This is a genomic window from Streptomyces sp. NPDC047081 (genome assembly GCF_040643775.1).
Taxonomy (GTDB): domain Bacteria; phylum Actinomycetota; class Actinomycetes; order Streptomycetales; family Streptomycetaceae; genus Streptomyces.
In genome coordinates this window covers 169,873-225,172 of record NZ_JBEYUY010000017.1, presented here as the reverse complement: position 1 = coordinate 225,172, position 55,300 = coordinate 169,873, and the positions used below count along the sequence as shown (strand labels likewise).

The 55,300-nt window shown below is 72.2% G+C and carries 54 protein-coding genes and 1 pseudogene (1 of these 55 cut by a window edge); 31 read left to right on the top strand and 24 right to left on the bottom strand.

From position 1 onward, the window contains the following. Positions 1–56: 56 nt before the first annotated feature. The 4 genes and pseudogenes from ABZ848_RS30015 to ABZ848_RS30000 all read left to right on the top strand — a co-directional run. Positions 57–404, top strand: a pseudogene (locus ABZ848_RS30015) (amino acid permease); the annotation flags it as partial. Positions 405–407: 3 nt separating this feature from the next. Beyond that, positions 408–536 (top strand): hypothetical protein, encoded by a 129-nt coding sequence (locus tag ABZ848_RS30010; RefSeq protein ID WP_360836931.1) that lies wholly within the window; start codon positions 408–410, stop codon positions 534–536. Between the two features lie 3 nt (positions 537–539). Further along, complete coding sequence (locus ABZ848_RS30005; RefSeq protein WP_360836906.1) at positions 540–1,460, top strand: carbamate kinase; 921 nt, start codon at positions 540–542, stop codon at positions 1,458–1,460. Positions 1,461–1,599: 139 nt separating this feature from the next. Further along, the gene (locus ABZ848_RS30000) at positions 1,600–2,514 is read left to right on the top strand and encodes a universal stress protein (protein WP_360836905.1); all 915 of its coding nucleotides are present in this window, start codon (positions 1,600–1,602) and stop codon (positions 2,512–2,514) included. Between the two features lie 58 nt (positions 2,515–2,572). Here ABZ848_RS30000 and ABZ848_RS29995 read toward each other — a convergent pair whose 3' ends face one another. The 4 genes from ABZ848_RS29995 to ABZ848_RS29980 all read right to left on the bottom strand — a co-directional run bounded on the left by ABZ848_RS29995 (position 2,573) and on the right by ABZ848_RS29980 (position 4,927). Next, positions 2,573–2,959 carry a hypothetical protein gene (locus ABZ848_RS29995; RefSeq protein WP_360836903.1) on the bottom strand — a complete coding sequence of 129 codons (387 nt, stop codon included), beginning with the start codon at positions 2,957–2,959 and terminating at the stop codon, positions 2,573–2,575. Further along, the gene (locus ABZ848_RS29990) at positions 2,956–3,621 is read right to left on the bottom strand and encodes a DUF4389 domain-containing protein (protein WP_360836901.1); all 666 of its coding nucleotides are present in this window, start codon (positions 3,619–3,621) and stop codon (positions 2,956–2,958) included. Before ABZ848_RS29990 ends, ABZ848_RS29995 begins: the two co-directional genes overlap by 4 nt. A 137-nt stretch (positions 3,622–3,758) precedes the next feature. Further along, positions 3,759–4,229 carry a pyridoxamine 5'-phosphate oxidase family protein gene (locus ABZ848_RS29985; protein WP_360836899.1) on the bottom strand — a complete coding sequence of 157 codons (471 nt, stop codon included), beginning with the start codon at positions 4,227–4,229 and terminating at the stop codon, positions 3,759–3,761. Positions 4,230–4,342: 113 nt separating this feature from the next. Beyond that, a complete protein-coding gene (locus ABZ848_RS29980; RefSeq protein WP_360836898.1) occupies positions 4,343–4,927 on the bottom strand; it encodes a CBS domain-containing protein in 585 nt (194 codons plus the stop codon). Between the two features lie 268 nt (positions 4,928–5,195). Between ABZ848_RS29980 and ABZ848_RS29975 the strand changes: the two genes are divergently transcribed. The 11 genes from ABZ848_RS29975 to ABZ848_RS29925 all read left to right on the top strand — a co-directional run bounded on the left by ABZ848_RS29975 (position 5,196) and on the right by ABZ848_RS29925 (position 17,114). Further along, entirely contained in the window at positions 5,196–5,888 is a 693-nt protein-coding gene (locus ABZ848_RS29975; RefSeq protein ID WP_360836896.1) for a response regulator transcription factor, read from the top strand. A gap of 157 nt (positions 5,889–6,045) precedes the next feature. Continuing rightward, entirely contained in the window at positions 6,046–7,074 is a 1,029-nt protein-coding gene (gene gap, locus ABZ848_RS29970) for a type I glyceraldehyde-3-phosphate dehydrogenase (protein ID WP_360836894.1), read from the top strand. 121 nt (positions 7,075–7,195) lie between these two features. Next, positions 7,196–8,923 carry a GAF domain-containing protein gene (locus tag ABZ848_RS29965; RefSeq protein WP_360836892.1) on the top strand — a complete coding sequence of 576 codons (1,728 nt, stop codon included), beginning with the start codon at positions 7,196–7,198 and terminating at the stop codon, positions 8,921–8,923. 159 nt (positions 8,924–9,082) lie between these two features. Next, a complete protein-coding gene (locus ABZ848_RS29960; protein ID WP_360836890.1) occupies positions 9,083–10,366 on the top strand; it encodes a GAF domain-containing protein in 1,284 nt (427 codons plus the stop codon). Positions 10,367–10,408: 42 nt separating this feature from the next. Then, the gene (locus ABZ848_RS29955; protein WP_360836930.1) at positions 10,409–11,932 is read left to right on the top strand and encodes an aldehyde dehydrogenase family protein; all 1,524 of its coding nucleotides are present in this window, start codon (positions 10,409–10,411) and stop codon (positions 11,930–11,932) included. Positions 11,933–11,947: 15 nt separating this feature from the next. Next, positions 11,948–12,190 carry a DUF779 domain-containing protein gene (locus tag ABZ848_RS29950; RefSeq protein WP_360836888.1) on the top strand — a complete coding sequence of 81 codons (243 nt, stop codon included), beginning with the start codon at positions 11,948–11,950 and terminating at the stop codon, positions 12,188–12,190. Beyond that, on the top strand, positions 12,187–13,200 hold the full coding sequence (locus ABZ848_RS29945) for a zinc-dependent alcohol dehydrogenase (protein ID WP_360836886.1): 1,014 nt from the start codon (positions 12,187–12,189) through the stop codon (positions 13,198–13,200). The genes ABZ848_RS29950 and ABZ848_RS29945 overlap by 4 nt, the downstream gene beginning before the upstream one ends. Before the next feature lie 40 nt (positions 13,201–13,240). Further along, a complete protein-coding gene (locus tag ABZ848_RS29940; RefSeq protein ID WP_360836884.1) occupies positions 13,241–14,374 on the top strand; it encodes an NAD(P) transhydrogenase subunit alpha in 1,134 nt (377 codons plus the stop codon). Beyond that, on the top strand, positions 14,371–14,682 hold the full coding sequence (locus tag ABZ848_RS29935) for an NAD(P) transhydrogenase subunit alpha (protein WP_360836883.1): 312 nt from the start codon (positions 14,371–14,373) through the stop codon (positions 14,680–14,682). Before ABZ848_RS29940 ends, ABZ848_RS29935 begins: the two co-directional genes overlap by 4 nt. A 5-nt stretch (positions 14,683–14,687) precedes the next feature. Continuing rightward, positions 14,688–16,100, top strand: coding sequence for an NAD(P)(+) transhydrogenase (Re/Si-specific) subunit beta (locus ABZ848_RS29930; protein ID WP_360836882.1), 1,413 nt, complete (start codon positions 14,688–14,690; stop codon positions 16,098–16,100). Positions 16,101–16,250: 150 nt separating this feature from the next. Then, on the top strand, positions 16,251–17,114 hold the full coding sequence (locus ABZ848_RS29925; RefSeq protein ID WP_360836881.1) for a thermonuclease family protein: 864 nt from the start codon (positions 16,251–16,253) through the stop codon (positions 17,112–17,114). 9 nt (positions 17,115–17,123) lie between these two features. Here ABZ848_RS29925 and ABZ848_RS29920 read toward each other — a convergent pair whose 3' ends face one another. The 6 genes from ABZ848_RS29920 to ABZ848_RS29895 all read right to left on the bottom strand — a co-directional run bounded on the left by ABZ848_RS29920 (position 17,124) and on the right by ABZ848_RS29895 (position 24,442). Then, entirely contained in the window at positions 17,124–18,749 is a 1,626-nt protein-coding gene (locus ABZ848_RS29920; RefSeq protein WP_360836879.1) for an NAD(P)-binding protein, read from the bottom strand. After that, positions 18,746–19,753 carry a thiamine pyrophosphate-dependent enzyme gene (locus tag ABZ848_RS29915; protein WP_360836877.1) on the bottom strand — a complete coding sequence of 336 codons (1,008 nt, stop codon included), beginning with the start codon at positions 19,751–19,753 and terminating at the stop codon, positions 18,746–18,748. The genes ABZ848_RS29920 and ABZ848_RS29915 overlap by 4 nt, the downstream gene beginning before the upstream one ends. Then, a complete protein-coding gene (porA, locus tag ABZ848_RS29910; protein ID WP_360836875.1) occupies positions 19,750–20,991 on the bottom strand; it encodes a pyruvate ferredoxin oxidoreductase in 1,242 nt (413 codons plus the stop codon). Before porA ends, ABZ848_RS29915 begins: the two co-directional genes overlap by 4 nt. Continuing rightward, positions 20,975–21,553 carry a 2-oxoacid:acceptor oxidoreductase family protein gene (locus ABZ848_RS29905; RefSeq protein WP_360836873.1) on the bottom strand — a complete coding sequence of 193 codons (579 nt, stop codon included), beginning with the start codon at positions 21,551–21,553 and terminating at the stop codon, positions 20,975–20,977. The genes porA and ABZ848_RS29905 overlap by 17 nt, the downstream gene beginning before the upstream one ends. Positions 21,554–21,595: 42 nt before the next feature. After that, on the bottom strand, positions 21,596–22,486 hold the full coding sequence (locus ABZ848_RS29900; protein WP_360836872.1) for a universal stress protein: 891 nt from the start codon (positions 22,484–22,486) through the stop codon (positions 21,596–21,598). 147 nt (positions 22,487–22,633) lie between these two features. Then, positions 22,634–24,442, bottom strand: a complete 1,809-nt coding sequence (locus ABZ848_RS29895) for a PAS domain S-box protein (protein ID WP_360836870.1) — start codon at positions 24,440–24,442, stop codon at positions 22,634–22,636. A gap of 391 nt (positions 24,443–24,833) precedes the next feature. Here ABZ848_RS29895 and ABZ848_RS29890 point away from each other — a divergent pair, with 391 nt between their 5' ends. From ABZ848_RS29890 to ABZ848_RS29850, 9 genes are all read left to right on the top strand, one after another. Beyond that, the gene (locus ABZ848_RS29890; RefSeq protein ID WP_360836928.1) at positions 24,834–25,592 is read left to right on the top strand and encodes a CBS domain-containing protein; all 759 of its coding nucleotides are present in this window, start codon (positions 24,834–24,836) and stop codon (positions 25,590–25,592) included. A gap of 44 nt (positions 25,593–25,636) precedes the next feature. After that, positions 25,637–26,059 carry an Hsp20/alpha crystallin family protein gene (locus ABZ848_RS29885; RefSeq protein WP_360836869.1) on the top strand — a complete coding sequence of 141 codons (423 nt, stop codon included), beginning with the start codon at positions 25,637–25,639 and terminating at the stop codon, positions 26,057–26,059. A gap of 276 nt (positions 26,060–26,335) precedes the next feature. Continuing rightward, positions 26,336–27,772, top strand: coding sequence for an MBL fold metallo-hydrolase (locus ABZ848_RS29880; RefSeq protein WP_360836867.1), 1,437 nt, complete (start codon positions 26,336–26,338; stop codon positions 27,770–27,772). Between the two features lie 122 nt (positions 27,773–27,894). Continuing rightward, on the top strand, positions 27,895–28,965 hold the full coding sequence (locus ABZ848_RS29875) for a zinc-dependent alcohol dehydrogenase family protein (RefSeq protein ID WP_360836865.1): 1,071 nt from the start codon (positions 27,895–27,897) through the stop codon (positions 28,963–28,965). Between the two features lie 133 nt (positions 28,966–29,098). Further along, on the top strand, positions 29,099–29,974 hold the full coding sequence (locus ABZ848_RS29870; RefSeq protein WP_360836864.1) for a universal stress protein: 876 nt from the start codon (positions 29,099–29,101) through the stop codon (positions 29,972–29,974). A gap of 3 nt (positions 29,975–29,977) precedes the next feature. Continuing rightward, the gene (locus ABZ848_RS29865) at positions 29,978–30,751 is read left to right on the top strand and encodes an HAD-IA family hydrolase (RefSeq protein WP_360836862.1); all 774 of its coding nucleotides are present in this window, start codon (positions 29,978–29,980) and stop codon (positions 30,749–30,751) included. Continuing rightward, on the top strand, positions 30,748–33,117 hold the full coding sequence (locus ABZ848_RS29860) for a glycosyl hydrolase family 65 protein (protein WP_360836860.1): 2,370 nt from the start codon (positions 30,748–30,750) through the stop codon (positions 33,115–33,117). The genes ABZ848_RS29865 and ABZ848_RS29860 overlap by 4 nt, the downstream gene beginning before the upstream one ends. 129 nt (positions 33,118–33,246) lie before the next feature. Beyond that, positions 33,247–33,498 (top strand): SHOCT domain-containing protein, encoded by a 252-nt coding sequence (locus ABZ848_RS29855; RefSeq protein WP_360836858.1) that lies wholly within the window; start codon positions 33,247–33,249, stop codon positions 33,496–33,498. A 42-nt stretch (positions 33,499–33,540) separates the two neighbouring features. Continuing rightward, the gene (locus tag ABZ848_RS29850; protein WP_360836856.1) at positions 33,541–34,518 is read left to right on the top strand and encodes a nitroreductase family protein; all 978 of its coding nucleotides are present in this window, start codon (positions 33,541–33,543) and stop codon (positions 34,516–34,518) included. Between the two features lie 12 nt (positions 34,519–34,530). Here ABZ848_RS29850 and ABZ848_RS29845 read toward each other — a convergent pair whose 3' ends face one another. The 3 genes from ABZ848_RS29845 to ABZ848_RS29835 all read right to left on the bottom strand — a co-directional run bounded on the left by ABZ848_RS29845 (position 34,531) and on the right by ABZ848_RS29835 (position 36,515). Beyond that, on the bottom strand, positions 34,531–35,232 hold the full coding sequence (locus ABZ848_RS29845; protein ID WP_360836854.1) for a response regulator transcription factor: 702 nt from the start codon (positions 35,230–35,232) through the stop codon (positions 34,531–34,533). Positions 35,233–35,367: 135 nt separating this feature from the next. Next, positions 35,368–35,994, bottom strand: coding sequence for a CBS domain-containing protein (locus ABZ848_RS29840; RefSeq protein ID WP_360836926.1), 627 nt, complete (start codon positions 35,992–35,994; stop codon positions 35,368–35,370). A gap of 56 nt (positions 35,995–36,050) precedes the next feature. Further along, positions 36,051–36,515 (bottom strand): cyclic nucleotide-binding domain-containing protein, encoded by a 465-nt coding sequence (locus ABZ848_RS29835; RefSeq protein ID WP_360836853.1) that lies wholly within the window; start codon positions 36,513–36,515, stop codon positions 36,051–36,053. 199 nt (positions 36,516–36,714) lie between these two features. Here ABZ848_RS29835 and ABZ848_RS29830 point away from each other — a divergent pair, with 199 nt between their 5' ends. Continuing rightward, entirely contained in the window at positions 36,715–36,930 is a 216-nt protein-coding gene (locus ABZ848_RS29830; RefSeq protein WP_360836852.1) for a hypothetical protein, read from the top strand. A gap of 5 nt (positions 36,931–36,935) precedes the next feature. On the opposite strand, the gene sulP is transcribed toward ABZ848_RS29830, so the two are convergent. Next, positions 36,936–38,630 carry a sulfate permease gene (gene sulP / locus ABZ848_RS29825; RefSeq protein WP_360836850.1) on the bottom strand — a complete coding sequence of 565 codons (1,695 nt, stop codon included), beginning with the start codon at positions 38,628–38,630 and terminating at the stop codon, positions 36,936–36,938. Positions 38,631–38,793: 163 nt separating this feature from the next. On the opposite strand from sulP, the gene ABZ848_RS29820 reads away from it, so the two are divergent. Genes ABZ848_RS29820 through ABZ848_RS29810 form a run of 3 tightly spaced genes read left to right on the top strand, consistent with a single transcriptional unit; the run spans position 38,794 to position 41,634 of the window. After that, positions 38,794–39,699 carry a universal stress protein gene (locus tag ABZ848_RS29820; RefSeq protein ID WP_360836848.1) on the top strand — a complete coding sequence of 302 codons (906 nt, stop codon included), beginning with the start codon at positions 38,794–38,796 and terminating at the stop codon, positions 39,697–39,699. Between the two features lie 25 nt (positions 39,700–39,724). Continuing rightward, positions 39,725–40,747, top strand: coding sequence for an alcohol dehydrogenase AdhP (gene adhP / locus ABZ848_RS29815; RefSeq protein ID WP_360836846.1), 1,023 nt, complete (start codon positions 39,725–39,727; stop codon positions 40,745–40,747). A gap of 5 nt (positions 40,748–40,752) precedes the next feature. Beyond that, entirely contained in the window at positions 40,753–41,634 is an 882-nt protein-coding gene (locus tag ABZ848_RS29810; protein ID WP_360836844.1) for a universal stress protein, read from the top strand. Between the two features lie 5 nt (positions 41,635–41,639). Here ABZ848_RS29810 and ppk2 read toward each other — a convergent pair whose 3' ends face one another. Beyond that, entirely contained in the window at positions 41,640–42,443 is an 804-nt protein-coding gene (gene ppk2, locus ABZ848_RS29805; protein WP_360836843.1) for a polyphosphate kinase 2, read from the bottom strand. Between the two features lie 51 nt (positions 42,444–42,494). On the opposite strand from ppk2, the gene ABZ848_RS29800 reads away from it, so the two are divergent. The 3 genes from ABZ848_RS29800 to ABZ848_RS29790 all read left to right on the top strand — a co-directional run bounded on the left by ABZ848_RS29800 (position 42,495) and on the right by ABZ848_RS29790 (position 46,216). Then, the gene (locus tag ABZ848_RS29800) at positions 42,495–44,876 is read left to right on the top strand and encodes a phosphoketolase family protein (RefSeq protein ID WP_360836841.1); all 2,382 of its coding nucleotides are present in this window, start codon (positions 42,495–42,497) and stop codon (positions 44,874–44,876) included. 168 nt (positions 44,877–45,044) lie between these two features. Next, positions 45,045–45,509, top strand: a complete 465-nt coding sequence (locus ABZ848_RS29795; protein ID WP_360836840.1) for a cyclic nucleotide-binding domain-containing protein — start codon at positions 45,045–45,047, stop codon at positions 45,507–45,509. A gap of 107 nt (positions 45,510–45,616) precedes the next feature. Then, positions 45,617–46,216, top strand: a complete 600-nt coding sequence (locus ABZ848_RS29790) for a hypothetical protein (protein ID WP_360836838.1) — start codon at positions 45,617–45,619, stop codon at positions 46,214–46,216. A 19-nt stretch (positions 46,217–46,235) separates the two neighbouring features. Here ABZ848_RS29790 and ABZ848_RS29785 read toward each other — a convergent pair whose 3' ends face one another. From ABZ848_RS29785 to ABZ848_RS29745, 9 genes are all read right to left on the bottom strand, one after another. Then, positions 46,236–46,892, bottom strand: a complete 657-nt coding sequence (locus ABZ848_RS29785; RefSeq protein ID WP_360836836.1) for an NAD-binding protein — start codon at positions 46,890–46,892, stop codon at positions 46,236–46,238. Beyond that, positions 46,889–47,548, bottom strand: a complete 660-nt coding sequence (locus tag ABZ848_RS29780) for a TrkA family potassium uptake protein (RefSeq protein WP_360836835.1) — start codon at positions 47,546–47,548, stop codon at positions 46,889–46,891. Before ABZ848_RS29780 ends, ABZ848_RS29785 begins: the two co-directional genes overlap by 4 nt. Further along, entirely contained in the window at positions 47,545–50,334 is a 2,790-nt protein-coding gene (locus tag ABZ848_RS29775) for a cation-transporting P-type ATPase (RefSeq protein ID WP_360836833.1), read from the bottom strand. The genes ABZ848_RS29780 and ABZ848_RS29775 overlap by 4 nt, the downstream gene beginning before the upstream one ends. Positions 50,335–50,458: 124 nt before the next feature. Further along, on the bottom strand, positions 50,459–50,920 hold the full coding sequence (locus tag ABZ848_RS29770; protein WP_360836831.1) for an OsmC family protein: 462 nt from the start codon (positions 50,918–50,920) through the stop codon (positions 50,459–50,461). Positions 50,921–50,988: 68 nt separating this feature from the next. Further along, complete coding sequence (locus ABZ848_RS29765; protein WP_360836830.1) at positions 50,989–51,858, bottom strand: CBS domain-containing protein; 870 nt, start codon at positions 51,856–51,858, stop codon at positions 50,989–50,991. Positions 51,859–52,338: 480 nt separating this feature from the next. Continuing rightward, positions 52,339–52,848, bottom strand: a complete 510-nt coding sequence (locus ABZ848_RS29760; protein WP_360836828.1) for a universal stress protein — start codon at positions 52,846–52,848, stop codon at positions 52,339–52,341. 143 nt (positions 52,849–52,991) lie between these two features. Beyond that, positions 52,992–53,720 (bottom strand): CBS domain-containing protein, encoded by a 729-nt coding sequence (locus ABZ848_RS29755; RefSeq protein WP_360836826.1) that lies wholly within the window; start codon positions 53,718–53,720, stop codon positions 52,992–52,994. Between the two features lie 207 nt (positions 53,721–53,927). Next, positions 53,928–55,103 carry an ABC transporter permease gene (locus ABZ848_RS29750; protein WP_360836825.1) on the bottom strand — a complete coding sequence of 392 codons (1,176 nt, stop codon included), beginning with the start codon at positions 55,101–55,103 and terminating at the stop codon, positions 53,928–53,930. Beyond that, on the bottom strand, positions 55,100–55,300 hold the final stretch of the coding sequence (locus ABZ848_RS29745) for an ABC transporter permease (protein WP_360836824.1). The gene runs 969 nt beyond the window's last position; 201 of the gene's 1,170 nt are visible here — the last part of the coding sequence; its start codon lies off the right edge, out of view; the stop codon is at positions 55,100–55,102. The genes ABZ848_RS29750 and ABZ848_RS29745 overlap by 4 nt, the downstream gene beginning before the upstream one ends.

Here is a 55,300-nt window from a genome sequence, read left to right as displayed (position 1 = left end):
GAAGGATCGATCTCGAAGAGACCAGAACGCAAGCGACCCGCACGAGGAGCCTCGCCATGCCCACACCCAGACGGACCGAACCGGGATCCGCTCCCCGCGCCGCGCTCGGACTGCCCGCCGCGTCCGCACTCGTGATCGGCAGCATCATCGGCACCGGCGTCTTCGCGCTCCCCTCCGCCCTCGCCCCGTACGGCCCGATCTCCCTCGTGGCGTTCGTCGCCGTCACCCTCGGCGCCCTCGCCCTCGCGGTGACCTTCGGAGCGCTGTCCCTTCGCGTCCCGGCAAGCGGTGGGCCGTACGCCTACGCGCGTGAGGCCTTCGGGGAGTTCGCCGGATTCCTCAACGCCTGGTCGTACTGGATCACCGCGTGGGCCGGGAACGCGGCGATCGCGGTCGCCTGGGTCGACTTGTACGGGCTGAGCGCGCTCGAAGTCACCGACGAGGTGTTCTCCTCGCCCGCGTCCCTCGTCTTCGACCAGGCGGAGAACCGGCTGCACACCATCAAGGCCGTTCTCGTGGCCACCTTGGAGGACTGAACCGTGCGGATCGTGATCGCCCTCGGGGGCAACGCCCTGCTTCACCGCGGCGAACGCCCCGACGCCGCCGTCCAGTCGGCGAACATCGACCGGGTCGCCGGCGCGATCGCCGCGCTCGCGCACGAACACGAGGTCGTCCTCACCCACGGCAACGGCCCGCAGATCGGCCTGCTCGCCATGGAGAGCGCCTCCGACCCCACCCTGAGCGCCCCCTGCCCGCTGGACCTGCTCGGCGCGCAGACCCAGGGAATGATCGGCTCCCTCCTGGTGCGCACCCTGCACGACGCGCTGCCCGGGCACCGCGTCGCCGCGCTCGTCACCCACACCCTCGTACGTGCCGACGATCCCGCGTTCCGCCATCCGACGAAGTTCGTCGGCCAGGTGTACCCGCTGGACGTGGCCAGGTCGCTCGCGCTGGAGCGCGGCTGGCAGATCGCCCGGGACGGCACCGGCTGGCGGCGCGTGGTCGCCTCGCCTACGCCCGAGCGGATCGTGGAGACCGACACGATCCACGCACTGCTCACCGCCGGCACCCTGGTGATCTGCGCCGGCGGCGGAGGGATTCCCGTCGTCGCCGACAAGGACTGCGGTGCGCTGGCCGGCATAGAGGCCGTCGTGGACAAGGACCTGACGGCCGCCCTGCTTGCCGAGGACCTCAGGGCCGACTTCCTGCTCATCCTCACCGACGTGCCCAACGTCTACGCCGACTTCGGCACGCCCAGGCAGCGGGCCGTCCTCGACGCCACTCCCGGGGAGCTGCGCCGGGCCGGTCTTCCCGCGGGCTCGATGGGCCCCAAGGCCGAGGCGGCCGCCCGCTTCGTCGAACGCACCGGCGGTCTCGCCGCCATCGGCGCCCTCGACGCGGCCGACGCGATCGTGCACGGCCGCTCGGGCACGCTCGTCCGCCCGGCCCTGCCCGCCTGAGCACCGGCGCGGCAGCCGAGGCCGGATCAACTGCCGTACGACGAGGGCCGATCGGTCCCCGGCAGGGACCTGCGGCCCCTCCTGCACCACTCGCGCCGCCCCGGAGACTGGCCTGGCATCCCCGAAGGAGGACCCCACAATGCCCACCATCACTGTCGGCCTCGACGGATCCCCGCAGAGCCTCGCCGCCGCCGACTGGGCCGCGCGCGAGGCGGAGCAGCGCGGGGCGGACCTGCGCCTCGTGTACGGCATGGAACAACCGGCCTACACCTACGCGCCGTTCGCCGGCATCCCCGCCCCGGGCGCGCTCGACGCGCAGCGGCCCTGGGCCGAGAAGCTGCTGGAGGAGACCCGGTCGCGGCTCGCCCGCCGCCACCCGGCGCTGCCGATCAGCGTCGGGCTGAGCGGGGACCAGCCGGTCGCGGCCCTGCTGGCCGCGGCCGAGAACTCCGAGCTGCTGGTCCTCGGCTCCCGCGGGCTCGGCGCGTTCGCCGGCTTCGTCGTCGGATCGGTCGCCCTCGCGGTCGTGGCCCGCACCGAGCGGCCCGTCGTCCTGGTCCGGGCCGGGGAGCGCGCCGAGGACGAGCGTCTGCCGGACGCCGGCGGTGACGCGGCGACCACCACGCCGTACCGCGACGTCGTGCTGGGACTCGACCTGGAGAACCCGGCCGACGCCGTCGTCGGCTTCGCCTTCGAGGCCGCCCAGCGCCGTGCGGCGGGCCTGCGGGTGGTCCACGGCTGGAGCCTGGCCGCCGTCTACGGCTACGGCGCAGCGATGGACGCCGGGCTGAACGAGGAACTGGCCGAGCAGGCGCGGGAGCGGCTGACCGAGGTGCTGGCGCCCTGGCGGGAGAAGTTCCCCGGTGTCGAGGTGCGCGAGCAGGCCGTGATCGGGAGTGCCGGTCGCCATCTCGTGCACGCCTCGCGGGATGCCGCACTCGTCGTGGTCGGCCGCAGGATCCGCCGCGTGGCCGTCGGCGGCCACATCGGTCCGGTGACCCATGCGGCGCTCCAGCATGCCGTCGCGCCCGTCGCGGTGGTGCCGCACGACTGAGCCGCCGAGGGCCCGCCTCGACGGCTCCGCGTGGATCGGTACAGCGAGTCGCTACAGGTCAGTACAGCGAGGCGGGCCAGGACGCGGTCACCGCGGTGATGACGCCCACGTCCAGCAGCACACCCACGCTCAGCCACGGGTCGAACCAGACCGCCTTGAGCACGAGCGCGCTCGACGCCGCGAGCAGGGCGGCGGTGGGCCACCATCCGCTGCCCGCCATCACCCCGCCGCCGGCGACGGCGTACACGAGTGCCGTGTACCAGGCGAGCGCGAGCGCCGCCGTCCTGGCCGGAGCCGGGGCGACGCCCGCGGACGCCAGCAGCCACGAGTGGCCGGGAGCGAACGGGGCCGGGGCGCCGCCGGGCTGCTGCTGGGGTGCCGTCCACACACCGGGGTGCAGCAGCCCGTGCACGACCAGGAACACCCCGACGAGCAGGGCGATCACGACCGGTCCTCGGGCGGGAGGGGCTCGGTGCCGCCCATGTCGAGCCGGAAGGGCGGATAGACGTCCGTCATCAGGGCGGCGTAGGCGGCCACCCGCAGCACCCACCGGTTCAGCCCGAGGATCAGGTCGAACAGACTGCGCGGGTACTTCTCGGTGAAGGCCAGGGTCACCGCGGCGATCAGCGCGAGGACCGCCACCAGACCGCCGTCCCACCAGCCGAGGTGCCAGCCGCCGAGGAAGAACCCGATGACGATGTAGTGCGGGACGGCCAGCAGCCACCACTTCACCAGCACCAGTCCGCGCGACAGACGCTCGGGGTAGGCGACGTCCAGCCGCGCCGGGTAGTCGGGCTCCTCACCCAGGCTGAACGGCGGATAGCGGTCGGTGCCCAGGGCACCGTACGAGTAGTACGCCACCCGCCAACTCCAGCGCAGCACACCCAGGTTGAAGTCGAACAGGGACCGCGGATAGCGCTCGGTGAACAGGATGGCGAAGAACGCGACCACGCTCACCGCGGTGAAGGCGATCCACAGGAAGAACAGCACCACGTAGTGCGGGATCACCAGGATCCACTTCACCAGCCACAGCCACCGGGACAGCGGCGCGTCGAGCACCGCGTTCACCCGCACGGGACGGTCCGGGGTTTCCGCCAGGGTCGTCATGGCGATCAGCTCCTTCGGCCCGTGGCGCCGCGGCGGCGACCCGGGGGCCCAAGTCCAGCGTGGCCGCGGCACGCCGAGGCCTGCGAGGGCCGCTCGGGGCGCGCTTCGGGGCCATGGGTCCCCAGCGCCGGCGCGCCTCAGCCGCGCGGCGACCGGCTGGCGTCCGCGTCCGTGAGGCGGATGCCGGTGACCAGGTCGGGCCGGATACGGACCGCGTAGTCCATGGTCTGCTGCACCCAGGGATGCAGCAGGCGCTGATACCGGGCCAGCTCGCGCGGATCGGTCACCAGGTGGGCAAAGCCGGTGGCCACGACACTCCAGCCGAGGTGGGTGTCCGGGTCGATGGTGTCGGCCTCGTAGGCCACGACCACGCCCGGGGACACGGACTCGCGGGTACGGGAGGTCAGGGCCGCGCCCTCGTGGGTGCGGATGACGATGTCGCCGTCGTCGAGGACGTGGTTGACGGGCCGGATGGTGGGCAGCGCGTGCCGTGTGAAAACGATCCGTCCCACGGACACGCTGCCCAGCAGTCGGAGGGCTTCGTGACTGTCGAGCTCGATGCTCCGGCGCGGCCCGACCGGGACCGGCTGGGTGTTGTCGAGGCGCATGGCGGGTTTCCGTAGGGTTGACGGCTCACTGCTGCCCGCCATTGGAACCGCGGGGCGGCACGTGCGGTAAGGGCCGTTCGGCCCTCGTCCCGGCCCGATCGGCCCCGACTCTCTCACGCCAGACCGTTCACGACGCCGACCACGCCGTCCACCCGCCACGTCCGCCGGATCACGAGCGGGACGTCCGCGCCCGGCTCCAGGTGCCCGGAGAGGGTGACCGTGCCGTCCTCGACCGAGACGGTCACGCCGTGCTCCGGCGCGGGCGGCACGGAGGTGAACACCTCGTCGAGGATCTCCCGGCGGATCTCCTCGTCGGTGCGCAGGAAGACACGCAGCAGGTCGCGGCGGGTGGCGATGCCGATCAGCCGGTCCTCCTCGTCCACGACCGGCAGCCGCTCGACGCCGTGGCGTTCCATCACGCGCGCGGCGTCCGCGACCCGCTGTTCCGGGTGCACCGTGATCGCCGGCGTCGACATCAGGTCCCCCGCGGTGGGAGCGTGCCGGTTCGCGGGCCGCTTCGCCTGACGGCGGATCAGATCGGTGCCGGAGACCACTCCCAGGACCTTGTCGTCGTGGTCGACCACGGGCAGCCCGCTGATGCGGTGCTCGTCCAGGAGCCGCGCCACCTCCTTGAACGATGTCTCACGGCGGGCCTCGACGACCTCGCGGGTCATCACCTCGCCGACGATGCGGGCCATCGCGCCCACGCCCTTTCACGTCCGCCGTCCGGCAGGCCTGCGGGTCTGCCGGTCCGGACAGCCTGCCGTGGGCGCACGCCCTCGGGGCAGGGGCCGGGTGTCCCGGGTCCGAGGCCGAACCGGTCCCCGCGGTGGAAGGCGGGAAGGGGCGCCACGCGCAGATCGGGGCCGACCGGCCCTGGCTCTTCGGCCCGGGAGCGGGGGAGGATCTCGAAACCGAGGCCGGACCGTGGAAGCCGGCGCGGAGTGCAGGAGTGAGGAGCTTGCGATGGCGGACGGCGAGCGGCCGGGCCCCGACAGCCCGATCCGGGTGTTCCTGCTGGACGACCACGAAGTGGTACGGCGGGGGGTGCGCGACCTCCTCGACGACGAGCCGGACATCAGCGTGGTCGGCGAGGCGTCCACGGCCGAGCAGGCCCTGGTCCGCGTTCCGGCGCTGCGACCGCAGGTGGCCGTCCTCGACATACGCCTGCCCGACGGAGACGGCGTGAGCGTCTGCCGGGAACTGCGCTCACGACTGCCCGACCTGGCCTGTCTCATGCTGACCTCGTTCGACGACGAGGAGGCACTGCTGGACTCGATCATGGCCGGCGCGTCCGGGTACGTCCTCAAGCAGATCCAGGGCTCCGACCTGGTCTCGGCCGTGCGGACCGTCGCCGCGGGCCAGTCGCTGCTCGACCCGAGCGCCACCACCAGGCTGATGGCCCGGCTGCGCGGCGGGCAGCAGCAGGAGGAGGAACCGGACGCCCTGCCGGGCCTGACCGACCGGGAACGGGAGATCCTCGCCCTGATCGGCGAGGGCCTGACCAACCGGCAGATCGGCCGGCGGCTCTTCCTCGCCGAGAAGACGGTGAAGAACCACATCTCCCGCCTGCTGGCCAAGCTCGGGGTGGAGCGGCGCATCCAGGCCGCCGTGATCGCCACCCAGGCCCAGGACCGGCTCCGTCAGGAAGGCCGCTGAACCACCGGGGACCGGCTCCGCAGGGAAGGCCCCCGAAACCCAGGGCCGATCGTCCCGGGATCGCCCCCTTCCGGCCCAAGCCCCGCCGGGCCCGCTGTCAGCAGGCTGGCGGCAGACCCCGGACAACGCCGGGGCATCGATCGGGAGGGCGACGGACATGAGCGTACGCGTGGGCATCAACGGCTTCGGCCGTATCGGACGCAACTACCTGCGCTGTGTGCTGGAGCGGGCGGAGAACGGCACCGGCACACCGGTCGAGGTCGTCGCGGTCAACGACATCACCTCGCCGGCGACGCTGGCGCATCTGCTGGAGTACGACTCCACCTACGGCCGGCTGCACCGCACCGTCGAGCACGACGAGAACTCCCTCACGGTGGACGGCCACCGCGTCGCCGTGACCGCCGAGCGCGACCCGGCCGCCCTCGCCTGGGGCGAGTACGGCGTGGACGTCGTCATCGAGTCCACCGGCCGCTTCCGCACCCGCGAGCAGGCCGGAGCCCACCTGAAGGCGGGCGCCCGCAAGGTCCTGCTGTCCGTGCCGGGCAAGGACGTCGACGCCACCCTCGTCATGGGGGTCAACGAAGGCACCTACGACCCGGACAGCGACCACGTCGTCTCCAACGCCTCCTGCACCACCAACTGCGTGGCGCCCATGGTGAAGGTGCTCGACGAGCACTTCGGGATCGTCAAGGGCCTGATGACCACCATCCACGGCTACACGAACGACCAGGTCGTCCTGGACGGCCCGCACAAGGACCTGCGCCGGGGCCGCACCGCCGCCGTCAACATCATCCCCACCAGCACGGGAGCGGCACGTGCCGTCGGCCTCGTCCTGCCGGAGCTGGCCGGCACCCTCGACGGGATCGCCGTGCGCGTGCCCGTGGAGGACGGCTCGCTGACCGACCTGACCGTGCTCCTGGAGCGGTCCGTGACCGCCGAGGAGGTCAACGCCGCCTACCGCGAGGCCGCCGACGGACCGCTCAAGGGCGTGCTGCGGGTCTCCGACGCCCCGATCGTCTCCCGCGACGTCGTCGGCGACCCCGCCTCCTGCGTCCTGGACGCCCCGCTGACCCAGGCCAGCGGCGAGCTGGTCAAGGTCTTCGGCTGGTACGACAACGAATGGGGCTACACCAACCGGCTGCTCGACCTCACCGAGTACGTCGCCGCCCGCCTTCCGGGTGTCTGACCGGGCGCGAAGCCCTGCGCGACCTGCCGGGTCCCGTACCGCCCTGCACCCTGGGCCGTTACCGTGGCACATGACCGACGCGGTCGGCCGGCGGCGGCGCTAGGGAGCTGGAGGAGCACCGGTGGGAAGTCCTGAGGGGACCCAGGATGCGCGCATAAGGCTGCCGCAGCTGAGGCTGGACGATCTGCTGGAGGAGTTGCAGGCCCGCCTGGACGCCGCCCGCGGCACGCGCGACCGGGTGCACAGCCTCCTGGAGGCGGTGCTCTCGGTCGGCCGCGAGCTCGACCTGGAACAGGCCCTGCACAGCATCGTCGAGGCCGCGGCGACACTCGTCGACGCCGAGTACGCGGCTCTGGGTGTGATCGGCCCCGATGGCCGGCGGCTGTCGGCCTTCCACACCGTCGGCGTCAGCGACGAGCAGATCGCCAGGATCGGCCCCTACCCGGAGGGCCACGGCATCCTCGGGGAACTCATCCGCCACCCCGAACCGCTGCGCCTGGTGAAGATCTCCCAGCACCCGGCGTCGTACGGCTTTCCGGCCCACCACCCGCCGATGAACTCCTTCCTCGGAGTCCCGATCCGGGTGCGTGAGCAGGTGTTCGGCAACCTGTACCTGACGGAGAAGCGCGGCGGGGCGCAGTTCGACGAGGAGGACGAGTCGGTGCTGGCGACCCTGGCCGTCGCGGCCGGTGTCGCGATCGACAACGCCCGACTGTACGAGGAGTCCAGGCTGCGTGAACGCTGGCTGGAGGCCAACGCGGAGATCACCCACAACCTGATGTCCGGTGGCCCCAGCAGCGAGGTCCTCGGGCTGATCGCCGAACGGGCCGGAGAGATCACCGGATCGGCGCTGGCTGTGGTCGCGCTGCCCATGGAGGACACCGGGTCCCTCGCCGTGGAGATCGCCGTCGGAGTGGACGCCGAGGCCCACCGGGGCCTCGTGCTGCCCATGGAGACGAGCCTGATGGGGCTGGCGTTCTCCGCGGCCGCCCCGATCACCAGCGAGGACGCGTCCCAGGACGAGCGGATCTCCCTGGAGCCGCCGCGCTTCCAGGGCCTGGGTCCCGCCGTGGCCGTGCCCGTCGGCACCGGCGAGGCGGGCCCCCGGGGCGTGGTCCTGCTGGCGCGCAGGGCGGGCCAGCCGGCGTACACGGCGACGGAGACCGTGCCCCTGCAGGCCTTCGCCGCGCAGGCCGCCATCGCGATGGAACTGGCGGAGCGCAGGCGGGACGCCGAGGAGATCGCGGTGCTCAAGGACCGCGACCGGATCGCCCGGGACCTGCACGACCTGGCGATCCAGCGGCTGTTCGCGACCGGCATGACCCTGCAGAGCGCGGGCCGCTTCATCGAGCACGAGGAGGCCGCCGACCGGGTGGTGCGGGCGGTCGACGACCTGGACGAGACCATCAAGATCATCAGATCGACGATCTTCGGTCTGCGCGCGCGTGAGGGCGGCGCCGGGACCGGCCTGCGGGCCCGCGTGGTGCGCGCGGTCGGCGAGGCGGCCCCGGTGCTCGGCTTCGCGCCGAGCCTGCGGATGGAGGGCCTGCTGGACACCGACGTGCCGCGGGAGGTCGCCGACCACGTGGTGGCCGTGCTGTCCGAGGCGCTCACCAATGTCGCCCGGCACGCCCGGGCCCGCCGCAGCGACGTCGTCCTGGAGCTGGCCGGCGGGGAGGTCCGGCTGACGGTGTCGGACGACGGCGTGGGCATCCCGCCCGAGGGCCGGCGCAGTGGCCTGCGCAACATGGCCGAGCGGGCCGAACAGCTGGGCGGAGCCCTGGAGTTCGGCGGCGGCGAGGAAGGCGGCACCGTGCTCGTGTGGCATGCGCCGGTGTCCCCGAAGTAGCGTCCTCGCCGCGCCACCTCACTGTGCGCATGACGCCGAGTTCCTCCCGACCCGAGCCCGAGCGGCCCCTGCCGCAGGGACGTTCGGCCTCTCCAGCCCTCCCCGCGCGGGGGCGAGGCTGGTGGTGCCGGTCCGGGAGGACGGCATGCAGGAGGTGACATGGACGCTTCCACAGCGGCCTCGGGTTCCGCGCTGCGCACCGCGCACGAGCGGCTCGCGGACTCGCCCGGAGCACCGCGGGCCGTGCGCGGCCTGGTCGTCGAGTCGTGGCGGCGCTGCGCCGCGTCGGACGTACGGGCCGACGGCGGCCGGCTGCCGCCTGTGCGGGCCACACCGGAGGAACTGACCGCCTATCGCCGTACCCATCCACTGGCCGCCGTGCTGCCCCTGTTCCGGGAGCTGCTCGGGGCCGGCGCCGCCGACGACGGGCATCTCTTCGCGGTCGGCGACGCCGACGGGACGCTGCTGTGGGTGGAGGGGGACTCCACCACCCTGCGGCGGGCCGAGTCCATGAACTTCGCCGAGGGCGCCCTGTGGGCCGAGGCACAGGCCGGGACGAATGCCCCCGGCACCGCGCTGCAACTGGCGCGCCCCGTCCAGATCGTGGCCGGCGAGCACTACAGCCCGGCGGTGCACGACTGGTCCTGTGCCGCCGCGCCCGTCAGGGACCTCGCCAACGGCCGGGTTCTGGGCGTCGTGGACCTCACGGGCGGTGCCACCATCGCCACGCCTCCCGCGTTCGCCGCCGTGCGTGCGGCCGCGCTGGCGGCGGAGGCGGAGCTCGCACACCGGCCGTCCGGACTGCCGGGCACCGGCGCGCGGCTGACCGCGCTGGGCCGCGACAGCGCGGTGCTGGAGACACAGGGGCGCCTGTTCCCGCTCAGCCCGCGGCACAGCGAGATCGTCGTCGCACTGGCCCTCGCGGGCCATGGGGTGAGCGGGGAACGGCTCGCCGTCGACCTGTCCGAGCGGGAGGTGCCGGCCTCGACCCTGCGTGCCGAGATGACCCGGCTGCGCGCGGTGCTCGGCCCCGGCCTGCTCGGCTCACGCCCGTACGCGCTGCTGTGCGGCGTGCGCAGCGACTTCACCGAGGTGGCCGAGCTGCTCGCGGCGGGCCGGGTGGCCGAGGCGCTCGCCCGCTACCCCGGTCCGCTGCTGCCGCGCTCCGATGCGCCCGTGGTGGTGGAGCAACGGCGCGCCCTGGAACAGCAGTTGCGCGGCGCCGTACTCGCCGCCGGCGACACCACGCTGCTGCGCCGCTGGGTGGGCGCCGAATGGGGCGCCGCCGACGCCTCCGCGTGGCTGGCCCTCGCCCACCGGCTTCCGGGCGGCTCGGCGCAGCGGGCCGCCGCAGCGGCCCGCGCCCGCGCACTGGACTCCCGGCTGACGGCCGGACCGCAGCTCGTCCGGCATGCAGCGTGGTTGCAGCGTTCCCGCTCCTAGCGTCTGGACCATCACCCGATCGTCGTGTCAGGAAAGGGGACGATCATGAAGTACGACCCTCCCGGCAGGCCCGGCAGTCCTGTGGACGTCGCGCCCCGGTACGAGAACTTCATCGGTGGCAAGTGGCAGGCGCCCAGCACCGGCCAGTACTCCGTCAACCTGTGCCCCGCGACGGCGAAGCCGCTGTGCGAGGTCCCGAAGTCGGGCGCCGAGGACATCGAACTCGCCCTGGACGCCGCGCACTCCGCCAAGGACGCCTGGGGGGAGGCCTCCACGGCCCAGCGCGCCGCCGTCCTGAACAAGGTGGCCGACGCGATCGACGCCCACCGCGAGGAACTCGCGGTCGCCGAGAGCTGGGACAACGGCAAGCCGGTGCGCGAGACCCTGGCCGCCGACATCCCCCTGGCGGCCGACCACTTCCGCTACTTCGCGGCCGCGATCCGGGCCGAGGAGAGCGAGATCACCGAGATCGACAAGGACCTGATCGCCTACCACTTCCACGAGCCGCTGGGCGTGGTCGGCCAGATCATCCCCTTCAACTTCCCGCTGCTGATGGCCGCGTGGAAGCTGGCCCCGGCGCTCGCCGCGGGCAACACCTCGGTGCTCAAGCCCGCCTCCCCGACCCCCTGGTCGATCCTGAAGCTGATGGAGGTCGTCGGCGACATCCTGCCGCCCGGCGCGGTCAACGTCGTCAACGGACCCGGCGCCGAGATCGGCAAGGCCCTCGCCACCAACAAGCGCATCGCCAAGGTCGCCTTCACCGGGGAGACCACCACCGGCCGGCTGATCATGCAGTACGCGGCGCAGAACATCATCCCGGTCACCCTGGAGCTGGGCGGCAAGTCGCCGAACATCTTCTTCAACGACGTGGCCGCGGCCGACGACGACTTCCTCAACAAGGCCGTCGAGGGCCTGGTGCTCTACGCGTTCAACAAGGGCGAGGTGTGCACCTGCCCCTCCCGCGCGCTGATCCAGGAGGACATCTACGAGGAGTTCATGGGCCGCTGCCTGGAACGCATCCGCGCCATCAGGCAGGGCGACCCGCTGGACACCGCGACCATGATCGGCCCGCAGGTGTCCAGGCAGCAGGTCGAGAAGATCGCGTCGTACGTGGAGATCGGGGTGAAGGAGGGCGCCGAACTCCTGACGGGCGGTCACCGGCCCACCATCGGCGGCGAGTTCACGGACGGCTACTTCTACGAGCCGACCGTCCTCAAGGGCCACAACAAGATGCGGGTCTTCCAGGAGGAGATCTTCGGACCCGTCCTCGCCGTCACCACCTTCAAGGACGAGGCCGAGGCCCTGGAGATCGCCAACGACACGCTGTACGGCCTCGGGGCCGGCGTGTGGAGCCGCGACACCGGCCGCACCTACCGGATGGGCCGGGCCATCAAGGCCGGCCGCGTCTGGACGAACTGCTACCACCAGTACCCCGCGGGTGCCGCGTTCGGTGGCTACAAGGTCTCCGGCATCGGCCGCGAGACGCACAAGATGATGCTCGAGCACTACAGCCAGACCAAGAACCTCCTGGTCAGCTACAGCGACAAGCCGCTCGGGCTGTTCTAGGAGGGGTGCGGCGACATGCCCGAGAACGGCACCGTCGGACGCGTCACCGCCACGCGGGCGGCGCGCAGGGCGATCACGGCCCTGTGCGCCTCCCACGGCGGGCCGGTGATGTTCGTCCAGTCGGGCGGCTGCTGCGACGGCAGCGACCCGATGTGCTTCCCGGGCGGCGGATTCTCCCTCGCAGCCGGAGACGGGCTGCACTTCGTGACCCGGGTCAGGGCGACCCGGAAACAGACCAGTCGAGGAGAGGAACGATGAAGGCAGCAGTCGTCACCGACTTCGGCAAGCCCCTGGAGATCCAGGAGCTGCCGACACCCGAGCCCGGCCCCGGCCAGGTGCTCGTCAAGATGGAGGCCTCCGGTCTCTGCCACACCGACATCCACGCCGCCCACGGCGACTGGCCCGTCAAGCCGCGGCCGCCGTTCATCCCCGGGCACGAGGGCATCGGCCCCGTGACCGCCGTCGGCGCCGGCGTCTCCGCAGACCTGATCGGCAAGCGGGTCGCCGTCCCGTGGCTCGGCTCGTCCTGCGGCACCTGCCGCTACTGCGTCTCCGGCTGGGAGACCCTGTGCGAGGCGCAGGTCAACTCCGGCTACTCCGTGGACGGTTGCTACGCCGAGTACGCCGTCGCGAGCGCGGGCGCGGTCGTCCGGGTCCCGGACGGGGTCACGTCCTTCGACGCGGCGCCCCTGACCTGCGCGGGCGTCACCACGTACAAGGCGATCAAGGTCGCCCGCGTGGTCCCGGCCGAGCGCGTCGCGGTCTTCGGCGTCGGCGGCCTCGGCCACCTCGCACTGCAGTACGCACGCCTGGTGGGAGGCCTCGTCACCGCCGTCGACCTGGAACCCGACAAGCTGGGCCTGGCCCACCGGCTCGGCGCCGACCAGATCGTCAACGCCCGCACCCACGACCCGGTCGAGGAGATCAAGAAGGCCGGCGGCGCGGACGTCGCGGTGGTGCTGGCCGCCGCACCCAAGGCGTTCGAGCAGGCGTACCGGTCCCTCAACCGCGGCGGACGGCTCGTCATGGTCGCCCTGCCCGCGGACGACGCGGCCATCAACGTGCCGATCTTCGAGACCGTCCTGGGCGGCATCTCGGTCATCGGCTCCATCGTCGGCACCCGTCAGGACCTGACCGAGGTGTTCGCGCTGCACGCGGCCGGACGCACCCAGGTCATCGCCGAGACCCGGCGACTGGACGAGGTCAACGACTCCTTCGACGAGGTCCTCGGCGGACGGGCCGAAGCCCGGCTCGTCTTCGAGTTCTGAGACCCGCCACCACACGGGTCACAGAGAGAGGCAGCAGATCATGGCCACCGTCACCGTAGGTGCCGTACGGGAACGGGCGCCCGGCGAACGCCGCGTCGCCCTCGTCCCCGAGGCCGTCACCCTTCTGCGCCGGGCCGGACTCGACGTCCTGATCGAGGCCGGGGCCGGAGCCGGCGCCTGGTTCACGGACGCCGAGTACACCGACGTCGGCGCACGGGTCGTACCCCCGGAACAGCTGTACGCACACGCGGACGTCGTCCTGTGCGTCGGCCCGCCGGATCCGGAGACCGCGCAGGCGCTGCGCAGCGGGCAGACCCTGATCGGCCTGCTCGAACCACTGCGCCACCTCGCCCTCGTGCAGGAGCTGTACCGGCGCGGAGTTCGCCCGGTGAGCCTCGATCTGCTGCCGCGCACCCTCAGCCGCGCCCAGTCCATGGACGCGCTGACCTCCCAGGCCAGTGTCGCCGGCTACAAGGCGGCGGTGCTGGCGGCCGATTCGTACGACCGCTTCTTCCCGATGCTGACCACCGCGGCGGGCACCATGCGTCCGGCGCAGGTCCTGGTCCTCGGTGCCGGAGTGGCCGGGCTGCAGGCGATCGCCACCGCCCGCCGCCTCGGCGCCGTCGTCACGGCGTACGACGTACGCCCCGAGTCCCGAGAGGAGGTGGAGTCGCTCGGCGCCCGATTCCTGGACGTACAGCGCCCGCCAGGCACCGAATCGGGCGCCGGACAGGGCGGATACGCACGGGAGCTGTCGGCGGCGGAGCAGGCGGCCCAGCGGGAGGCGCTGGACGCCCACATCGCCCGTACCGACATCGTGATCACGACCGCGCAGGTGCCGGGCCGCAGGCCGCCGCTGCTGGTGACCGCGGCCGCCGTCGAGGCCATGAAGCCCGGCTCGGTCGTCGTCGACCTCGCCGCGAGCGAACTCGGCGGCAACGTCGAGGGTTCCGAGCCGGAGAAGACGGTCGTGCTGGACAACGGCGTCACCGTCATCGGAGCCGGACGTCTGCCGTCCGCGATGGCGACCGCCGCCTCCACGGCCTACGCCCGCAATCTCGTCGCGCTCCTGCGGCACCTCGTGCGCGACGGCGAACTCGTCCTCGACCCGGGCGACGAGATCACGGCCGCGCTCATGGGAGGAGCATCCGAGAAGGGAGGCGTGTCCTCATGAACAACCTCGATCTCCTCACCGCGATCACCGTCTTCGTGCTGAGCGTGCTGGTCGGCGTCGAGGTCATCAGCAAGGTCCCCGCGACCCTGCACACACCCCTGATGTCCGGCTCGAACTCGGTGCACGGCATCGTCGTCATCGGCGCCATGCTGATCGCGGCCGAGTCGCACACCTGGCTCGGCTACGTCCTCGCCTTCGTCGCCATGGTGTTCGGCGCGACGAACGTCGTCGGCGGCTATGTCGTCACCGACCGGATGCTGGAGATGTTCAGGGCCAAGCCGCGCAGCGGCGACAAGGCGGAGGTGTGAGCGCCATGGACACCGTCTCCAACGCCGTGCATTACGTCTTCCTGGCCGCGGCCGTCTGCTTCGTCCTCGGCCTGCACCTGATGAACCACCCCCGTACGGCCCGCCGTGGCAACGCGATCTCCGCCTCGGGCATGGCCGTCGCGATCGCGGCCACGGTGTGGCTGGTGGTCCACGAGGGGACTATCACCACCACCGGCTGGCTCGTGCTCGTCTCGGGCGGGCTCGTCGGCGGCGCGCTCGGCCTGTACGCCGCGCGCGAGGTCAAGATGACCGCCATGCCCCAACTGGTCAGCCTGTTCAACGCGGTGGGCGGCGGGGCGGCCGCACTCATCGCGGTCAACGACCTGCTCCAGGCCGACGACCCGGCCGCGCTGGGCGCACGGGTCTCCCTCCCGGGCGCCCTGGACATCGTCATCGGCGCGGTCACCTTCTCCGGATCGCTGATCGCCGCGGGCAAGCTGCAAGGCGTCGTCTCCGGCGCGCCGGTGGTCTTTCCGGGAGCGCGGCTGCTGAACGTGGCGCTGCCGTTGTCCTTCGTCGCCGGCACGGTCTGGCTGGTCCTGTCGCCGGATTCCTCGACCGCCCTGTACGGGCTCGTGGCCGTCGCCCTGCTCTTCGGGGTGACGATGGTGCTGCCCATCGGCGGCGCCGACATGCCGGTCGTCATCGCCCTGCTGAACGCCTTCACCGGCTCGGCCGTCGCGATGGCGGGCTTCGTCCTCGACGAGACCGCGCTGATCATCGCGGGCATGCTCGTCAGCTCCTCGGGCGGCATCCTGACCAAGCTGATGGCCGACGCCATGAACCGCTCGATCGCCAACGTGGTGGTCGGAGGCTTCGGCACCGGCGACAGCGCTCCCGCCGCGACCGGCGGAGCCCCGGCCCAGGTCCGCTCGGTCTCCGCGGACGACGTGGCCGTCCAGCTGGCGTACGCGAGCCGGGTCGTCTTCGTCCCCGGCTACGGTCTCGCCGCCGCCCAGGCCCAGCACGAACTCGGCGACCTGGCCCAGCTGCTGACCGACCACGGCGTCGAGGTCAGCTACGCCATCCACCCGGTCGCGGGCCGGATGCCCGGGCACATGAACGTGCTGCTGGCCGAGGCCAACGTCCCCTATCCGCAGCTGAAGGAGATGGACGAGGTCAACCCCGAGTTCCCGCAGGCCGACGTCGCCCTCGTCATCGGCGCGAACGACGTCACCAACCCGATTGCCCGCAAGCCCGGCAACGCGATCTCCGGCATGCCGATCCTCGACGTCGACAAGGCGAAGAGCGTCGTCGTCATCAAGCGGTCGATGGGCCACGGCTACGCCGGAATCGACAACGAGCTCTACACCAACCCCAAGACCGGGATGTTCTTCACCGACGCGAAGAAGGGACTGAGTGAACTGAAGACGGCGGTCGGCGAGTTCGTCGGCTGACACCGGACGCGGTGAACCCCCGTGTACGTCGCGGGGGTTCTGTCCTGTCCGTCACCTGTACGAGCTTCGGCCCGATTCTGTATCACGCCGGTGCTCCCCATCGCCCTTCCGGTCACAGTGAGTTCACCGTGACCGGAAGGGGGATCCGCCATGTCGATGCTGCTGATCGAGGGTGTGTACAGGATCGTCGGGGCGAGTCCGGACGGGGACTCAGTGCGTTTCTACCCCGCCGATCCCAGCCAGTGGGACCTGCTGCGAGGACGAAGGGTACGGCGCAACCAGGCGGGCGGCGCCCAGCTGCGGCTGGACGGCATCGACACCCTGGAGACCCACTACCGTCCGCCGCACGGACCCGAACTCCACCAGCCCGCGCCCTACGCAGCCAAGGCCGCCGAGGAGCTGCTCGACCGGCTGGGTTTCAGCGACGTCGAGCGCGACAGCCGCGGCATCGTCAAACGGGCCACCCCGGAATCCCGGCCCGGCTACATCTTCACCCGCAGCGCGGACGTGCACGGCCGGTGCGTGGCCTTCGCCGGTGTCGGTGCCGCTCCCGGCCCGAGCGGCACCTTCGTGAGGTTCGAGGTCTCCGATCTCCTCGACACGCTCAACCACCATCAGCTCGCCGAGGGACTGGCCTACCCCACCTTCTACCGTCAGCTCTTCGTCGACCTCCGAGAGGCCATGGCCACTGCGGCGCAGGAGGCACGGGCGGCGGACAAGGGGCTGTGGCAGAGCGACCAGACCCAGAGCGGCGCGAAGATCACCGGGCTGGACTCGCTGACCACGTCCGCGGTACTGCTGCCCAAGCTGTTCCGCCGCCTGGCCGACTACCTCGTACTGGGCGACGGGAACCCCTCGCTCGACGGCTTCCACGCCTACCTCGCCCAGCGCGACGACCGGCTGCTCATCGTCTCCAATGGTCAGTGGACCGGCTTCGACACCGTCGTCGACGTCGCCGCCGACGCCGTGAAACTCACTCACCCGCCGGAGGACCTGGTCTTCGACGAGAAGTGACAGGACAGGTCACTCCTCCGGCACCATCTCGATCGCCCCGCACGGACACTCGGCCGCGCACAGACCGCACCCCTTGCAGTAGTCGAGGTCGATCGAAAACCCCTTGCCAGGGCCCAGCTTGGTGATCGCGTTGTCCGGGCAGACGCCGTAGCAGTTGTCGCACTCGAAGCAGTTCCCGCACGACATGCAGCGCCGCGCCTCGAACAGGGCGGTGGACTCGTCGAGTCCCTGCACGACCTCGTCGAACGTCGAGACCCGGCGGGCGACTTCGAGCGTCGGCCGCACCGAGGCCGGGGCGTCGGAGTAGTACCAGGTGTTGAGCCGGTCGGAGGACGCGAGGGCGTGCTTGGGGCCGGGCTCGTGCACCGTGCCGCGCAGATACGCGTCGATGTGCCGCGCCGCCTTCTTGCCGTGCCCCACCGCCACGGTCACCGTCCGCTCCGCGGGCACCATGTCGCCGCCGGCGAAGATGCCCTGACGGCCCGTCATCAGACCGTCGGCGACCCGCACCATGCCGTGGTCGAGGGTCAGCTCCGGCACGTCCCGCAGCAGGGACAGGTCGGAGTCCTGGCCCAGCGCGAGCACCACGCTGTCCGCCTCCAGTTCCTCGAACTCGCCGGTGGGCTGCGGGAATCCGGTCTCGTCCAGTTCCATCCGCTCGATGGTCAGCCGGCCCTCTTCGGCGTGCTTGATGGTGGACAGCCACTTCATCCGCACGCCCTCCTCCAGCGCCTCCTCGACCTCGACGTCATGGGCGGGCATACGGTCCCGGGTGCGCCGGTAGACCACCACGGCCTCCGTCGCACCGAGCCGGCGTGCGGTGCGGGCCGCGTCCATGGCCGTGTTGCCGCCGCCGTAGACGGCGACCCTGCGACCGAGGAGCGGCGGGCCCTCGCCCTCCATGCTGCCCAGCACGGACACCGCGTCGAGGATGCGCGCGCTGTCCCCGGCCGGGATGTAGGCGCGCTTGCCGATGCCCGCGCCCACGGCCAGGAACACGGCGTCGAAGCCGCCGTCGGCCTGCGCGGTGAGCACGTCGTCGACCTTGGTGCCGAGTTCGAGGGTGACGCCCATGGCCGTGATCCGGTCGATCTCCGCGCCCAGCACCTCGCGCGGCAGCCGGTAGCGCGGGATGCCGTACCGCATCATGCCGCCGGGCTTGTGCTGCGCCTCGCGGACCGTCACCTCGTGTCCGAGCAGCCGCAGATGGTACGCGGCCGACAGTCCGGCCGGACCGGACCCGACGACCAGGACACGCTTCCCACTCGACTCCGCCGGGGCCTCGATGCTCCAGCCCCGCCTGATGGCCTCGTCGCCCAGGAACCGCTCGATCGAGTTGATGCCGACCGCGTTGTCGACCTGGACGCGGTTGCAGGCGGTCTCGCACGGGTGGTAGCAGACGCGGCCCATGACGGCGGGCAGCGGGTTGTCCCGCATCAGCTGCCGCCAGGCGGACTCGTAGTCGCCGCTCTCCGCGTGGTACAGCCACTGCTGGATGTTCTCCCCGGCCGGGCACGCCTGGTTGCACGGCGGCAACCGGTCGACGTAGAGCGGTCGTTCGGTGCGCCAGGCGCCGGTGTGGTTGGCGAGGCTGGAGCCGACGTTCAGGGTGATGGCGAACGGTTTGTCCTTCACGGCACGTCCTCCTGTGCCAGCAGCCCGAAACGGCTGATGTTGCGGTCGGCGGCCCGTTGCAGCCGGGCGATGACATCGGTACGCAGCTCCGGCTCGAAGAGGTGCGCGTACCGTTTCTGCGGGCGCAGGTACTCCTCGACGGGCAGGCGCCGCCGGATCCGCGTCACGTCGGTGACCTCGCCGTCCCTGGCCTCGAACACCGGGAACAGGCCGGTCTGTTCGGCCAGCCGGGCGATCCGCACCGTGTCGTGGGAGGCCGTGCCCCAGCCCAGCGGGCAGGGCACCAGCACATGCAGATAGCGGGCGCCGCGCATCCCCATCGCCCGGTGCACCTTGGCCTCCAGGTCGCGCAGTCCCGCGACGGTGGCCGTGGCGACGTACGGGATCTGGTGGGCCATCGCGATCAGCGGCAGGCTCTTGCCCTGCCCGAAGGGGGCGCCGGGCTCCTCGCCGACCGCCTGCGTGGTGGCGGTGCGCGCGGTCGGGGGAGTGGCCCCCGAGCGCTGCACGCCGGTGTTCATGTAGGCCTCGTTGTCGTAACAGACGTACAGGACGTCGTCGCCCCGCTCGAACATCCCCGACAGACAGCCGAGGCCGATGTCGACGGTGCCGCCGTCGCCACCCTGCCCGACCACCCGGATGTCCGTACGGCCCTTGGCCCGCAGGGCTGCCGCCACCCCGGCGGCGACCGCGGGGGCGTTGCCGAACAGCGAGTGCAGCCACGGCAGTTGCCACGACGTCTCCGGATACGGGGTGGAGAACACCTCCAGACAGCCCGTCGCGTTGACGGCGATCACCTTGCCGCCGGACGCCCGTTGGGCGGCGTCCAGGATGTAGCGGGCGCCGAGCGCCTCGCCGCAGCCCTGGCAGGCCCGGTGGCCGCAGGTGAGCGCGTTGGATCGGGCCGGGTCGGCCTGGTCGGACTGCGACTCGGGTCCCAGCAGCCGGTTTCCGGCGGCGAAGCTGCCCACCTGGTAGAACTTGACCTGTTGCGTGGCGCTCATCGGTTGCTCCCCACATCGCGCAGGATGTTCTCGGCGGACGGACCCGATCGCCTGGTCTTCGCCATCCGCGCCAACTCACGGTCCACCAGCTCGGTGTTGAGATCGAGGAAGGTCAGCTGCTCCAGCTTCCCGGCCATCGCGTCGTCGAACAGCCGGTGCAGGGACGCCTTGGTGATCGGGCGCCCGCCGAGCCCGGCGATCACCGTGTGACCGTCGAGCTGGATGCCGGACAGCGCGGTCCGGACGTTCGCCGACACGATCCCGCCGATGCCGACCGCCAACGCCCGCTCCAGCACGACCACGTGTCGCGCGCCGCCGAGCACGGCCCGTACCGCGTCCAGTGGGAAGGGCCGGAAGGACGTGATCGCCAGGGCACCGATCCGCACCCCGCGCGTCCGCATCTCGTCGACGACGTCGCACACCGTCCCGAACACCGAGCCGAGCGCGACCACGATCGTCTCGGCGTCCTCACAGGCGTACGGATGCGCCAGCCCGCCGGAGCGCCGCCCGAAGACCTGCCGGAACTCCTCGGCCACCCGCGGGATCGCGTCCAGCGCCTGCATCTGCTTGGCGTGCGCCAGATAGCGCACCTCGGTGAAGGCGTCCGGCCCGACCATCGCGCCGATCGACACGGGGTCCTCCGGGTCCAGCACCTGACGGGGCTCGTACGGCGGCAGGAACGCGTCCACCTGCGCCTGCTCCGGCACTTCGATCCGCTCCCAGGCGTGGGTGAGCACGAAGCCGTCCATGCACACCATCACCGGCAGCGACAGCTCCTCGGCCAGCCGGAAGGCCTGCGGATGCAGGTCGGCGGCCTCCTGGTTGTCACGCGCGTACAGCTGGATCCAGCCCGAGTCGCGCTGCGACATGGAGTCGCTGTGGTCGTTCCAGATGTTGATGGGCGCGCCGATGGCCCGGTTGGCGACCGTCATCACGATCGGCAGCCCGAGCCCGGAGGCGTTGTAGAGCGCCTCCACCATGTACAGCAGGCCCTGGCTCGCAGTCGCTGTGTACGTGCGAGCCCCTGCGGCCGAAGCCCCGATGCACATCGACATCGCGGCGAACTCCGACTCGACGTTGACGTATTCGCACGGCTTCAGCGCCCCTGACTTCACCAGGCGGCTGAGCTCCTCGACGATGTGCGTCTGCGGCGAGATCGGATACGCCGCGATCACCTCGGGCCGGCAGCAGGCGACGGTCTCGGCGACCGCACGCGAGCCCTCAGTCTGCTTGAGCATGCGCCCGCTCCTCCCGCTGGGCCTTGCTGACATGGGCGTGGGCCTCCCGGGCCGCGGCGGCGTTGGCCCGCCCCAGCTCGCCGGGGAACCGTTCGTGGACGGCGGCGGTGAGCGAGTCGATCGTCACGCAGCCGGTGAGTGCGGCAAGGCCGCCGAGCAGGACGATGTTCGGCACGGGCCTGCCGAAGTGGCGTACGGCGAACGCGGTGGCCGGGACGGTGAGGACATGACCCGTGAACTCCGCGAGGCCCAGGTCGGCGGCGGATCGCGGTGAGTTGATCAGCACGTCACCGCCGGGCCGCAGCCCTTCGAAGACGTTCACCTGATGCAGCAGCGTGGGGTCCTGGACCACCAGCGCGTCGGGCCGCATGACGGGCTCGCGCACCCGGATGGGCCGGTCGTCGATGCGACAGAAGGCCACCACCGGCGCCCCCGTCCGCTCCGATCCGAAGCTGGGGAACGCCTGCGCGTGGCGGTCCTCCATGAACGCCGCCACCGACAACAACTCGGCGGCCGTGACGGCACCCTGGCCGCCACGGCCGTGGATACGAACCTGGAACACGGCACCTTCCCTTCCGGACTGGGATCCGTGGCTACGGACGGGTCACTCGTGCGGGACGATCGCGACCGGGCAGCGGACGTGGTGCATCACCGCGTGCGCGACCGGTCCGGTGTGCGCGCCGAGCCTGCCCGGACGGAGCCTGCGGCCGACGACCAGCAGTCCCGCGTCCCGCGCGGCGTGCAGCAACAGCTGTGCCGGGCGCTCGTCCTCCACCAGCGTCCGGACCTGAACCGTCGGATACTTCTCCTGCCACGGCCCGAGCGCACCGGCCAGGATCTGCTCGGCCGTCCGCTGCGCGGTGATGCTCATGGTGGCCGCCGTCGCGGGCGGGGCGTACGGGAGATGCCAGGCGTGGGCCACCAGCAGCGGCGCCGAACGCAGCGCGGCGCTCTCGAAGGCGAACGCCAGCAGTTCCTCGCAGGAATGGGCGGTGTCCAGACCGACCACCACATCGCGGTACGGGGTGTGGACCGAAGGGCGGCCCTCCGTGTTCGGCAGATGGTCGTCCTCGGCGGTCCGGTCGGCCCGCACCAGCACCACGGGCCTGGCCACATGGGCCACGGTGGCGAGCGCCACGGACCCGGCCATGAAGCCGCCGAACCCGCTGAACGCCCGGCTGCCCAGCACGAGCAGCTCGGCCTCGTCACCTGCCGCGACCAGCGCGTCAGCAGCCGGCCTCGGGATTTGCTCGGCGCTCAGATAGACCTGCGGATGACGCTCGTTGAGCTCGTCCATGGCCCCGCGCAGGATCCGCCGGGCCCAGTAGCGCGGCGCCTCCAGCTCGGGCAGTTGCGACACGTCGGGGGACAGGCCCTCCCACGCGTGCACCAGGCGCAGCGGCAGGCCGCGCCGCAACGCCTCCCCGGCCGCCCAGTCGGCGGCGGCGAGGCTCTCACGTGAACCGTCCAGGCCTACGACAACGGGGCGAAGCACGGCCGACACCTCCCCGGATCGCTGTCCGCACTCTTCCCGGCGGACCTCCGCACCTCCAGCGTCCGGCGAGCGGGTGTGCGCGGGCAGGGGCTGCGTGGCCTCAGGAAGGGGCCGAACGGCCCCGAGCCGTCGATCGCGCCTTCGCGCTCACAGCTTGAGCGTGAACCAGGTGGTCTTGCCCTCGTCGGTGGGGCGCACGCCCCAGTCCGCGGCGAGCGCGCGGACCAGGATCAGGCCCCGGCCGGACTCCTCGTCGTCGGCCGCCAGGCGCGGCTGGGGGAGGTGCGGACTGTGGTCGCTGACCTCGACGGTGAGCTCCGACTCGGTGCGGCGCAGCTGCAGGACGATGGGGCCGACGGCGTGCTGGACGGCGTTGGTCAGGGTCTCCGACAGCAGCAGGACCGCGTCGTCCCGGGCGTCGGTGCAGTCCCAGGCGACGAGCGCCTTGTGCAGGAAGGCCCGTCCCTCGGGCACGGACGACGGCACGGCGTCCAGATCGGTGCTCAGGGACGCCAGCGGCGCGGCCGGCAACTGCGCCAGCAGCAGGGTGACGTCGTCGTTGTGGCTGTCCGCGTCGGGCAGCAGGCCGGCCAGGACGCTGTCGGCGACGGTCTCCAGGCAGGCGGTGTCGGTGAAGGACTCCTCCAGGACGACGGCGAGTTCGCTGACCCGGCCCTCGATGTCGCTGTCGGGCGTCTCGATGAGCCCGTCGGTGTAGAGGACGAGGGTGGCGCCCGGCGGGATGGCCATGCAGGACTGCTGGTAGAGGACGCCGCCGACGCCCAGCGGTGCGTTGACGGGGGAGTCCAGGCCGTGCACTCCCTGGCCGGGAGCGGCGACCAGGGTCGGCAGATGACCGGCCGAGCACACGGTCACCGTGCCCGTGTCCGGGGCGATCACCAGATAGCAGCAGGTCACGAGCTGGTCGGGGACATCGAGGTCGGCCACGCAGGCGTCCAGGGCCTGCATCAGCTGGCGCGGCTGCATGCCGGTCTTGGCGAGCGCGTGGGCCGCCGAGCGCAACTGGCCCATGACGGCAGCCGCCTCCAGACCACGGCCCATCACGTCGCCCATCAGCACACCGACCCGGTCCGCCCCCAGCGGAATGAGGTCGAACCAGTCGCCGCCGACGCCTGCGCCCTGGGTGGCGGGCCGGTAGCGGCTCGCGGTGGCCAGACCCGGTATGGCCGGCGGGGCGCCCATCAGGCTGCGCTGCAGGGTGAGGGCGATGTGACGTTGCTGCTCGTACAGCGCGGTCAGTTCGGCCTCCGCGCGCTTGCGGTCGCTGATGTCCCGCACGATGGCGCACGCGCCGACGACCGTGCCATCGGTGTCCCGGGTGGGCCACAGCGTGACGTCGACGTCCAGCATGGCGCCGGTCCTGGTGACCCGCAGCGTCTCGAAGTGCTCGACCTTCTCGCCGTGCCGCAGCCGTTCCATGAGCGCGCTGATCTCGTCGCCCAGGTCGGGCGGGGCGAGCACCGACACGTGTCGGCCGATGGCCTGCTCGGCCGTGTAGCCGTACAGGCTCTGCGCGGCTGCGTTCCAGTAGGTGATGTACCCGTCGAGGGTCTTGGCCAGGATCGCGTCCTGGGACGACTCGACAAGGGCCGCGAGTTCGTTGATACGGGCCTCGGCGGCCTTGCGGTCGCTGACGTCGCGCACGGCCGCGGAGACGAGCAGCCCGTCGGCCGTCTCCAGCGGGCTCAGACTGATCTCGACCGGGAACTCCGTGCCGTCCTTGCGCAGTCCGTGCAGGTCGAGACCGGCTCCCATCGGGCGGACCTGGCGGTTGGCCGCGTAACCGCCGCGGTGCTGAGTGTGCTGGGCGTGGAAGCGGTGCGGCATCAGCAACTCGACCGGGCGGTCGAGCAGTTCCTCGCGGCGATAACCGAAGAGGGCCTCGGTCTGGGCGTTGACCAGCTTGATCGTCCCGGTGTCGTCGACGATCACCATAGCGTCCGGAGCCGCCTCCAGCAGGCCCCTGAACCTTTCTTCCGCGGTCCCCGACCCGCTCCGCACAGGTCCGCCTCCACACCCACAGTGCCCGCCGCCGGCCAGCCCAGCCGACGGGGCCGTCTCCACTCTCACGAAGTCGCCCATGTCCACCCCCCACTTCGCCGCGCACCGTGGTCCGGGTCATCCCAGCGCACCCGAACCGGACGCACTGTCATTTGTCGCCTACTGTCCGTCACTTGCCCGAACCTGTCCGTCACCGGAACCGGAAAGGTCGACCGGGACCCCGGTAGCGGGCCGTTCGGCCCATGGCGGCGGCGTGCGGGCGACCGACGCTGAAGGTGGCGCGCGGCACGCGCGCGCCGTGCGCCACGAGCACCGGGAGGACGCCATGCACGGCACTCCGCACACCGTGAGCGATGTGATGACCCGCACGGTCGTCGCCCTCGGCCGCCGGGCGACGTTCAAGGAGATCGTGAAGACCATGCAGGACTGGAAGGTCAGCGCCATGCCCGTGGTGGAGGGCGGGACCAGGGTCGTCGGGATCGTCTCCGAGGCCGATCTGCTGCCCAAGGAGGAGTTCCGCGACGGCGACCCGGACCGGTACACCCAACTGCGCCGCCTGTCCGACCTGGTGAAGGCCGGTGCCGTGACCGCCGAGGAACTGATGACAGCGCCTGCCGTCACCGTCCCGGCCCACGCCTCCCTTGCTCAGGCCGCCCGGACCATGGCGCTGCACAAGGTGAAGCGGCTGCCCGTCGTCGGCGAGGACGACGTACTGGTGGGCATTGTCAGCAGGTCCGATCTGCTCACGGTCTTCCTCCGCGACGACGAGGACATCGCCGAGGAGGTACGGCGCGAGGTCGTCGCCGAGCTGTTCCCCGCCCCGGCCGGACCGGTCCGGGTCGAGGTCCGCGACGGCGTCGTGCGGCTCACCGGAAGGATCGCGGACACGGCCCTGGTGCCTGTTGCCGCACGTCTGGCGCGCGCGGTGGAGGGGGTCGTGGACGTGGAGTGCGCGCTCCTGGGGCCGCCCCGACGTCCGGCCCTCGAACCGGACCTCACGGAGCTGCCGGACCGCGAAACCACCGCGCCGCCAGGGCCGTCGGGGTCCGGTACGGGCCCGGTCGGCTCAGGCGCGCACCCATGACGGCGCGGGACGCTGGAAGCGGCGAAGAAGAGAAGGAGGGAGACATGACCGGCATGATCGAACGGCTGCCGGGCTGGCCGACCCTGCCCGACCTGTTCGGCTGGGTCGAGTCGGGCTTCCCCGGAGCGCACACGGTCCCGGGCCTGCACGGCATCCGCATCGAGGAGTTCCTGGCGGACGAGAAGTACGTGCTGCGGGCAGAGCTCCCGGGCATCGACCCCGCCAAGGAAGTCGAGATCACCGTCACAGCGGGCGTTCTGACCCTGCGGGCAGAGCGCAGTGAGGAGACGACGCAGAAGCACCGCACGGAGTTCCGTTACGGCACCTTCGCCCGCTCCGTCCGGCTGCCGGCCGGGGCCAAGGGTGAGGAGGCCACTGCCGACTACAAGGACGGCGTCCTGACCGTCACGATCCCGGTGCCCGAGATGAAGACGGGCACGAAGACCATCCCGGTGCGGCAGGGCTGAGCGTGGGTGGGCGCTCGGTCGCAACCGCGGTGCGCGGCCGGTCCGCCGGCCGCGCACCTTTCGTCCGACCGGTCCGGCAACGCGTCTGGGCAGCAAGGACGGGAAGGGCTCCACCCGCTTCTCGCGGATCCTGATTGCGCGGTGCGCGACCGCCGGCCGCTTCCCCGCGTCTTTCACGGGCCCTTCCCGTCACCTCCAGCACACCACCCGGACAACGCACGCACCAGGGCCACTCGGCCCCGATTCCCGGCCCGGGGCAGTGAGGAGAAGGACGACATGACCGAGCACGAACCGCGCCCGAACGACACCTCACAACTCCGCTCCCGGCCCGCACTGCTGACCTTCCTGGGCGGCGTGGGAACGGTCACCGGCAGCAAGTTCCTCGTCGAGAGCGACCACGCCCGCATCCTCGTGGACTGCGGTCTCTTCCAGGGCCTGGCCGACCTGCGCAGGCGGAACTGGCGCGGCCTGCCCTGCGACGCCGAGGACATCGAGGCGGTGGTCGTCACCCACGCGCACCTCGACCACTGCGGGTACTTGCCGCGGCTGGTGCGCCAAGGATTCCGGGGGCCGGTCGTGACGACCGAGCACACCGCCCGGCTGATGGAGATCGTCCTGCGGGACAGCGCCAGGCTGCAGATCGAGGCGGCCCGGCACGCCAACGAACACGGCTGGTCCAAGCACCGGCCCGCGCAACCGCTGTACGACGAGTCGGACGTGGACCGCGCTCTGGAGCTCGTCGCCCCCATCCCCGTGGGCAAGCCCGCCGACATCGCCGACGGGACCACCCTGACCCTGCACCCCGCCGGCCACATCCTCGGCTCGGCCTGGGCCCGGCTCACCCTGGAGGACGGGCACACCCTCGCCGTCAGCGGAGACCTGGGCCGCCCCGGCCACCCGCTGCTGCGCCCGGCGGAACCCTTCCTCGGGGCGGACGTGCTGCTGATGGAGTCGACGTACGGCAACCGGCGCCACGAGGAACAGGCGGGCCGCACCAACTTCGCGGACGTCCTGACCCGGACCCTGGCCCGCGGCGGCACCGTCGTGATCCCCGCGTTCGCCCTCGACCGCACCGAGGTCGTCCTGCACGAGCTGGCGGAGCTGCGCCGTGCGGGCCGGCTGCCGGCCGGTGTGCCGGTGTACGTCGACAGCCCGATGGCCCTGGCCGCCCTCGACGTCTACCGCGACGCGGTCCGCGCCGGGTCCCCGGAGCTGCGGCCCGAGGTCACGGTCGCGGGCAGCGCCGCACTGAGCCCCGAACCGTTCGTGACGGCGCGCTCCGTCCAGGAATCGGTCGACATCGGGAAGGCCGGGGGACCGGCCGTCATCGTCTCCGCGTCCGGCATGGCGACCGGCGGCCGGGTCCTGCACCATCTCAGGCGTCTGCTGCCGGACCCGCGCAACGCCGTCGTCGTGGTGGGTTTCGCGGCCAAGGGGACCCGCGCCCGCGACCTCGTCGAGGGGGCCAAGGCCCTGAAGATGTTCGGCGAGTACGTGCCGGTGCGGGCGCAGATCGCCGACGTACCGCACTTCTCGGCACACGCCGACGCGGCGCAGATCATCGACTGGCTGCGCGGCGCCGCCGCCCCGCACGCCACCTACCTGGTGCACGGCGAGCCCGACGCGGCCGAGGCACTGCGCGACCGCATCGACCGGACCCTCGGCTGGACCGCCGTGGTGCCGCGGTCCGGGGAGCGTGTGCTCGTGCGGTGACCGGTGCGCCCCCGCGCCCGCACCACCGCCTCCCCCAGGGGCCGACCGGCCCATGCGGAACCGCCGCGTCCCGGCCAAGCTGGATGTGCGGGAGCAATTCCGGCGAGAGGGTGAGGTCGGACATGAAAGGCTACGTTTTCCACGGTCCGGGCCAAGCCGCCTGGGAAGAGGTCGCGGACCCGGGCATCCAGGAGCCCACCGACGCGATCGTCAGGGTCGACGCCGTCACCATCTGCGGAACGGACCTGCACATCCTCAAGGGCGACGTGCCCGAGGTGCGCCCGGGTACGGTGCTCGGGCACGAGGCGGTCGGTGAGATCGTCGAGACCGGCGGCGATGTGCGCACGCTGCGACCCGGGGACCGGGTCCTGGTCTCCTGCATCAGCGCCTGCGGACGCTGCCGCTACTGCCGGGAGGCCATGTACGGCCAGTGCCTGGGCGGTGGCGGGTGGATCCTCGGTCACCTGATCGACGGCACCCAGGCCGAATACGTCCGGGTTCCGTACGCCGACCTCTCCGTACACGCGCTGCCCGGCGCGGTTCGGAACGAGGAGGCCGTACTGCTCGCCGACATCTTCCCGACGGCGTACGAGGTGGGCGTGCTCAACGGGCACGTGCGCCCCGGAGACACCGTCGCCGTCGTCGGGGCCGGTCCCATCGGCCTGGCCGCGATCGCCACGGCCCGGCTGTTCGCCCCCGAGCGCATCGTCGCCGTGGACCTGGCCGCGTCCCGCCTGGAGGCGGCGAGGAAGCTGGGCGCGGAGGCGGTGGCCGACGCGAGCGAGGGGCCGGAACAGCTGATCGCCGACCTCACCGACGGGCTCGGGGCCGACGTGGTCATCGAGGCGGTCGGCGTGCCGGAGAGCTTCGAACTGTGCACGCGCATGGTGCGGCCAGGCGGGCACGTGGCCAACGTCGGCGTGCACGGCAAGCCGGCGACTCTGCACCTCGAAGACCTGTGGATCAAGAACATCACGATCACCACGGGCCTGGTCGACACCCACTCCACCCCCACCCTGCTGCGGATGACGGCGGCGGGCCGCCTGCCGACCGCGCAGCTGGTCACCCACGGCTTCCCGATCGACAGCATGGAGGAGGCGTACGAGGTCTTCGCGCACGCGGGCGAGACCGGCGCCCTCAAAGTCGTGCTCGGCGGGCCACGGCGCGAGATCGTCCCGGTGCCCACGGCATGACGGCGAGGCCGGGGGCCGAGCGGCCCTCGACCGGGGCCGAACCACCCCTGCCCGAACCTGACCCGCGATGACACGGTGAAGGTGGGGTTCTGTGCCGAACTCCCGCGCGGACCGACGAAAGGCGGTGGGGAAGATGGAGCTGCCCTTGGTCGTGGGCGTCGACGGATCGGACGGGAGTCTCACGGCGGTCGACTGGGCCGTGGACGAAGCAGCCCGGCACGGTCTGCCGTTGCGGCTGGTGTACGCCTCGCTGTGGGAGCGCTACGAGGGAGGCGTGCCCTCCGACAGCCTCGAGCGTCCCTCCGAACGCGTCATGGCGGAACACGTCGTCGCCTCCGCCGTGGAGCGCGCCCGGCGGCACAACGCCGAGGTGAAGGTGACCGCCGAGGTGATTCCCGAGGACGCGGTCTCGGCGCTCCTGGACGAGGGCCGCAACGCCTCCTTCCTGGTGACCGGTTCTCGTGGCCGGGGCGAGCTGGCCGGTCTGCTGCTCGGTTCGGTCGGACTGGCCGTGGCGTCCCGGGCGCACGGTCCGGTGGTGGTCGTCCGCGGCGACAAGGCCGCGCTGGCGGGCGCCCATGAACGCATCCTGCTCGGCGCCGGGGAGCCGGCGACCGGCGGTGAGGCGGTGCGGTTCGCCTTCCGGGAGGCCGAGACACGCGGATGCACCCTGGACGTGGTGCGTGCCTGGCGCTGCCCGGCGCACGAGAGCGCGGACGACCCCCGGCTGGCCCAGGACCCGGCGCACCGCCACGAGCAGCGCGCGTCCGAACTGCTCGACCGCCTGCTGGAGGAGGCCGTCCTGGACCACCCAGGTGTCCGGGTGCGCAGCGTCACCGTCGAGGGCCCGGCCCGCAGGGTGCTGCTGAACCGCTCCGCCGCCGCGGACCTGCTGATCGTCGGAGCGCAGCGCCGCAAGGGCCACATCGGTCTCCAGCTCGGCCGCGTGGCGCACACACTGCTGCACCACGCCGACTGCCCGGTGGCGATCGTGCCGCAACAGGCGTGACCCGTGCGCGGCCACCACGTCCATGCGACGCCCCGCGACACGCTCGCACCGGTGCTGCGGGACGTCGGAGCCGTCGTCTTCGACACCGACGGCGTCATCACCGACTCGGCCCGTGTGCACGCGGCGGCGTGGAAGACGGCCTTCGATGCCTTCCTAGCCGCCAACCCGCCTCGGGACCCGGCCCAGCGACGCCCGTTCGACGCCCAGGACGACTACCTGCGGTACGTGGACGGCAAGTCACGGCTGGACGGTGCCACGGCCTTTCTCCGGGCCCGTGGCGTGGATGCGCCGGAGGAGACGGGGCGAGTCGTTGCCGCGGAGAAGGAACGCCTGTTCACCGAGGGGTTGCGTGCGCACGGCGTCGACGCGTACCCCGGAACGGTCCGGCTGGTGCATGCCCTGCGTCGCGCCGGAACACCCCGTGCCGCGGCCTCGGCCTCCCGCCACGCGGGTGAACTCCTCGAGCGGGCCGGGGTGCTGGGCCTGTTCGACGTGCTCGTGGACGGCGGGGAGGCGGCCCGCATGGGCCTGCCGGGCAAGCCACGGCCCGACCTCTTCCTGGAGGCGGTCCGCCGACTCGGCGTCCCCGCTGCACGCGCCGCCGTCGCGGAGGACGCACTGGCGGGTGTGGAGGCAGGCCGCCGAGGCGGATTCGCCCTGGTGATCGGTGTGGACCGGACGGCCGGAGCGGAAACCCGGGCGCGGCTGCTGCGGCACGGCGCCGACATCGTCGTATCGGACCTGGGAGAACTGGTCGGGCAAGGAGAGCCGAAGTGACGGGCTGGACCTGGGAGTACGAGGGCTACGAACCCGCCGACGTGCGCCTGCGGGAGGCGCTGTGCACCTTGGGCAACGGCTGCTTCGCCACGCGCGGGGCGCTGCCCGAGTGCACCGCCGACGAGGTGCACTACCCGGGCACCTATGTGGCGGGCTGCTACAACCGCCTGGCCTCCGACGTGGCCGGGCGACAGGTAGACAACGAGGACATGGTCAACCTGCCGAACTGGCTGCCGCTTCGCTTCCGCCTCCCCGGCGAACCGTGGCTCACCCCCGACACCGCGACCGTCATCGAGCACCGGGAGATCCTGCACCTGTCCTCGGGTCTCCTGGAGCGCCTGACGCGCTACGGCCTCGGCGAGGATCGGGCGCTGACGGTCCGTCAGCAGCGGCTGGTCCACATGGCCGACCCTCATCTGGCCGCGCTCCGCACCGAGTTCACGGCCAAGGGCTTCGAGGGCCGGCTCGACGTCGAGGCGGCCCTCGACGGCTCCGTCACCAACACCGGCGTACCCCGCTACCGGGACCTGGACGGTCACCACCTCACCCACGTACACACCGGTACAGCGGCCCCGGACACCGTCTGGCTGCGCTGCCGCACCCGCACCTCGGACATCCGGATCGGCATGGCGGCCCGCCTGGCCGCCCCCGTTCCCGCGACGATCAGCCACGAAGAACCGCGCGCCGTACAGCGGTTGAGCCTGGAGCTGGAGGACGGGCGCACCCTCACCGTCGACAAGACCGTCGCCCTGCACACCTCGCGCGACCCGGCGATCAGCGACCCGCTGTTCGCCGCGGTCGACCGGGTGACCCGGGCGCCGGGCTTCGACGACCTCCTGGAGTCGCACCTCACGGCCTGGGACCAGCTGTGGCGCCGTGCCGACCTCGACGTCGACGGCGAGGCCGGCACCGTCCTGCGGCTGCACCTCTTCCACGTCCTGCAGACGCTCTCCCCGCACACCGCCGACCTCGACGTCGGCGTGCCCGCCCGTGGGCTGCACGGCGAGGCCTACCGCGGACATGTCTTCTGGGACGAGCTGTTCGTGCTGCCCTATCTCAACCTGCACTTCCCCGAGGTCTCCCGCGCCCTGCTCCGCTACCGCCACCGCCGCCTCGAACAGGCCTGCACCGCCGCCCGCGAGGCCGGCCGCCGAGGCGCCATGTACCCCTGGCAGAGCGGCAGCGACGGCCGTGAGGAGACCCAGCAGCTGCATCTCAACCCGCGCTCCGGACGCTGGCTGCCCGACCACTCCCGGCTCCAGCACCACGTCGGCTCGGCCATCGCGTACAACGTGTGGCAGTACTGCGAGGCGAGCGGCGACACCGAGTTCCGGCACACCAAGGGCGCCGAGATGCTGCTGCAGATCGCCCGCTTCTGGGCCGACTCCGCCGTCTACGACGAGACCCTGGGCCGCCATCGGATCAAGGGCGTCGTCGGCCCCGACGAGTATCACGACGCCTACCCCGGCGCGGAGCGGCCCGGCCTCGACGACAACGCGTACACGAACGTCACGGCCGCCTGGGTGCTCGCCCGCGCCCTGGAACTGCTGGAGTCGCTGCCCGAGCCGCGCCGGCGCGAACTCGTCGAGCGCATCGGCCTGGACGGCGGCGAACTCGAACAGTGGCAGGACGTCTCCCGCACCCTCCACGTGCCCTTCCACGAGGGTGTCATCAGCCAGTTCGAGGGCTACGGCGACCTCGCCGAGCTCGACTGGGACGGCTATCGCGAGCGGTACGGCGGCATCCGGCGGCTGGACCGGATCCTGGAGGCCGAGGGGGACACCGTCAACCGCTACCGGGCGTCCAAGCAGGCGGACGTCCTGATGCTCGGCTACCTCTTCGGACCCGCCGAACTGCAGGGCTTGTTCCGCCGGTTGGGGCTGCGGCTGGACGAGGACACCTGGCGGCGCACCGTCGACCACTACCTGCGGCGCACCAGCCACGGCTCCACGCTCAGCGGGCTGGTCCACGGCTGGGTGCTGGCCCGGGCCCGGCGGGCCGAGGCGTGGAGGTTCTGCCTGGAGGCCCTTCGGGGCGACGTCGCCGACGTCCAGGGCGGCACCACCGGCGAGGGCATCCACCTCGGCGCCATGGCCGGCACCCTCGACCTCGTCCAGCGCGGACTGACCGGCCTGGAGACGCGGGGCGGGGCGCTGTGGCTCGATCCCGTGCCGCTGCCGGAACTGTCCTCGTACGGCTTCGCGCTGCGCTACCAGGAGCACTGGGGCGTACGGCTGCGGCTGGAGCGCGGGCTGCTGGAGATCGCGGTGCCGGCGTCCGACGGCTCGCCGATCGACATCCGCCTGCCCGACCGTGCGGTCTGCCTGAAACCGGGGGACACAGGCCGGCTGGTCCTGGGGGAGTGACGGCCGAGGGGCCGCATGGACCCGGACCGAGACCGGACGGCCCCTGCCCGCCGGATTCCGCGAGTGTGACGCTGGCCGTGTACGCCCGAGTGAGAGGAAGCGGACCTGATGTACTGGAATGGTCATGACATGAACGGCTGGGGCTGGTTCACGATGTCCATCGGCACGGTCCTGCTGTGGGCTCTGCTCATCGGCGCGGGAGTGCTGCTCTTCCGGGCCCTGAACCGCACCCCACCGCCCCCGCACAGCCTCACTCCGCCCCCCGCCACCTCCGAGCGGCTGCTGGCCGAACGCTTCGCACGCGGGGAGATCGACGAGGAGCAGTACCGCCGGAGCCTGGCCGTGCTGCGCGAGAACGGCCCCACACTCACCAAACACTGACCGGCAGCTTTCGCGCCGCCCGTCCGAGGGGAGGTGCGCCCCATGTCGGCGCAACCGCTCGACACGACGAACGTGAGGGACCTGGTGAGTGCCGCCACGGCCGCCCCCTCACTGCACAACGCGCAACCGTGGCGCTTCTGCCTTCAACGCGCGAGCGGCACCCTCGAACTCCGTGCCGACCTCGGACGGGCCATGCCGCACACGGACCCCGACAACCGCGCCCTCCACCTCGGCTGCGGCGCGGCACTGTTCAACCTCCGGGTGGCCGCGGCCCACAGCGCCCTGCACACGGACACGGTGCTGCTTCCCGACCCGGCCGACCGCGACCTGCTCGCCGTCGTGCACCTCACCGGCGCCGACCGTCCGGACGAGGACCTCGCGGCGCTGTTCCCGGCCATCTCCCGCCGGCACACCAGCCGCCACCCCTTCCAGGACCGGCCCGTCCCACACGCCGTTCAGGACGCGCTGAGCGACGCCGCCCGGCTGGAGGGGGCGCGGCTCGTCTTCCCGAGCAAGTGGCACGTGGAGGCCCTGGTGGAGCACGTCCGTGACGTCGAGGGACGAGACAGCGCGGAACCCGAACGGCTGGCGGACGTGCAGCGGTGGACGCGGATCGGGGCGGAGGCCGCCGACGGGATCCCCGAGCGGGCCTTCGGGCCTACCAGGCAGGGCGGGCGGGCTCCGGTCCGCGACTTCGCCGGACGGCGTGCCGTGCCCGGCCGTGCGGCGGCCGTCTTCGAGACCACCCCGCAGCTGGCCCTGCTCGGCACCGGCCAGGACCGCCCGGACGACTGGCTGCGCGCCGGACAGGCACTGGAGCGGGTCCTGCTGCTGGCCACCCGCGAGGGACTGGCCACGTCCCTCACCTCCCACTCCCTGGAACACCAGGACCTGCGCGAACTGGCCCGCGATCCTCGGTCGGCGCTGGGCTTCGTGCACATGGTGCTGCGCCTCGGATACGGCCCCGCGGGGACCGCAACCCCGCGCCGTCCCGTGGACGAGGTGTTCGAGATCCGCTGAACGGCCCGGACGTCAGCGAGCCGGGCGGGCCTCCGGTTCGGGCTGCTCCAGGTGCGTGGCCAGCACCGCGGCCTGCACGCGGCGCTGCACGCCCAGCTTGGCCAGCAGCCGGGAGATGTGGTTCTTGACGGTCTTCTCCGACAGATACAGCCGCTTGCCGATCTCGCGGTTGGTCAGGCCGTCCCCGATCAGCGCGAGGATCTCCCGCTCGCGCGGGGACAGGCCCGCGAGCTCCGGCGCCACCTCCGGGGCCTCGGCGGGTTCGGCGCGCAGCGAACGCATCAGCCGGGCCGTCGTCGCCGGGTCCAGCATCGACTGGCCCGAGGCGACCGTGCGCACCGCCGAGACCAGGTCCGAGCCCCGGATCTGCTTGAGCACATACCCGGAGGCCCCGGCCATGATCGCGTCGAGCAGCGCGTCCTCGTCGTCGAACGACGTCAGCATCAGCACGGCCAGCTCGGGCATACGGTCGCGCAGCTCGCGGCAGACGGAGATGCCGTTCCCGTCGGGCAGGCGTACGTCAAGGACGGCCACGTGCGGCCGGACCGCGGGCGCGCGGACGAGGGCGTGCTCGACGTTCTCGGCGTCGCCGACGACGGAGATGTCCGGCTCGGCGTCCAGCAGATCCGCAAGCCCCCGTCGGACCACCTCGTGGTCGTCGAGCAGGAAGACGCGGATCGGATCCTGCGCCGTGAAGGTGCGTTTCTCGGTCATGTCGGCCTCTTGTTCCCCGGGAGAGTGACGCACGGACTGCGGGCCGTCCGTCATGAGGATCATCACCCGGTGGGACCGGACGCACTAGGGCCGACCGGCCCCACTCGTCGTGACGGTACCCGCGAGGGCCGCCTTTCAGTCGCCGGTACGCTCCGGCCCGTCGAGTGCGAACTGCACGTCCACGACGCCCTCGACCGCCCGCACCAGCCGTGCGGCCACGGGCACGAGCGAGGTGTCGTGGACCCTGCCGCCGAGGGTCACCACCCCGTCCCGGACCTCGACCAGGACCGTCGACGCCGGGGCGGGGAACAGGTACGAGACGGTCTCCCGCCGTACCTCCTCGGCGATGTCCTCGTCGTCCCGCAGGAACACCTTGAGCAGGTCCGCGCGGCTGACGATGCCCTCCAGCCGCCCGTCCGCGTCGACGACGGGCAGCCGCTTGACCCGCGCCCGCGCCATCTCCCGCGCCGCCTGCGCCAGCGTGGCGTCCGCAGGGACGGTGAGGGCGGGGGAGGTCATCAGCTCGCCCGCGGTGACCGAGCCGGCCTTGGCGAGGTCGGACAGCCTGCGCAACTGCGTGTACCGGTCGGGGTCGCTGTCCCGGAACTCCTCCTTGGGCAGCAGGTCCGCCTCCGACACCACCCCCACGACCCGGTCCCCGCCGTCCACCACGGGCACCGCGCTGACCTTGCGGTCCTGCATGGTGCGCACGATGTCCTTGAAGGCGGCACCACGGCCGACGGCGGCGACGGAACGGGTCATCACGTCGCTCACGATGTGCACGGACGCGTGCGTGACGCGTCCCGGATCGCTCTGGTTCACCGCGCACTCCCGCTGCCGTAGGGGGCGTACAGGTCCAGCAGCCGGACCCGGGCCGCCTGCAGCCGGTGGGCGACGACCCTGCCGACCCACTGCGCCACGGTCCGGCCGAACGCCGGGTCCTCCTCGCAGACCGTCCGCACGGTGGTGGCATCGAACTCGTACGCACGCACCGGCGAGGAGGTCTCGGCGCCGAGCTGCCAGGTGTAGGGGGCGTACAGCCAGGACCAGCCGACGAGCTCGTTGTGCCCGAGGGACTCGATGACGGCGGCCCGGCGGCCGGGGACCCGCATGTCGAGGTCGACCGTGCCGGTGCGGATGATCCAGAACCGGTCGGCGCGACCGCCCTCCTCGAAGAGCCGGGAGCCCTCGGGGAACGACACCTCCCTGGCGAGTCGCATGAGCCGCTGCCGGTGCTCGGCGGGCAGTGCCCGCGGCAGGCTCGTGGTGGCGGGAGCGTTCATGGGGTGCCTCCAGTAAGGCGTACGGAGCTACCACTGCCAGCGTGGGGCCGCGTGGCGCCCGGTACCAGGGGCCACCCGGCCCCAGGAACGGGCCGCCCGGCGGGCCGGGCCACCCCAGTGGCACCCTGTGCCACCCGGCGTCCGGCGGTTCGATGGTGGTGAGAGAGCCACTCCGCGCAGCGGAAAGGGGAGGCACACCATGGGTACCAGCCTGACGCCGGAGTTCTGGCGGCAGTTCGCCGTCCTCCTGGTGATCGCCATGACGGTCACCTTCGTGCTCAGCGCGACGCTCGACGCGCTGTACCTGCGGTCGCGGCAGCGCCGCGCCGCCCGGCGGGCATCGGGCCCCGGGACGACCGGGACGACGATCCCCGGTCCGCGGCAGCCGTCCGGCCGCCCGCTCGTGAAGAGCTGACGCGGCTAGCCCTTGCGGCTCCACTTGCGGTACGCGGCCACCGCGGTCGGCAGGGTGGGAAAGATCAGGTCCCTGCCCACCGCTTCGGCCAGTCCGTACGCCTCCAGATCGTCCAGCAGGTCCTGTTTCACCCGGGCGAGGGCGAACACGACGCCACGGCCGGTGAGCTCCCGCCGCAGGTCGTCGACCGCGTCCAGGGCGGTGATGTCCACCTCCACGTTCGCCTCGGTGTTGAGGACGAACCAGCGGACCGGTCCGGTCTGTTCGTCCACCGCGGCCAGGGCGCGGCGGTGGAAGTCCTGGGCGTTGGCGAAGAACAGCGGCGAGTCGTAGCGGTACACCAGCAGGCCGGGGATCGTGCGGGCCTGCGGGTAGTCGTCCACGTCGTGCATGCCGGCCACCCCGGGCACCAGCCCCTCGACGGCGTCGTGGGGCCGGGCGACCCGGCTGAGCAACTCGGCCACGGACATGCCGACGGCGACCAGCACCCCGTACAGGATGTCCAGCGCGAGCACTCCGGCCAGACAGCCGAGCGCGAGCAGCAGTTCGCGTCTGCGGAAGGACGCCAGGCGGCGGAAGCCCGCGAGGTCGATCATGCGGACCGCCGCGTACACGACGAGCGCGCCCAGTACGGCCGACGGGGTGCGGGTCAGCAGCGGGCTGAGGAAGAGCAGTACGGCGAGCACCGCCGCACCCGTGACCAGGGAGTACACCTGGCTGCGCGCGCCGGCCGAGGAGGCCAGTGCGGTGCGGCTGGCGCTGCTGCTCACCGGGAAGCCGTGCAGACAGCCCGCCCCCAGGTTGGCCGCACCCAGTGCCAGGAACTCCTGGTTGGCGTCGAGCGGCGGGCCGTCCTCGCCGCCGGTGAAGGCGCGCGCGGTGAGGATGAAGTCCGTGTAGGCGACGAGCAGGATGCCGAGCGCGGGCAGCACCAGATGAGGCAACTCGGTGAGGTCCGGCAGCGCGACGGAGGGCAGTCCGGCCGGGACCTCGCCGATCACCTTGACGCCGAACCTCTCGTCGAGGTCGAAGACGGCCACCGCCGCTGTGCTCAGGACGACCGCCAGCAGGGGGCCGGGCACCGCACGGCTCAGCCGCGCCACCGTGAACAGCAGGGCGAGCACGATGGCGGAGAACAGCACCGTGGCCAGGTGCGCCTGCCCCAGATGCCGTACGAAGGACCACAGTTGGGGGAAGAACTCCGAACCGGTCGTCTCCACGCCCGTCAGTTTCGGCAGCTGGTCCACGATCATGATCAGCGCGACGCCCGCCAGATAGCCGATCAGGACCGGGCGGGAGAGCAGGTCGGCGAGGAAGCCCAGGCGCAGCGCCCAGGCCGCCAGGCACAGGAGGCCGACCGTGAGCGCGAGGGTGGCGGCCAGGGTGGCGTAACGGGCGGGATCGGCTCCGGCGAGCGGGCCCACCACGGTCGCCGTCATCAGCGCCGTGGTCGACTCGGGGCCGACGGAGAGCAGCCGCGAGGAGCCGAGCAGCGAGTACACCGCGAGGGCGGGCAGGATCGCCCACAGACCGGCGACCGGTGGCAGTCCGGCCACACCCGCGTACGCCATCACCTGCGGCACCAGATAGGCGGCCACCGTCAGACCGGCCAGCGCGTCGCCGCGCAGCCAGGACCGGCGGTAACCGGTCAGAACGGTGATCCCGGGCACCGTACGGCTCCACCACGACGCGTGGGACATGCATCTCCTCTCACCGGCTGCCTCAAGAATCCATCCCGGCTGCCTGCACTGCGAGAGAACGGCTGTGTTGGGCCGGTCGGTCCAGGCGGGGGACATGCGGCCCCTGCAGCACGGCCGTTCGAGGACCGACGCTGGAAGCAGATCACGATCAGGAGGCGGAATCATGATGCGCACCGTTGTCGCAGGTCTGGACGGCTCGGCCGAGAGCCGCGCCGCGGTGGAGTGGGCGGCCCGCGAGGCGCAGTTGCGTGACCTGCCGCTGAACATCGTCCACGTGTGGGAGCCCGTCCCGCAGCCCGTGGCGCAGGCCCCGCTGCTCGGCGCGGAGACACAGCAGCACTGGACCGAGCGCATTCCGCGCGAGACCGCCGAGGGCGTCCGGCTGCGTCACCCCGGCCTCGAAGTGACCATGGAACAGTCGAGCGGGCGGCCCGCCGACGTGCTGGCCGAGGTGGGACGGGACGCCGAACTGCTGGTCCTCGGCTCCCGTGGGCTGAGCGGCATCGGCGGATTCCTCGTCGGATCCGTCGGCCTGGCCACCATCGCGCACGCCGAACGCCCCGTGGTGCTGGTGCGGGCCGGGGAACAGGCCGCCGACGAGCACGAGCCGGACCCGGTGGGCATCCCGTCCGCCGCCACCCCGTACCGTCCCGTCCTGCTCGGCCTCGACCCCGCCGCCCCCGACGCGTCCGTGATCGAGTTCGCCTTCGACGCGGCCGCCCGGCGGAACACCGTCCTGCGGGTCCTGTACGGCTGGAACCTGCCGCCGTACTACACCTACGGCCTGTCCGCCGACGCGGACTACCACAACGAGATCGCCCGGCAGCAGTCGGCCGCTCTGGCCGAGGCCCTGCTTCCCTGGCGCCGGAAGTACGCGGACGTGGAAGTGGTGGAGGAGTCCCGGGCCGGCAGCGCGGCGAACCACCTGGTCGACGTCTCCTCGGGGGCCTCGCTGGTCGTCGTCGGCCGTCGAGTCCGCCGCAGCCCGGTCGGCTTCCACATCGGCCCCGTCACCCACGCCGTTCTGCACCACGCCGCCGCACCTGTCGCGGTCGTCGCCCACAACTGACACCGAACCCCGAGGAGTTGAACTCATGAAGGCAGCGGTCGTACGAGCGTTCGGCGAGCCCCTGGTCATCGAGGAGCGCCCCGACCCCGAGCCCGGACCCGGCCAGGTCCGCATCCGTGTGGAGGCCTCCGGGCTGTGCCACACCGACATCCACGCCGCCCACGGCGACTGGCCCGTCAAGCCCAACCCCCCCTTCGTCCCCGGCCACGAGGGCGTCGGCCTCGTCGAGAAGCTCGGCGCCGGCGTCACCCACCTGAGCGTGGGCGACCGGGTCGCAGTGCCGTGGCTGGGCAGGGCCTGCGGACGGTGCGAGCACTGCCTGTCCGGCTGGGAGACACTGTGCCAGCAGCAGATCAACACCGGTTACGGCTGTGACGGCGGGTACGCCGAGAAGATGCTGGCCTGGGCCGACTTCGCCCAGCCCGTGCCCGAGGGCGTCAGCGCCGTCGAGGCCGCCCCGCTGACCTGCGCCGGCGTCACCACGTACAAGGCGCTCAAGGTCGCGGACGTCAGGCCGGCCCAGCTCGTGGCCATCTCCGGCGTCGGCGGACTCGGTCACCTGGCCGTGCAGTACGCGAAGATCGCCGGAGCCACCGTCGCCGCGATCGACGTCACCGACGAGAAGCTCGAACTGGCCCGGGAACTCGGCGCCGACATCACCATCGACGCCCGCAAGGAGAACGTCGGCGAGGTCCTCAAGGGACACGGCGGCGCCCACGCGGCGATCGCCCTGGCCGTGAACGAGGCCGCGTTCGCCGCCGTCAACTCCGGCCTGCGGCGCGGCGGCAAGCTCGTCATGGTCGCCCTGCCGGCGCACGGCACGATCGAGGTCCCGATCTTCGACACGGTCCTGAACGGCACTTCGGTGATCGGCTCCATCGTCGGCACCCGGCAGGACCTCGCCGAGGTCTTCCGGCTGCACGCGGCCGGCCGTACCAAGGTCATCTGCGAGACCCGCCCGCTGGCCTCCGTCAACGAGTCCATCGACGAGGTGCTGCGCGGCCAGGTCAAGGCCCGGATCGTGTTCGACCTCGGCGCGGGACGGTGAGCACGATGGACCTGCCCCTGGTCGTGGGCGTGGACGGTTCCGAACCGAGCCTGCGGGCCGTGGACTGGGCGGCCGACGAGGCCGCGCTGCGCGGGACCGGGCTGCGGGTGGTGTACGCCTCGCTGTGGGAGCGCTACGAGGGCGGCTCGCTCTCGGAGGACCTCGGCAAGCCGGCCGAGGAGGTGCTCGCCGAGGACGTCGTCGAGAGCGCCGCCCGGCGGGCCCGGGAGCGCCACCCGGACCTGAAGGTGACCCCGGTGGTGCTGCCGGAGGAGCCGGAGTACGCCCTGGTGCACGAGGGGCGGCAGGCCTCCGCGGTGGTCATGGGCAGCCGGGGCCGCAGCGGCATCGCCGAGTTCCTGCTCGGCTCCGTCAGCCTCACCGTCGCCGCGCAGGCCGACTGCCCGGTGATCGTGCTGCGCGGCAGTCAGGACAAGCAGGCGGTGCCCGGCACCCATGGACGGGTCGTCCTGGGCGTGGGGGAGGACGGCGCCGAGTCGCCGGCCGTGCGCTTCGCCGTCGGCGAGGCGCGCCTGCGCGGGGTGCCCCTGGAGGCCGTACGGGCCTGGCGGTGCCCCGCGCACGAGACCACCGACCACCCACTGATGGCCGGTGAGCCCGCGCGACTGCACGAGCAGCGCGCGGTGGAGGCCCTGGAGGGGGCGCTGCACGACGTCCCGCCGGACGCCGATGTACGCCACCGCACCGTCGAGGGCCACGCCCGCCGGGTACTGGCCGACCTCTCACGCGACGCCGATCTCCTGGTCGTGGGCGCCAAGCGCCGGGAGGGGCACTTCGGGCTCCAGCTCGGCCGGGTCGCCCACGCGGTGCTGCACCACTCCGCCTGCCCGGTCGCCGTCGTACCGAGCCCGGTGCGACCGAAGTGACCGGCCTACAGGCTCGCCGCGTGATCGGGGACGTATGTCTGCAGATCACGCGGCGGGCGCTGGTAGCCGGTCGACGCCGGACGCTCCGGCAGCTCCAGCACCGGCGGCGGAACCTCGCGATAGGGCAGGGAGCCCAGCAGGTGGGCGATCATGTCCAGCCGTGCCCGGCGCTTGTCGTCGCTCTCCACCACGAACCACGGCGCCTCGCTGATGTCCGTGTGCACCAGCATCTCGTCCTTGGCCCGGGAGTACGCCTCCCAACGCGTGATCGACTCCAGGTCCATCGGCGACAGCTTCCAGCGCCGCACCGGATCGTCCAGCCGGCGCCGGAAGCGCTCCTGCTGCTCGGTGTCGCTCACCGAGAACCAGTACTTGCGCAGCAGGATCCGGTCCTCCACCAGCATCCGCTCGAAGATGGGGCATTGCCGCAGGAAGAGCTGGTACTCCTCCTTGGTGCAGAAGCCCATCACATGCTCCACCCCGGCCCGGTTGTACCAGGACCGGTCGAACAGCACGATCTCCCCGGCGGCCGGCAGATGCTCCACGTACCGCTGGAAGTACCACTGGGTGCGCTCGCGCTCGGTCGGCTTGGGCAGCGCCGCGATGCGCGCCACGCGCGGGTTCAGATGCTCCGCCACCCGCTTGATGGTGCCGCCCTTGCCCGCCGCGTCCCGCCCCTCGAAGATGACGACAAGGCGGGCGCCCTCGGCGCGCACCCACTCCTGAAGCTTCACCAGCTCCGTCTGCAGCCGCAGCAGTTCCTTCTCGTACGTCTTGCGCGGCAGCGTCGCCGCCTTCTTGCCGGCCATGCCGCCTCCACCACCCGCTGAGCCACGTCGATGACTTCCGGAGTCAATCCCATGCCCAAGGTCGAACACCAGAACGCCACCGTACTTTCCGACGAGGAACTGCGCACCCTGGACATGCACTGGAGGGCCGCCAACTACCTGTCCGCCGGGCAGATCTACCTGATGGCCAACCCCCTGCTGCGCGAACCCCTGAAGCCGGAACACATCAAACCGCGGCTGCTGGGCCACTGGGGCACCTCACCCGGCCTGAACCTCGTCTACACCCACCTCAACCGGGTCATCAAGGCCCGCGGCATCGACGCCCTGTGCATCTGGGGCCCCGGCCACGGCGGACCGTCGGTGGTGGCCAACTCCTGGCTGGAGGGTACTTATAGCCAGACCTATCCCGACGTCGGCCGGGACGAGGCCGGCATGGGGCGCCTGTTCCGGCAGTTCTCCTTCCCCGGCGGAGTGCCGAGCCACGTGGCACCGGAGACCCCCGGCTCCATCCACGAGGGCGGCGAGCTGGGCTACTCGCTCTCGCACGCCTACGGCGCGGCCCTCGACAACCCGGACCTGCTGGTCGCCTGCGTGGTCGGCGACGGTGAGGCGGAGACCGGGCCGCTGGCCGCGTCCTGGCACTCCAACAAGTTCCTCGACCCCGTCCACGACGGCGCCGTCCTGCCGATCCTCCACCTCAACGGCTACAAGATCGCCAACCCGACCGTGCTCTCCCGCCTCCCCGAGCACGAGCTCGACGAGCTGCTGCGCGGCTACGGACACTCGCCCATCCACGTCACCGGCGACGACCCGGCCACCGTCCACCGCGCGATGGCCGAGGCCATGGACACCGCCCTGGAGCGCATCGCGCTGCTCCAGCAGTCGGCCCGCGAGGAAGGTGTGGCGGAGCGCGCGCACTGGCCCGTCATCGTCCTGCGCACCCCCAAGGGCTGGACCGGCCCCGCCGAGGTCGACGGTGTTCCGGTCGAGGGCACCTGGCGCGCCCACCAGGTCCCGCTGGCCGGTGTCCGCGAGAACCCGGACCACCTGCGGCAGTTGGAGCAGTGGCTGCGCTCCTACCGCCCCGAGGAGCTCTTCGACGCCGACGGCCGGCCCGTCGCCGACGCCCTCGCCTGCGTCCCCGAGGGCGCGCACCGCCTCGGTGCCACCCCACACGCCAACGGCGGCCTGCTCGTACGGGATCTGCCCATCCCGTCCCTCGACGACTTCGCCGTACCCGTCGACAAGCCGGGCAGCACCCTCCACGAGCCCACCCGCGTCCTCGGCGACCTCCTCGAAAAGGTCATGGAGGACACCTCGGCGCGCCGCGACTTCCGCGTCGTGGGCCCCGACGAGACCGCCTCCAACCGGCTCCAGGCCGTCTTCGACGCCAGCGGCAAGGCCTGGCAGGCCCAGCACCTCCCGGTCGACGAACACCTCGACCGGCACGGGCGTGTGATGGAGATCCTCTCCGAACACACCTGCCAGGGTTGGCTGGAGGGCTATCTCCTCACCGGCAGGCACGGACTGTTCTCCTGCTACGAGGCCTTCGTGCACATCGTCGACTCGATGGTCAACCAGCACATCAAGTGGCTGCGCACCTCACGGCAGTTGCCGTGGCGCGCCCCGATCGCCTCCCTCAACTACCTGCTCACCTCGCACGTGTGGCGCCAGGACCACAACGGCTTCTCCCATCAGGACCCCGGCTTCGTCGACCACGTCCTCAACAAGAGCCCCGAGGTCGTACGGGTCTACCTGCCGCCGGACGCCAACACGCTGCTGTCGGTCGCCGACCACGCACTGCGCAGCCGGGACTACGTCAACGTCATCGTGGCCGGCAAGCAGCCCTGCTTCGACTGGCTGTCGATGGACCAGGCCCGCGCCCACTGCGCGCGCGGAGCCGGCATCTGGGAGTGGGCCGGCACCGAGAACGGCGGCGAGCCCGACGTGGTCCTCGCCTGCGCGGGCGACGTACCCACCCAGGAGGTCCTGGCCGCCGCCCAGTTGCTGCGCCGCCACCTGCCCGAACTCGCGGTCCGTGTGGTCAACGTCGTCGACATGGCCCGGCTGATGCCGCGCGAGGAACACCCGCACGGCATGAGCGACTTCGAGTACGACGGCCTGTTCACCCAGGACAAGCCGGTGATCTTCGCCTACCACGGCTACCCCTGGCTGATCCACCGCCTCGCCTACCGGCGCACCGGCCACAGGAACCTGCACGTGCGCGGCTACAAGGAATCCGGCACCACGACCACGCCGTTCGACATGGTCGTCCGCAACGATCTGGACCGCTACCGGCTGGTCATGGACGTCATCGACCGGGTGCCCGGCCTCGCGGTGCGCGCCGCGGCCGTACGCCAGCGCATGGAGGACGCGCGCCAGCGCCACCACGACTGGATCCGCGAGCACGGCACCGACCTGCCGGAGGTCGCGGACTGGACCTGGAACGGCTGAGCGGACGGCGACGGGGCCGTCGGGGCGGGTCGCCGAAACCTGCCCCGACGGCCCTTCGACGGGGACCGGTCGGCCCATGTGCGCCCCGCCGCCGTGACCGACGCTGAAGGCAGGCGATGTCCACCGGTGACGACCCCGCGTCGGCCCGGCGCAGGAGGAGGCGCAGCCATGACCACCGCGACCACACCCCGCATGACCAGGAACCTCCCCGCCGTCTACCGGGGAAGGCTGATGAGCCTGGCACACGACGTGCGCTACCCGCCGCAGACCCGCCTGTTCAACGAGGGCGGCCGGGCGGACCACTTCTGGATCGTCGACGCGGGCGCCGTCGCGCTCGACATGCGCGTACCCGGACGCCGCGCGCCCGTGATCGACAGCGTGGGCGCCGGCGAGCTCCTCGGCTGGTCCTGGCTGTACACGCCGCATACGTGGCAGTTCGGCGCCCGGACGGTGGGGCCGGTGCGGGCCCACGAGTTCGATGCCGCGGCCGTCCGGCGGATGTGCGAGGACGACCCCGAGATGGGGCGTGCGATCGCCCTGTGGGTCGGCGAAGCCGTGGCCCGCAGGCTGAACGCGGCCCGGACCCGGCTGCTGGACCTGTACGCCCCCTACGGCAGCGGCGCCCGGGGCTGACCGGGTCCGTCACCCGGCCACCCGGCCCGGGATCCTGCCTGGTCGGCCTGTGCGCATCCGCCCGCGCACGTGAGACATTCGAGTGAGAGGCAAGGGGGTGTGACCCCATGACGCGGACGCGTGCCACCCGGGTGAAGAAGGTGCCGCTGTGGCGATGGCGGCACAATCCCCTGCGGCGCCGCAGCGACCGCGTGGAGGCCTGGATCGTTCTCGCCGCCTGGCTGGTGGCCCTGGTGGGCGGCCTGCTCGCCGGCCTGGCGGCGGATGCCGGCATGGCGGACAGCCTCGCCGCACGGCGCGCGTCGGTGCACTCCGTGTCGGCCGTACTCACCCGTGACGCGCCCCGGGGCCCGACCGTGACGACGGCCGGCGGCAGTGGCGACACGGTGTGGGCGAAGGTGCACTGGAGGGCCGCCGACGGATCCACGCACACGGGCATGGCGAGGGTCGCGACGGGGAGCGCGGCGGGAGCCTCGGTCACGGTGTGGGTCGACAACCACGAGCGCTTGGTGACCAGTCCCCCCAGCCCCCTGGAGGCGAGGCTGCAGTCGGCGCTCGCCGGTGTGCTGGTCGTGTTCGGCACCGCCGCAGCGGCCGCGGGCTGCGCCTGCCTGGCACGCTTCCGCCTGGACCGGCGGCGGATCCGGGCCTGGGAGGCGGAGTGGGAGCGGGTCGGTCCCCAGTGGCGCAAGAAGATGAACGGCTGACCCGGGCGGAAGAAGCCGCTCACTGGAAGATCGCGTGGACCTCGCCCTCCGTGGCGCTGTGCGAGACCACCAGGATCTCGTCGCCCTCCCGCAGCTCCAGCTCCGGCGTGGGGGCCAGTGGCTCTCCGGCGCGGACGACCGTGGCGATGACCAGTCCCGGCGGCACGGCCACCTCCGCCAGCGCGTGACCGGCGGCCTGGGAATGCGCGCCGATGGTCGTCTCGATCACGTTGACACCCGCCTTGCTCAACCGCAGCAGTGCCACCGTGTCGCTGGCACTGGTCGCCTCCTCGATGAGCGAGACGAGGGGCGCGGCGGCCGGTACGGCGGTGTCGACGCCCCAGTGGTGGGTGAACAGCCAGGCGTTCTCCTCGTCGTTGACGCGTGCGATGACCCGGGGAACCTTGAACTGGCGTTTGGCGAGCAGGCTGACGACCAGGTTGTCCTCGTCCTCGCCGGTGGCGGCCACCACCAGGTCGGCGGCGTGGGCGCCCGCGTCCTCCAGGACCGCGGGCTCGCAGGCGTCACCGATGCGCAGATCGGCGGGGACACGGCCCTGGAGCGCGGCGACCCGGTCGTCGTCCTGGTCCACGAGCGTGACCTGGTTGCGGGCGGCGCCGAGGACCTCGGCGATCTGGGTACCGAGGCGCCCGGCCCCGGCGACGATGACCTTCATGTGCCGAGCTCCTTGTCCAGGAAGCCGCGCAGCCGGCCGAGGGCGTCGGCGGCGACGGCGAACGTGATCAGGTCGTCCGCTTCCGCGGGCGTGTGGGCTGTGGGCAGGAACGACCGTCCGCCGCGGGTGACCTCGACGACCCGGATCTCGCCGTCGACCTCCAGATCGCCCATCCGCCGGCCGGTGAGGTAGGCGGGCAGCCGGGAGCGCAGCAGCATCGTCTCGCCGTTGCCGAAGTCCAGTTCCGGGGTGAGATGGCGGTGCAGCAGCATCTGGTGGAGCTGGTGCACCGTCCAGCGCACGCTGGCGATCGTCGGGATGCCGAGGTCGCGGTAGATGTCGGCGCGCCTCGGGTCGTAGATGCGGGCCAGCACGATCGGGACCCGGTAGGTCTCCTTCGCCGTGCGGGCGCTGACGATGTTGGTGTTGTCGCCGGAGGTGACGGCGACAAAGGCGTCGGCGAGTCCGATGCCCGCGGATTCGAGCAGCGTGCGGTTGAAGCCGTTGCCGTGCAGCACCTCTCCGCGGAAGCCGTCCGGCAGCAGCCGTCGGGTCCTGGGGTCGCGGTCGATGACGCGTACGTCGTGGCCTTCGTTGACCAGCTGGACGGCGAGCGCGGAACCGACCCGGCCGCAGCCCACCACGATGACCCTCATGGCGCAGCCTCCTTCTCTTCCGGGGCGGGGACCGGAGCACGGCGCACCCACCACTTGCGGGCCTCCTCCGCGCCCAGCAGCAGGGCGCCGAAGCCGACGAGGACGACCCAGTCCAGGGCCGACAGGGCCGCGGTGTTGAACACGTCCTGCAGCACCGGCACGTAGCTGATCGCGGCCATCAGGCCGATGCCGAAGCAGCCGGCCGCGATCAGCCGGGGGTTGGAGAACAGCCCGACGCCGAACACGCTCTGCCGGTCCGTGCGGACCGCCAGTGCGTTGAAGAACTGGCTCACCACGATCGCGGCCTGGGTGAGCGTGATGGCCTTGCGATAGGCGGGGTCGGAGGCGGTGAAGTCCTCGTACGGGATTCCGGAGCCGTGGATCTGCCAGAAGAACACCGCGCACACACCGATCGACTGGACGGCTCCCAGGAAGAGGAACCGGCGGACGAGTTCGGCGGAGAAGAGCCGTTCGCGGCGGGAGCGGGGCGGGCGGTCCATGGTGTCCGGCTCGGGCGGTTCGGCGCCCAGCGCCAGCGCGGGCAGTACGTCGGAGCCGAGGTCGATGGCGAGGATCTGCACGGCGGTCAGGGGCACCAGCGGGAAACCGGCGAACGCGGCCGCGAGGATCGGAGTGAGTTCGGCGATGTTGTGGCTGAACAGGTAGGCGAGGAACTTGCGGATGTTGCGGTAGACCGACCGGCCCAGTTCCACCGCCGCCGTGATGGAGGCGAACGAGTCGTCGAGGAGCACCATCTCGGACGCCTCGCGGGCGACGTCGGTGCCGGTGGCGCCCATGGACACGCCGATGTCGGCATGTTTGAGCGCGGGGGCGTCGTTGGCGCCGTCACCGGTGACCGCCACCACCTCGCCGCGTGCCTGGAGTGCGGCCACGACCCGCATCTTGTGCTCGGGGCTGACCCGGCACAGCAACAACTGCCCCGGCGCGGCGAGCAGCCGGTCGAGCGCCGCCGCGTCCAGGGAGTCCAGCTCGGGGCCGGTCACGACGGTGGGGGAGGGACCGGTCACTATGCCGACACGCCGGGCGATCGCCTCGGCCGTGAGGGGGTGGTCGCCGGTCAGCATCACGATCCGGATTCCGGCGCGGTGACAGGCCCGCACCGCCTCGGCGACCTCGGACCGGGGCGGGTCGAGCATGCCGATCAGACCGAGGAACGTCAGGCCCGACTCGGCCTGCTCCGCCGTGCGGGGGAGTTCCCCGACGGGACGCACGGCGACGCCCAGCACCCGCAGCCCCCGGCCGGCCATGGTGTCGTCGGCCGCGACGACCGCATCGCGGAGGCGGGTGTCGAGTTCCTGGTCGGTGCCGTCGAAGCGGATACGGGTGCACCGGGCCAGCACCTCCTGCGGGGCGCCCTTGACGCACAGGACGTCGCCGTCGGATGTCCGGTTGACCGTGCTCATCAGCTTGCGCACGGGGTCGAAGGGGAACTCGCCGACACGGGGTGACGCTTCCTTCTCCGCGGCCGTGTGCAGTCCCGTCTTGGCCGCCGCGACGAGGATCGCGCCCTCCGTGGTGTCGCCGAGCACCCGCCAGCCGTCGTCCTCCGCCGGAGGTACCAGCCGGGCATCCGTGCACAGCACCGCGCTGAGCAGCAGTTCGTGCAGGTCCTGTGGATCGGTCACCTCGCCGACGGGGGCGTATCCCACGCCGGACACCTCGTGCCAGCCGCCGCTCCAGATCCGGGTGACCGTCATCTCGGCCTGGGTGAGGGTGCCGGTCTTGTCCGTGCACACGACGGTGGTGGAGCCCAGGGCCTCGACCGCCAGCAGCTTTTTGACCAGGGCCTGACGGCGGGCCATCCGCCGCACGCCGATGGCCAGCGACACCGACAGGGTCGCGGGCAGTCCTTCGGGCACCAGGGCGACCATCACCCCGAGCGCGAACACGAAGGCCGACACCAGCGGCTGGCCCGTCTGCAGGCGCAGCGCGAACATGCCCGCGCCGATCGCCACGGCCAGCGCTGCGACGCGCCGGGCCATGACGGCGACCTCGCGCTGCAGAGGTGTCTTCTGGCGGGGAGCCTCGTCGGTGAGCCGGAAGATCCTGCCGAACTCCGTCGCCGCGCCGGTGGCGTACACGATCGCCTTGCCCGATCCGGACACCACGGTCGTGCCCATGAAGACGCAGTTGCGGGACTCCAGGGCGGTGCCGGTGGCGGTCGGCTCGGCGACCCGGGCGACGGCCGAGCTCTCCCCGGTCAGCGGTGCGTTGTTCACGGACAAGCCGTGCGCCTCCACGACCCGGCAGTCCGCGGACACGGCGTCGCCGGCCTCCAGAGCCACGAGATCTCCCGGCACCAGGTCACCGGACGGCAGTTCCAGACGTTCGCCGTCCCGCAGTACCCGGCAGGTGTGCGGCACCATGGCCTGCAGCGTCTGGGCGGTGCGCTCGGCCGAGTACTCCTGGACGAAGCCGATCACCGCGTTCAGCACGACCACGCCCAGGATCGCGAAAGCGAGCTGGAGGTTGCCGACATCCCGTGGATCCTGCAGGGCGTAGGCGAGGAAGGTCAGTGCCGAGGCCGCGATCAGGACGAGGGCGAAGAGGTCGGTGAACTGGGCCAGGAAGTGCCGCCACACTCCCTTGCGGCGGGGGCGGGGCAGTTCATTGGGGCCGTATGTCTCCTGCCGTGTACGCGTCTCGTCGGCGGACAGTCCGTGTGGAGAACCGCCGATCGCCGCGAACACCTCGTCGGCGCGCAGCCGCTGGACCGGTGGCGCCGGCGCATCGGCCGGCGGGACCGCACCCCTGGCCGGTGGCATACGGCCGGTCGAAGCACTCGCTGTGAGATGACTCGGCACCGGACCCCCAGGCTGTCGGACTCTTCCCTTCACGCTTCGCCACCTCGGCGGGCGCCGCCATGGGCCGTCCGGCCCGCGTCCGCGGTCACGGCTCCTGCGGCTCCAGACCGATGTCGATCCGCGGTGGCAGGCGCAGCGTGTTGTGCACCGTGCAGTGCGAGGCGACGGCGAGCAGCGCGGCGTGGCGCTGGGCGGAGAGCGCGGGCGGGGGAGTGATCGTCACCCGCAACGAGTCGACATGGGCCGGCGGTCCGGCGGCCATCGTGAACTCCGTGTGCACCCGCAGTCCGCGACGGGGCAGGCCGTGCCGCGCGAGGTAGCGGCCCGCATAGAAGGCGACGCAGGTGGCCAGGGACGCGGCGAAGAGCTCGACCGGTGTGGGCGCGACGTCCGTGCCGCCCGCCTCCTTGGGCTGATCGACCAGCAGCCGGTGGCCGCGGATGTCGACGTCGTACGCGTCGCCGTGGACGTGGGTGACGTCGAGGCCGTGCACGTCCGCGATCAATGTCCCGGGTGGGCTGACGGTCTCCGGTGCCGTGTGTGTCATGACCCGGTCTCCCTGGTAGGCGTCGGCTGCGGTCGATGTGCGGTGGAAGGAGAAGGAGGGACCGGGCGTCAGACCGCCCTGAGGTGGTCCACCACGTCGAGGACGTCCGGAATGCGCGCCACCGCCTCGGTCAGCCGCGGCACCAGGTCCGCGGCCAGCGGGCCGGTGAGGGTGACGACGCCGTTGCGGACCTGTACGTGCACGCGCTCGGGGGCGATCGCCAGTTCGTCCCGCAGGACGTGGGAGACGATCTCCGCGCGGATGGCGGCGTCGTCCCGGACCAGGGCATGCAGCAACTCGCTGCGGCTGACGACGCCCACGAGCCGGTCCTTGTGATCGGTCACGTACACCTGCCTGATCCGGGACCGTGCGGCGGTACGGGCCGCCTCGACGACCGGCGTCCAGGGGTGAACGGTCAGCGCGGGTGCCGACATCAGCGTGGCAGCCGTACCCTCGTCGTCCCCGGGCCGCTGCCGGCGGCCGAGCAGCTTGCTCAGCGTGCCGGTGCGTTCCTCGGCGGAAGCGAGCGCGGCCGCCCGGGCCAGGAGGTCGGACTCCGCGACCACACCGACGACCCGGTCGGAGGCGTCCACCACGGGAAGCGCACCGGTCTGTTCACGGGCCAGCCTCCGCGCGACGTCCACGAAAGGCGTGTCGGGAGGAACACCGGCCGCGGACCGCTTCGTGATGTGGCTGACCTGAAGGTCGGCGACGGTCGCCGGACGGGTGCCGGCGTGCCGGGCGTGGCCGCTCGAAGGCTGTCCGGCCGGAGGCGGCTCGGTGGCGGCGGCCTGCGCGTCGTGCGAGGCCATGGCCCGGAGGTAGCGCACCATCATGTTCTGCCGGAAGTCCTCGGTCGGCTTCCTGGCGGTGGTGGGCATCGCATGACGTGCCTCCACCGATGCTGCTGTGGCTTGCCGGGCCTCACGGTCAGTCATGACAACCTCCCATGCTCCGCGCGGAACGCGCCTCCTGCCCAAACCATCCCGCCCGCTCTGCCGGCCGGGACAGGGCCGCCCGGCCCCTTCCGCAGGTCGACCGGCCCCGGTCGTGCCCTGGCGGTGTGCGGGTGATCGGTGAGCCGGCGCCCGCCGACAGTGCTTACGGAATCGCCCGGACGGGTTTTCGCTCAGTAGGGGAGGGGCCGCCCCGACGGCTTGCGCAGGTCCTGGGGCTCCGGCCGGTGCGGAGGCCTGGGGCGGGGTTCTTCGTGTATCCGCTTCATGGTCGCCGCCTCCACCCGGTGGTCCACGGGGTGCCGGAGGTTCCGGCACCGTCCGCACCGAGAAGCCTCGTCGGGGACGGCACCGACGGCCATGAGACGAACGCCCCGGACCAGGGGTCGGTTCGGGACCGCCATCGGGGTCGATCGACCCACCGACCGCAGGGGCCCGACTTCCTTCCGGCCACGTCAGGCGCTATGCGGCACCGCTTCGGAGCCGGTCCGGCGCCTGCACGGTCCCCGAAGGCACCTCGCCCAGGTCGAGAGCGCGCACCATGACCACGGGCACCGCGGAGCGGCGCAGGCACTCGCGGCCCACCGGGCCCACCGCCGGCAGCTCCCACTGGCTGTGGGGCGCGCGGCCGAGGGCGAGCAGCAGGGCCCCGCGCGCCCGCTGGAGCAGAACGCGCACGGGCGGTCCCTCCACGAGCAGGGCACGTACGCGGGGATCGATGCGGGCGCCGAAGGCCGCGCGCACGGTCGTCGCGAGGAGCTCGGCGGCCCGTTCGCGCTGCTCCGCCGCGGTGGGCCGCGTGGACACCGGAGCGTAGGGGGCGAAGGCCGCGGCAGGTTCCCAGGCGTGCACGGCCACGACCTGCGTGTCCAGTACGTGCGCCTGCTCCACGGCCCAGCGCAGTGCGGCGCGTGACGCCTCGGAGCCGTCGACACCCACGACGATGACCCTGGAGCCGGTGTGTTCGCTCATGGCTGCCTCCCCGGACGGACTCTGCTTCCAGGGTTCTCCTGCGGGGAGGAGGGCGCGTGGGCCGAGTGGCACCCTGCTCGTGACCAACGGCCCCTGCCCCGGTGCGGCGCGGACGTCCGACCCCATGGCGCCGCCCCGCCTGTTCACAGCTTGCGCAGCCAGCCCTCGGACGTGGCCTGCAGGGCCTGTTCGGTGCGCCGGAGGCGGGCGTCGTCGAAGCGGTACGTCAGCCGGTCGGCGACCGCGACGACACCGTCGATCCGCTCCGTCATGCCGAGCGCGACGGACTTCTCGCTGCGCCGCTCCAGCCTGCCCGCGAGCGTGACCACGCCGTCCCGCACGGAGACCCGGACGATGTGCGGCGTCAGCAGGAGCGTCTTCACGAAGACCTCCTGCTGTACATCGCGCCGGATCTGGTCGTCGGTGCGCAGGAAGACGCGCAGGAGGTCGTGGCGGGTGACGATGCCGACGAGCCGGTTCTCCTCGTCCACCACGGGCAGCCGCTCGACTCCGTGCCGGAGCATGATCCGGGCGGCCTCGGCGGAGGCGGTGTCGGCGTGGACGGTCACCGCGGGCGTGGACATCAGTTCGGCGGCGGTGCGCGCACGGCTCTTCGCGCCGGTGCGCCTGACTTCGCGGCTCATCCGGCCGAACCGGCCGCCGAGGAACCCGTTGCCCGCCGAGCGACGGGACTGGTGCAGCACGAGATCCGTCTCGGAGACGACCCCGAGGACACGGTCGTCCTCATCGGTGACCGGGACCCCGCTGACGCGGTGCCTGCCGAGCAGCCGGGCGACTTCCTTGAACGGGGTGTCCGGGCGCACGGTGACGACGCCCCGGACCATGAGGGCGCCGACCTTCGTGGGCTTCATCGCTGTTCCTCCTTCGCCGCGGATGGTGAAGCCGGCGGTCGGCGGCACGCGTACCGGCGTCGACCGGACACCACGCAGCCCGCGCCTTCCCTCCCGGCTCCATCTCCAGCGTCCGCCCGTGACCTGCCCCACCACAGAGGCTGACCGGGCAGGACACCGGGCCGGTCGGCCCTCGCGTCGAGCGGCCCGGCGTCATGGGCCGGGCAGTCACGCTCCGGGGCCGGTCGTCAGACGGTGTCGCAGTGCCAGCGAGGCACAGGTCAGGAGCGCCACCGCGAAACCCGTGAGGACGGTCAGCTCCCGCACCACGGACGACAGGTCGCCGTCGCGGGACAGCAGCGTCGTCCACGCGTCGACCGCCCAGGCCTGCGGCACCGCATGCCCCGCGGTGCGCAGCCAGCCGGGCACCAGGGCCAGCGGCCACATGCACCCGCCGAGCATGCCGAGCCCGATCCCGAGCGCCGGACCGATGGCGTGCACCTGTTCCGGCGTACGGAACACAGCCCCTGCCAGCACCCCGGCCCCGGTACCGACCAGCGCCCACAGGGTGACCAGGACACCGGCGGCCAACGGGTCGCCCCAGGCGACGTCGAAGGCCAGCGCGCCGATGCCCACGATCAGCAGGGACTGCAGCAGGGCGAGCAGGAGATACGCGATCGTCTCGCCGGCCACCAGGGTGCGGGCCGAGACCGGCGCCGCGAGCGCCCGCGCGTACACGCCGGTCCGCCGCGTCTGCACGATGGCTGCACCGCCCGCCAGGGCGTTGATGAACACGAACAGCACCAGCATGGTCGGGGTGCTGTAGCTGTAGCCCAGCGGCAGGTAGTCACTCTGGCCGTTGACGGTCTCGGCCCGTACGGCGACGGGGGAGGAGGCCTGCTCCGCGCTGCGGGCGAGAGCGAGGTTCCTGTCGAAGGTCCCGCCGCTCTGTCCGGTGGCGAAGCGGGCGGCCTGCAGACGCGCGGCGTGGTCGGCCACCACGGCGGACACCGAGGACACCGCGGCGTGCCCGGCGCTGCCCGAAGGCTCCACCAGGACCCGGACCGTGACGGACCGCCCTGCCCGTACGCTCTCGTCGAGGCCGGCCGGCAGCACGATCACCGCGTCCAGTTCGGCGCGGCGCAGCGCGGTGCGCGCGTCCGCGGCGTCGGCGTACGAACGGGTGCGCAGCCCCGGCGCCTTCGTCAGGTCCGCCGCCAGCTCCTGGGCCACCGGCCCGGACCGGGGATCCGGCACGACACCCACCCGGAACTCGTCGAAGCCGCGCACGGTGACGCCGATGACGACGATGATCGCGACCGGGAGCAGCACCATGAAGAACAGGGCGGTCCGGTCGCGCAGTACACGCTTCAGGGTCGCGCGGGTGACGGCGAGAGCGGTCATGGTGTCCTCCTCAGCCGGAGCAGCACGGCCGTCACCGCGGCCACGACCGCCGAGAACGCGGCGATGCCGAGCAGCGGCGCACCCACCGCGTCCCAGCCGCGCACCCCGGTGCCCAGGTCGGTGAAGCCGCGCAGCGCCCAGCCGTTGGGCGTGAACTGCGCGAGCCGGCGGATCAGCGGTGTGGTGCCGGACGCGAA

Coding starts and splice junctions, on each gene's coding strand:
- ABZ848_RS30000 (WP_360836905.1), top strand. CDS start 1,600: ATGCCCACCATCACTGTCGGCCTCGACGGATCCCCGCAGAGCCTCGCC.
- ABZ848_RS29990 (WP_360836901.1), bottom strand. CDS start 3,621: ATGACGACCCTGGCGGAAACCCCGGACCGTCCCGTGCGGGTGAACGCG.
- ABZ848_RS29985 (WP_360836899.1), bottom strand. CDS start 4,229: ATGCGCCTCGACAACACCCAGCCGGTCCCGGTCGGGCCGCGCCGGAGC.
- ABZ848_RS29980 (WP_360836898.1), bottom strand. CDS start 4,927: ATGGCCCGCATCGTCGGCGAGGTGATGACCCGCGAGGTCGTCGAGGCC.
- ABZ848_RS29975 (WP_360836896.1), top strand. CDS start 5,196: ATGGCGGACGGCGAGCGGCCGGGCCCCGACAGCCCGATCCGGGTGTTC.
- gap (WP_360836894.1), top strand. CDS start 6,046: ATGAGCGTACGCGTGGGCATCAACGGCTTCGGCCGTATCGGACGCAAC.
- ABZ848_RS29960 (WP_360836890.1), top strand. CDS start 9,083: ATGGACGCTTCCACAGCGGCCTCGGGTTCCGCGCTGCGCACCGCGCAC.
- ABZ848_RS29950 (WP_360836888.1), top strand. CDS start 11,948: ATGCCCGAGAACGGCACCGTCGGACGCGTCACCGCCACGCGGGCGGCG.
- ABZ848_RS29945 (WP_360836886.1), top strand. CDS start 12,187: ATGAAGGCAGCAGTCGTCACCGACTTCGGCAAGCCCCTGGAGATCCAG.
- ABZ848_RS29940 (WP_360836884.1), top strand. CDS start 13,241: ATGGCCACCGTCACCGTAGGTGCCGTACGGGAACGGGCGCCCGGCGAA.
- ABZ848_RS29935 (WP_360836883.1), top strand. CDS start 14,371: ATGAACAACCTCGATCTCCTCACCGCGATCACCGTCTTCGTGCTGAGC.
- ABZ848_RS29930 (WP_360836882.1), top strand. CDS start 14,688: ATGGACACCGTCTCCAACGCCGTGCATTACGTCTTCCTGGCCGCGGCC.
- ABZ848_RS29925 (WP_360836881.1), top strand. CDS start 16,251: ATGTCGATGCTGCTGATCGAGGGTGTGTACAGGATCGTCGGGGCGAGT.
- ABZ848_RS29915 (WP_360836877.1), bottom strand. CDS start 19,753: ATGAGCGCCACGCAACAGGTCAAGTTCTACCAGGTGGGCAGCTTCGCC.
- porA (WP_360836875.1), bottom strand. CDS start 20,991: ATGCTCAAGCAGACTGAGGGCTCGCGTGCGGTCGCCGAGACCGTCGCC.
- ABZ848_RS29895 (WP_360836870.1), bottom strand. CDS start 24,442: ATGGTGATCGTCGACGACACCGGGACGATCAAGCTGGTCAACGCCCAG.
- ABZ848_RS29890 (WP_360836928.1), top strand. CDS start 24,834: ATGCACGGCACTCCGCACACCGTGAGCGATGTGATGACCCGCACGGTC.
- ABZ848_RS29885 (WP_360836869.1), top strand. CDS start 25,637: ATGACCGGCATGATCGAACGGCTGCCGGGCTGGCCGACCCTGCCCGAC.
- ABZ848_RS29880 (WP_360836867.1), top strand. CDS start 26,336: ATGACCGAGCACGAACCGCGCCCGAACGACACCTCACAACTCCGCTCC.
- ABZ848_RS29875 (WP_360836865.1), top strand. CDS start 27,895: ATGAAAGGCTACGTTTTCCACGGTCCGGGCCAAGCCGCCTGGGAAGAG.
- ABZ848_RS29870 (WP_360836864.1), top strand. CDS start 29,099: ATGGAGCTGCCCTTGGTCGTGGGCGTCGACGGATCGGACGGGAGTCTC.
- ABZ848_RS29855 (WP_360836858.1), top strand. CDS start 33,247: ATGAACGGCTGGGGCTGGTTCACGATGTCCATCGGCACGGTCCTGCTG.
- ABZ848_RS29850 (WP_360836856.1), top strand. CDS start 33,541: ATGTCGGCGCAACCGCTCGACACGACGAACGTGAGGGACCTGGTGAGT.
- ABZ848_RS29845 (WP_360836854.1), bottom strand. CDS start 35,232: ATGACCGAGAAACGCACCTTCACGGCGCAGGATCCGATCCGCGTCTTC.
- ABZ848_RS29840 (WP_360836926.1), bottom strand. CDS start 35,994: ATGACCCGTTCCGTCGCCGCCGTCGGCCGTGGTGCCGCCTTCAAGGAC.
- ABZ848_RS29835 (WP_360836853.1), bottom strand. CDS start 36,515: ATGAACGCTCCCGCCACCACGAGCCTGCCGCGGGCACTGCCCGCCGAG.
- ABZ848_RS29830 (WP_360836852.1), top strand. CDS start 36,715: ATGGGTACCAGCCTGACGCCGGAGTTCTGGCGGCAGTTCGCCGTCCTC.
- sulP (WP_360836850.1), bottom strand. CDS start 38,630: ATGTCCCACGCGTCGTGGTGGAGCCGTACGGTGCCCGGGATCACCGTT.
- ABZ848_RS29820 (WP_360836848.1), top strand. CDS start 38,794: ATGATGCGCACCGTTGTCGCAGGTCTGGACGGCTCGGCCGAGAGCCGC.
- adhP (WP_360836846.1), top strand. CDS start 39,725: ATGAAGGCAGCGGTCGTACGAGCGTTCGGCGAGCCCCTGGTCATCGAG.
- ABZ848_RS29810 (WP_360836844.1), top strand. CDS start 40,753: ATGGACCTGCCCCTGGTCGTGGGCGTGGACGGTTCCGAACCGAGCCTG.
- ppk2 (WP_360836843.1), bottom strand. CDS start 42,443: ATGGCCGGCAAGAAGGCGGCGACGCTGCCGCGCAAGACGTACGAGAAG.
- ABZ848_RS29800 (WP_360836841.1), top strand. CDS start 42,495: ATGCCCAAGGTCGAACACCAGAACGCCACCGTACTTTCCGACGAGGAA.
- ABZ848_RS29795 (WP_360836840.1), top strand. CDS start 45,045: ATGACCACCGCGACCACACCCCGCATGACCAGGAACCTCCCCGCCGTC.
- ABZ848_RS29790 (WP_360836838.1), top strand. CDS start 45,617: ATGACGCGGACGCGTGCCACCCGGGTGAAGAAGGTGCCGCTGTGGCGA.
- ABZ848_RS29785 (WP_360836836.1), bottom strand. CDS start 46,892: ATGAAGGTCATCGTCGCCGGGGCCGGGCGCCTCGGTACCCAGATCGCC.
- ABZ848_RS29780 (WP_360836835.1), bottom strand. CDS start 47,548: ATGAGGGTCATCGTGGTGGGCTGCGGCCGGGTCGGTTCCGCGCTCGCC.
- ABZ848_RS29775 (WP_360836833.1), bottom strand. CDS start 50,334: ATGCCACCGGCCAGGGGTGCGGTCCCGCCGGCCGATGCGCCGGCGCCA.
- ABZ848_RS29770 (WP_360836831.1), bottom strand. CDS start 50,920: ATGACACACACGGCACCGGAGACCGTCAGCCCACCCGGGACATTGATC.
- ABZ848_RS29765 (WP_360836830.1), bottom strand. CDS start 51,858: ATGACTGACCGTGAGGCCCGGCAAGCCACAGCAGCATCGGTGGAGGCA.
- ABZ848_RS29760 (WP_360836828.1), bottom strand. CDS start 52,848: ATGAGCGAACACACCGGCTCCAGGGTCATCGTCGTGGGTGTCGACGGC.
- ABZ848_RS29755 (WP_360836826.1), bottom strand. CDS start 53,720: ATGAAGCCCACGAAGGTCGGCGCCCTCATGGTCCGGGGCGTCGTCACC.
- ABZ848_RS29750 (WP_360836825.1), bottom strand. CDS start 55,103: ATGACCGCTCTCGCCGTCACCCGCGCGACCCTGAAGCGTGTACTGCGC.